The sequence below is a fragment of the Niastella sp. sgz303648 genome, from assembly GCF_059587045.1.
On sequence record NZ_JCAPSW010000006.1, the window covers coordinates 57,672 to 115,342 of the forward strand.

At 43.6% G+C, this 57,671-nt stretch carries 48 protein-coding genes (2 of these 48 cut by a window edge); 30 read left to right on the forward strand and 18 right to left on the reverse strand.

Annotation, left to right across the window (positions count from 1 at the left end; all coding sequences use genetic code 11):
* On the reverse strand, window positions 1-816 hold the 5' portion of the coding sequence (locus tag AC59IL_RS18460; protein ID WP_496553656.1) for an FIST signal transduction protein. The gene continues 324 nt to the left of window position 1, outside the view; the window shows 816 of its 1,140 coding nt (coding positions 1-816); it begins with the start codon at window positions 814-816; the stop codon falls past the left edge of the window.
* Between the two features lie 197 nt (window positions 817-1,013).
* On the opposite strand from AC59IL_RS18460, the gene AC59IL_RS18465 reads away from it, so the two are divergent.
* From AC59IL_RS18465 to AC59IL_RS18475, 3 genes are all read left to right on the forward strand, one after another.
* Window positions 1,014-1,943, forward strand: a complete 930-nt coding sequence (locus tag AC59IL_RS18465) for a ComEA family DNA-binding protein (RefSeq protein ID WP_496553657.1) — start codon at window positions 1,014-1,016, stop codon at window positions 1,941-1,943.
* Window positions 1,944-2,041: 98 nt separating this feature from the next.
* Window positions 2,042-3,184, forward strand: coding sequence for an acyl-CoA dehydrogenase (locus tag AC59IL_RS18470; protein WP_496553658.1), 1,143 nt, complete (start codon window positions 2,042-2,044; stop codon window positions 3,182-3,184).
* 165 nt (window positions 3,185-3,349) lie between these two features.
* On the forward strand, window positions 3,350-3,829 hold the full coding sequence (locus AC59IL_RS18475; protein WP_496553659.1) for a c-type cytochrome: 480 nt from the start codon (window positions 3,350-3,352) through the stop codon (window positions 3,827-3,829).
* A 14-nt stretch (window positions 3,830-3,843) separates the two neighbouring features.
* On the opposite strand, the gene AC59IL_RS18480 is transcribed toward AC59IL_RS18475, so the two are convergent.
* The 4 genes from AC59IL_RS18480 to AC59IL_RS18495 form a co-directional block, all read right to left on the reverse strand.
* Window positions 3,844-4,020 (reverse strand): hypothetical protein, encoded by a 177-nt coding sequence (locus AC59IL_RS18480; RefSeq protein WP_496553660.1) that lies wholly within the window; start codon window positions 4,018-4,020, stop codon window positions 3,844-3,846.
* Window positions 4,021-4,172: 152 nt separating this feature from the next.
* A complete protein-coding gene (gene clpX, locus AC59IL_RS18485) occupies window positions 4,173-5,411 on the reverse strand; it encodes an ATP-dependent Clp protease ATP-binding subunit ClpX (RefSeq protein WP_496553661.1) in 1,239 nt (412 codons plus the stop codon).
* 122 nt (window positions 5,412-5,533) lie between these two features.
* Complete coding sequence (locus AC59IL_RS18490) at window positions 5,534-6,175, reverse strand: ClpP family protease (RefSeq protein ID WP_496553662.1); 642 nt, start codon at window positions 6,173-6,175, stop codon at window positions 5,534-5,536.
* A 145-nt stretch (window positions 6,176-6,320) separates the two neighbouring features.
* Window positions 6,321-7,016 carry a ClpP family protease gene (locus AC59IL_RS18495; RefSeq protein ID WP_496553663.1) on the reverse strand — a complete coding sequence of 232 codons (696 nt, stop codon included), beginning with the start codon at window positions 7,014-7,016 and terminating at the stop codon, window positions 6,321-6,323.
* Window positions 7,017-7,605: 589 nt separating this feature from the next.
* Here AC59IL_RS18495 and AC59IL_RS18500 point away from each other — a divergent pair.
* The 11 genes from AC59IL_RS18500 to AC59IL_RS18550 all read left to right on the forward strand — a co-directional run bounded on the left by AC59IL_RS18500 (window position 7,606) and on the right by AC59IL_RS18550 (window position 23,044).
* The gene (locus tag AC59IL_RS18500) at window positions 7,606-8,322 is read left to right on the forward strand and encodes a phosphoadenylyl-sulfate reductase (protein WP_496553664.1); all 717 of its coding nucleotides are present in this window, start codon (window positions 7,606-7,608) and stop codon (window positions 8,320-8,322) included.
* Window positions 8,323-8,351: 29 nt separating this feature from the next.
* A complete protein-coding gene (gene cysD / locus AC59IL_RS18505; protein ID WP_496553665.1) occupies window positions 8,352-9,260 on the forward strand; it encodes a sulfate adenylyltransferase subunit CysD in 909 nt (302 codons plus the stop codon).
* A gap of 80 nt (window positions 9,261-9,340) precedes the next feature.
* The gene (locus tag AC59IL_RS18510; RefSeq protein WP_496553666.1) at window positions 9,341-10,579 is read left to right on the forward strand and encodes a sulfate adenylyltransferase subunit 1; all 1,239 of its coding nucleotides are present in this window, start codon (window positions 9,341-9,343) and stop codon (window positions 10,577-10,579) included.
* Between the two features lie 52 nt (window positions 10,580-10,631).
* Window positions 10,632-11,462: a serine O-acetyltransferase gene (locus tag AC59IL_RS18515; protein ID WP_496553667.1), complete on the forward strand. Its 831-nt coding sequence runs from the start codon at window positions 10,632-10,634 to the stop codon at window positions 11,460-11,462.
* 143 nt (window positions 11,463-11,605) lie between these two features.
* On the forward strand, window positions 11,606-12,520 hold the full coding sequence (gene cysK, locus AC59IL_RS18520; RefSeq protein ID WP_496553668.1) for a cysteine synthase A: 915 nt from the start codon (window positions 11,606-11,608) through the stop codon (window positions 12,518-12,520).
* A gap of 12 nt (window positions 12,521-12,532) precedes the next feature.
* Window positions 12,533-13,396, forward strand: a complete 864-nt coding sequence (gene cobA, locus AC59IL_RS18525) for a uroporphyrinogen-III C-methyltransferase (protein WP_496553669.1) — start codon at window positions 12,533-12,535, stop codon at window positions 13,394-13,396.
* Window positions 13,380-15,146, forward strand: coding sequence for a diflavin oxidoreductase (locus AC59IL_RS18530; RefSeq protein WP_496553670.1), 1,767 nt, complete (start codon window positions 13,380-13,382; stop codon window positions 15,144-15,146). Before cobA ends, AC59IL_RS18530 begins: the two co-directional genes overlap by 17 nt.
* A 108-nt stretch (window positions 15,147-15,254) precedes the next feature.
* Window positions 15,255-16,931, forward strand: a complete 1,677-nt coding sequence (gene cysI / locus AC59IL_RS18535; protein ID WP_496553671.1) for an assimilatory sulfite reductase (NADPH) hemoprotein subunit — start codon at window positions 15,255-15,257, stop codon at window positions 16,929-16,931.
* A 15-nt stretch (window positions 16,932-16,946) separates the two neighbouring features.
* Window positions 16,947-18,467, forward strand: coding sequence for a TSUP family transporter (locus AC59IL_RS18540; protein WP_496553672.1), 1,521 nt, complete (start codon window positions 16,947-16,949; stop codon window positions 18,465-18,467).
* A gap of 626 nt (window positions 18,468-19,093) precedes the next feature.
* A complete protein-coding gene (locus AC59IL_RS18545) occupies window positions 19,094-22,120 on the forward strand; it encodes a TonB-dependent receptor (RefSeq protein WP_496553673.1) in 3,027 nt (1,008 codons plus the stop codon).
* A 204-nt stretch (window positions 22,121-22,324) separates the two neighbouring features.
* Entirely contained in the window at window positions 22,325-23,044 is a 720-nt protein-coding gene (locus AC59IL_RS18550; protein WP_496553674.1) for a DUF2490 domain-containing protein, read from the forward strand.
* 133 nt (window positions 23,045-23,177) lie between these two features.
* Here the strand turns inward: AC59IL_RS18550 and metX are convergent, their stop codons facing one another.
* Window positions 23,178-24,191 carry a homoserine O-acetyltransferase MetX gene (metX, locus tag AC59IL_RS18555; protein ID WP_496553675.1) on the reverse strand — a complete coding sequence of 338 codons (1,014 nt, stop codon included), beginning with the start codon at window positions 24,189-24,191 and terminating at the stop codon, window positions 23,178-23,180.
* 70 nt (window positions 24,192-24,261) lie between these two features.
* On the opposite strand from metX, the gene AC59IL_RS18560 reads away from it, so the two are divergent.
* From AC59IL_RS18560 to AC59IL_RS18570, 3 genes are all read left to right on the forward strand, one after another.
* Window positions 24,262-24,687: an OsmC family protein gene (locus AC59IL_RS18560; protein WP_496553676.1), complete on the forward strand. Its 426-nt coding sequence runs from the start codon at window positions 24,262-24,264 to the stop codon at window positions 24,685-24,687.
* A gap of 346 nt (window positions 24,688-25,033) precedes the next feature.
* Entirely contained in the window at window positions 25,034-26,197 is a 1,164-nt protein-coding gene (locus AC59IL_RS18565) for an O-succinylhomoserine sulfhydrylase (RefSeq protein ID WP_496553677.1), read from the forward strand.
* 699 nt (window positions 26,198-26,896) lie between these two features.
* Entirely contained in the window at window positions 26,897-27,724 is an 828-nt protein-coding gene (locus AC59IL_RS18570) for a CHAD domain-containing protein (protein WP_496553678.1), read from the forward strand.
* On the opposite strand, the gene AC59IL_RS18575 is transcribed toward AC59IL_RS18570, so the two are convergent.
* Window positions 27,681-28,961: a UDP-N-acetylmuramoyl-tripeptide--D-alanyl-D-alanine ligase gene (locus AC59IL_RS18575; RefSeq protein ID WP_496553679.1), complete on the reverse strand. Its 1,281-nt coding sequence runs from the start codon at window positions 28,959-28,961 to the stop codon at window positions 27,681-27,683. The genes AC59IL_RS18570 and AC59IL_RS18575 overlap by 44 nt on opposite strands.
* A gap of 188 nt (window positions 28,962-29,149) precedes the next feature.
* Complete coding sequence (locus AC59IL_RS18580; RefSeq protein ID WP_496553680.1) at window positions 29,150-30,739, reverse strand: SUMF1/EgtB/PvdO family nonheme iron enzyme; 1,590 nt, start codon at window positions 30,737-30,739, stop codon at window positions 29,150-29,152.
* A gap of 331 nt (window positions 30,740-31,070) precedes the next feature.
* Between AC59IL_RS18580 and porU the strand changes: the two genes are divergently transcribed.
* From porU to AC59IL_RS18620, 8 genes are all read left to right on the forward strand, one after another.
* Window positions 31,071-34,433 carry a type IX secretion system sortase PorU gene (porU, locus tag AC59IL_RS18585; protein ID WP_496553681.1) on the forward strand — a complete coding sequence of 1,121 codons (3,363 nt, stop codon included), beginning with the start codon at window positions 31,071-31,073 and terminating at the stop codon, window positions 34,431-34,433.
* A gap of 167 nt (window positions 34,434-34,600) precedes the next feature.
* Entirely contained in the window at window positions 34,601-35,773 is a 1,173-nt protein-coding gene (porV, locus tag AC59IL_RS18590) for a type IX secretion system outer membrane channel protein PorV (RefSeq protein ID WP_496553682.1), read from the forward strand.
* A gap of 209 nt (window positions 35,774-35,982) precedes the next feature.
* Window positions 35,983-36,456, forward strand: a complete 474-nt coding sequence (gene ispF, locus AC59IL_RS18595) for a 2-C-methyl-D-erythritol 2,4-cyclodiphosphate synthase (RefSeq protein ID WP_496553683.1) — start codon at window positions 35,983-35,985, stop codon at window positions 36,454-36,456.
* An 80-nt stretch (window positions 36,457-36,536) separates the two neighbouring features.
* Window positions 36,537-37,499 carry a hypothetical protein gene (locus AC59IL_RS18600; protein ID WP_496553684.1) on the forward strand — a complete coding sequence of 321 codons (963 nt, stop codon included), beginning with the start codon at window positions 36,537-36,539 and terminating at the stop codon, window positions 37,497-37,499.
* Between the two features lie 89 nt (window positions 37,500-37,588).
* Window positions 37,589-38,032, forward strand: a complete 444-nt coding sequence (gene dut / locus AC59IL_RS18605; protein WP_496553685.1) for a dUTP diphosphatase — start codon at window positions 37,589-37,591, stop codon at window positions 38,030-38,032.
* Between the two features lie 3 nt (window positions 38,033-38,035).
* The gene (gene lolB1 / locus AC59IL_RS18610; RefSeq protein WP_496553686.1) at window positions 38,036-38,854 is read left to right on the forward strand and encodes a lipoprotein insertase outer membrane protein LolB1; all 819 of its coding nucleotides are present in this window, start codon (window positions 38,036-38,038) and stop codon (window positions 38,852-38,854) included.
* 153 nt (window positions 38,855-39,007) lie between these two features.
* Complete coding sequence (locus AC59IL_RS18615) at window positions 39,008-40,414, forward strand: murein hydrolase activator EnvC family protein (RefSeq protein WP_496553687.1); 1,407 nt, start codon at window positions 39,008-39,010, stop codon at window positions 40,412-40,414.
* A gap of 123 nt (window positions 40,415-40,537) precedes the next feature.
* A complete protein-coding gene (locus AC59IL_RS18620) occupies window positions 40,538-41,815 on the forward strand; it encodes a murein hydrolase activator EnvC family protein (protein ID WP_496553688.1) in 1,278 nt (425 codons plus the stop codon).
* Between the two features lie 85 nt (window positions 41,816-41,900).
* Here AC59IL_RS18620 and bshA read toward each other — a convergent pair whose 3' ends face one another.
* Window positions 41,901-43,040, reverse strand: coding sequence for an N-acetyl-alpha-D-glucosaminyl L-malate synthase BshA (gene bshA / locus AC59IL_RS18625; RefSeq protein ID WP_496553689.1), 1,140 nt, complete (start codon window positions 43,038-43,040; stop codon window positions 41,901-41,903).
* 314 nt (window positions 43,041-43,354) lie between these two features.
* Here bshA and AC59IL_RS18630 point away from each other — a divergent pair, with 314 nt between their 5' ends.
* The gene (locus tag AC59IL_RS18630) at window positions 43,355-44,722 is read left to right on the forward strand and encodes a M20/M25/M40 family metallo-hydrolase (protein WP_496553690.1); all 1,368 of its coding nucleotides are present in this window, start codon (window positions 43,355-43,357) and stop codon (window positions 44,720-44,722) included.
* A gap of 126 nt (window positions 44,723-44,848) precedes the next feature.
* On the forward strand, window positions 44,849-45,223 hold the full coding sequence (locus AC59IL_RS18635) for a hypothetical protein (protein ID WP_496553691.1): 375 nt from the start codon (window positions 44,849-44,851) through the stop codon (window positions 45,221-45,223).
* Between the two features lie 3 nt (window positions 45,224-45,226).
* On the opposite strand, the gene AC59IL_RS18640 is transcribed toward AC59IL_RS18635, so the two are convergent.
* Entirely contained in the window at window positions 45,227-45,931 is a 705-nt protein-coding gene (locus tag AC59IL_RS18640) for an SAM-dependent methyltransferase (RefSeq protein ID WP_496553692.1), read from the reverse strand.
* Window positions 45,932-46,065: 134 nt separating this feature from the next.
* A complete protein-coding gene (locus AC59IL_RS18645) occupies window positions 46,066-46,836 on the reverse strand; it encodes an EI24 domain-containing protein (protein ID WP_496553693.1) in 771 nt (256 codons plus the stop codon).
* A 117-nt stretch (window positions 46,837-46,953) separates the two neighbouring features.
* Between AC59IL_RS18645 and AC59IL_RS18650 the strand changes: the two genes are divergently transcribed.
* A complete protein-coding gene (locus AC59IL_RS18650; RefSeq protein ID WP_496553694.1) occupies window positions 46,954-47,562 on the forward strand; it encodes a DNA-3-methyladenine glycosylase in 609 nt (202 codons plus the stop codon).
* A 141-nt stretch (window positions 47,563-47,703) separates the two neighbouring features.
* On the opposite strand, the gene AC59IL_RS18655 is transcribed toward AC59IL_RS18650, so the two are convergent.
* The 3 genes from AC59IL_RS18655 to upp all read right to left on the reverse strand — a co-directional run bounded on the left by AC59IL_RS18655 (window position 47,704) and on the right by upp (window position 51,310).
* Window positions 47,704-48,813, reverse strand: a complete 1,110-nt coding sequence (locus AC59IL_RS18655; RefSeq protein ID WP_496553695.1) for an SGNH/GDSL hydrolase family protein — start codon at window positions 48,811-48,813, stop codon at window positions 47,704-47,706.
* Between the two features lie 491 nt (window positions 48,814-49,304).
* Window positions 49,305-50,327, reverse strand: coding sequence for a PorP/SprF family type IX secretion system membrane protein (locus AC59IL_RS18660; protein ID WP_496553696.1), 1,023 nt, complete (start codon window positions 50,325-50,327; stop codon window positions 49,305-49,307).
* A 332-nt stretch (window positions 50,328-50,659) separates the two neighbouring features.
* On the reverse strand, window positions 50,660-51,310 hold the full coding sequence (gene upp / locus AC59IL_RS18665; RefSeq protein WP_496553697.1) for a uracil phosphoribosyltransferase: 651 nt from the start codon (window positions 51,308-51,310) through the stop codon (window positions 50,660-50,662).
* 97 nt (window positions 51,311-51,407) lie between these two features.
* On the opposite strand from upp, the gene AC59IL_RS18670 reads away from it, so the two are divergent.
* Both AC59IL_RS18670 and AC59IL_RS18675 read left to right on the forward strand, forming a co-directional pair.
* A complete protein-coding gene (locus tag AC59IL_RS18670; protein WP_496553698.1) occupies window positions 51,408-52,520 on the forward strand; it encodes an anhydro-N-acetylmuramic acid kinase in 1,113 nt (370 codons plus the stop codon).
* Between the two features lie 120 nt (window positions 52,521-52,640).
* Entirely contained in the window at window positions 52,641-54,362 is a 1,722-nt protein-coding gene (locus tag AC59IL_RS18675) for a M28 family peptidase (RefSeq protein WP_496553699.1), read from the forward strand.
* A gap of 176 nt (window positions 54,363-54,538) precedes the next feature.
* On the opposite strand, the gene AC59IL_RS18680 is transcribed toward AC59IL_RS18675, so the two are convergent.
* From AC59IL_RS18680 to AC59IL_RS18695, 4 genes are all read right to left on the reverse strand, one after another.
* Window positions 54,539-54,946 (reverse strand): hypothetical protein, encoded by a 408-nt coding sequence (locus tag AC59IL_RS18680; RefSeq protein WP_496553700.1) that lies wholly within the window; start codon window positions 54,944-54,946, stop codon window positions 54,539-54,541.
* A gap of 373 nt (window positions 54,947-55,319) precedes the next feature.
* Complete coding sequence (locus AC59IL_RS18685; protein WP_496553701.1) at window positions 55,320-56,468, reverse strand: T9SS type A sorting domain-containing protein; 1,149 nt, start codon at window positions 56,466-56,468, stop codon at window positions 55,320-55,322.
* 287 nt (window positions 56,469-56,755) lie between these two features.
* Window positions 56,756-57,496: a LytR/AlgR family response regulator transcription factor gene (locus AC59IL_RS18690; protein WP_496553702.1), complete on the reverse strand. Its 741-nt coding sequence runs from the start codon at window positions 57,494-57,496 to the stop codon at window positions 56,756-56,758.
* A gap of 72 nt (window positions 57,497-57,568) precedes the next feature.
* Window positions 57,569-57,671, reverse strand: partial view of a sensor histidine kinase gene (locus AC59IL_RS18695; RefSeq protein ID WP_496553703.1) — the 3' end only. It continues 944 nt past the right edge of the window; the window shows 103 of its 1,047 coding nt (coding positions 945-1,047); its start codon lies beyond the right edge, outside the window; the stop codon is at window positions 57,569-57,571.

Sequence of the window (57,671 nt, forward strand, 5' to 3'; positions counted from 1 at the left end):
GGCGAACACCATATGGCGATCTTGTTCATTGAGACTTAAAATTGTGCGTACCACAGCTACATCGTTTCCCGGTTCTTTGATGCTTAAAGGGAACAGCATGGCCGAGGCGGGTAATTCTTTATTATATGAGCCAAGGTATTCTTTATACAGATCGAAGGCATTTTTGCCGTCTATTTCGTACAATATATTTTTATCAGACCGGGTAATAGTTCGTTCAGGCCCAAACGCTTCCCAACCGCCGAATAATCCATGGCCTACTTTTAGTTGCTTACCATAAAAACCAATTGCTACTATAACGCCTTCGGCTGGTATCAGGTTAAGTCCAACATAGGTTTTTGAAAACCGGGCGCCATCGCCTGCCAGTCCACCGGTTACGGGTATTTGTTTATGATTGGTTTCATTAAAGCCGGCTACCAGTTCGCTGCCATTAATATAGGTACCGTCAGATATGATGAAAGCGGCATTCAGATCGTTTTGCTGAAGCTGTTGCATCAGGTACTGTCCGGCTTCGTAACTGTTTTTATGATTCTTTATGTTTGTTTCAGCGCAATGAATAATTGTGTTGTCGAACTGAATGGCCGTAACCACCACGCTGTTATCGCACACATCGTTCTGAATAATTTCGCCTGATGTAGAACATAAGATGATATGGGCTTCGGGATAACTTCTTTCAAGATGATTAAAAACAGAAGTATCCGTTACAAGTGAAGGTTCTCCAAATGCTAAAACAAGCTGACATTGCATCCGGTCAAAATCATCGGTATGCATGTAAATTTTCCAGCACTTATCGAGGTACTGTAGTTGTTGAATTTTCATACGGGTATTGTTTTGAGGGCAGATAAGGTTAACTATATAACGCATATTAAATCAAATACTTATATTTAAGCTTTAAAAATTAAGTGTTTTTGTTTACCAGGGTGGTTATTTCTTAATAAATATCAATTTATACCCCGGTAAAAGGCGATGATCAGCAGTAGCACCCAATAGAAAATTGACGTAGCTCAATCTTTTTTATGAACAGCAACTGGAAAGATTATTTCTCTTTTACCAAAAAAGAACGCACCGGTATTTTTATGCTGGTAGCCCTGATAGGAATTGCAGTAATCATCCCTTACTTTTTCCCACCTGTTGAAGGGCCCGATCAGGCAACGATCGATGCTTTCAATGCGCAAAAATTGCAGCTTGAAAAACTACAGCAGAACAGCAGCCGAAAATCGTATGGTGAACAACGTAATAAATACACGCAGGTGCATTATAAGCCTGAAAATGATCAACAGGCTGTAACCCTTTTCCGTTTTGATCCCAATACGGTGAATGCAGCGGGTTGGAAAGAACTGGGTGTAAACAACCGCACTATTCACACCATTCAAAACTATATTGCCAGAGGCGGACGGTTTCGCAAACCTGTTGACCTTCAGAAAATATATGGATTGAAAAAAGAGGATTACGGGCGTTTGCTGCCATATGTACAAATAGCGGTGGATACAGCAGCTCGTTTTCATTACAGCAAAGGTAGAAATGAAAAGTATGTAAAGACGCCGCCACCGGTAGTTGACATTAATATGGCCGATACAACGGCATTGATTGCCTTGCCCGGTATTGGCAGCAAACTGGCTACCCGTATTGTAAGTTTTCGCGAAAAGCTCGGTGGTTTTTATTCGGTTGAGCAGCTGGGCGAAACCTATGGATTGCCCGATTCAACGTTTCAATTGATCAGACCCCGGTTGCAGTGTTCTTCAATTGCCATTCGAAAAATAAATATAAATACGGCCGATGCAAATACCTTAAAACAACATCCATATATAAGATGGAATATAGCCAATGCCATCATTCAGTTCAGGCAGCAACATGGCAATTATCGTTCGCCCAACGATTTGCAACAGATTGTTCTGATTTCTCCGGAATTGTTTCAGAAAATTGTGGGATATGTGACAGTGGAGTAGAGGAAAAAGTTTTCAAAATATTTACTAACGTCTGTTAGTATTCCGAAAAAACTCCTATCTTGCAGTGACCTTTAACGATTCTTGCAGAACTTTTTATTATGAATTTACAGACCTCTGAGCTAACAGATCAGGTTGCTCAAACGACTCGTGATTTTGCTCACCAGCATATTAAACCTTACGTGATGGACTGGGACGAATCCCAGGAGTTTCCAATTCATGTATTTAAGGAGATGGGTAAATTAGGATTAATGGGCGTACTGGTGCCCGAAGAATATGGCGGCGCCGGTTTGTCGTATTTTGAATATGTTGCTGTTATACAGGAAGTTGCCAAAGTATGTGGTTCCATTGGACTTAGCCTGGCTGCACACAATTCATTATGCACAGGTCACATTCTGCACTTTGCCAATGAAACCCAAAAGAAAAAATACCTGCCTAAGCTGGCTACTGCCGAATGGCTGGGCGCCTGGGGGTTAACCGAACCCAATACAGGGAGCGATGCCGGCAATATGAAAACTACTGCCGTAAAAGATGGCGATCACTGGATTTTGAACGGCACCAAGTGCTGGATCACGCATGGCAAAAGCGCCGATGTGGCGGTTGTAATTGCGCGTACGGGCGAACCACGTGCTAAAAACAATGCCACTGCATTTGTAGTTGAACGGGGTACAGAAGGTTTCAGGGCAGGTAAAAAAGAAAATAAGCTGGGCATGCGTGCCAGTGAAACAACTGAAATGATTTTCGATAACTGCCGCATACCCGATGCCAATCGTTTGGGCGAATATGGCGATGGATTTAAGCAATCGCTGAAAGTGCTTGATGGCGGAAGGATCTCGATTGCGGCACTGGCACTGGGCATTGCAAAGGGAGCATACGAAGCATCGATACAATATTCCAAAGAACGTTATCAGTTCGATCAGCCGATTTCCAATTTTCAGGGCATTTCGTTTAAGCTCGCCGATATGGCTACCGAAATTGCCGCTGCTGAATTGCTGACTTTACAGGCCTGCGATTTAAAAATGCGCGGACAAACAATGAGTAAGGAAGCGGCCATGGCAAAATATTATGCCAGTGAAGTAGCAGTAAAAGTAGCCAACGATGCCGTACAAATATTCGGCGGATACGGATATACAAAAGATTTTCCGGTTGAAAAATATTATCGCGATAGTAAATTATGCACCATTGGCGAAGGCACATCTGAAATTCAAAAAATAGTCATTGCCAGAGAGGTGTTACGAGCTTAAGTGACGAATACTGCTCAAGGTTGCTTGTCATGACAGGGGCTCTGCTTAATGGCGGGGCCTTTTTCTTTTAATTATTCCCCGGTATTATTTAAGTACTTATGTAATGCGAAAATCGGTTATGGGTATATTTTAGGCAGAAGAACGCTTTTGCAATAAATTTATATCATGAACAAAGAGGTCGGATATATTATGCAGGGCTTCTTACTAATGATGGTGTTGGTGGGAGGCATTGCTTTTATTCGATTTTTGATATCAATGCCATCTTATTCTGCTCCTCAAACTGTTTCTGTTGATACATCCTCTTCCAATACATTGGTTATATTGATAAATCAAAAAGGAAAAGAACTTTTTCAAAATAACTGCGCGTCATGCCATAGCTTATTTAAAGATCTGACAGGTCCGTCTTTGGTTGGTGTTGAAGAAAGAGTGCCCGACAAAAAGCTTTTGTATGCCTGGATACGCAATAGCTCAGCAGTTTTAAAAACGGGCGATAAATATTTTAATGATCTGGTTGTTAAATTGGGCAATGTTCGAATGTCAACCTTCCCTAACCTCAGTGATGACGATATAACGGCCATCCTTGAATATATCAGGCAAGCCAGCGCATTAAAAAAATTACCTGTTGCCGATGCACGTACCCATTAAGGCAATTATCAACACTACGGCATTATATCATCGTCATCATCCTTCGGGCCATACTTATCGAACAGTTTATCAATGGCGCCACCGAAAATGGGGAACTTATCTTTTGCAAAATTTTTTATGATTTCAATGGCCTTGTAAGCCTGTTGCTCTGTTAAACCTTCTGCCATCAGTTGTTTAATCAGTTCCTGCATATACTTTGTGAAGTTATGTGATTGAGATTAGTAGAATAAAAAACGCCAGCACCGGGCCTGACGTTTTTTTATTTTTTTCGAACCTGCCTGCCGGCAGATAAATTTTAATGTTAAACCATCCCTGCACTCCTTTAGGGGATGGGGCATGGAGGTTATGCTACTTTCAGCAAACTCATCTTGCTCTTGTCGAAATTCTTTTGAGCATACTCCAGGTTCAAATGGAAAACGGTTTGCTTTGAAGAAGGCAATTCAAACATGGCGTCGGTTAAAATGCTTTCGCATATACTGCGTAAACCGCGTGCGCCCAGTTTGTATTCAACTGCTTTATCAACCATAAAGTTCAATACATCCTCATCCATAGTCAGTTGAATGCCTTCCAGTTCAAACAATTTGCGGTATTGTTTTATCAGCGCATTTTTGGGTTCTGTTAAAATGGAACGAAGGGTAGCTTTATCAAGCGGATTCAAATGGGTTACAACAGGCAAACGGCCGAGTAACTCAGGAATTAATCCAAATGATTTAAGGTCGGTGGCATTAATGTACTGCAGCAGATTTTTCTTCATATGCTCCTGCAACTCTTTATTTACATTAAAGCCAATGGCATTGGTATTCACCCGGCGGGCAATTACTTTATCAATACCATCGAATGCACCACCGCAAATGAACAATATATTTTGTGTGTTGATCTTTATCAGTTTTTGCTCAGGGTGTTTACGGCCGCCCTGCGGAGGAACCAGTACGTCGGTGCCTTCGAGCAGTTTCAGCAAACCCTGTTGAACACCTTCACCGCTAACATCGCGGGTGATAGAAGGGTTATCGCCTTTGCGGGCAATTTTATCAATTTCATCGATGTAAACGATGCCTCTTTCGGCAGCGGCAACATCGTAGTTACAAACCTGTAATAAACGGGTTAAAATGCTTTCAACATCTTCGCCCACGTAACCGGCTTCGGTAAATACGGTGGCATCAACTATAGCGAATGGCACATTCAGCAAACGGGCAATGGTTTTGGCCAGCAGGGTTTTTCCCGTACCGGTTTCACCCACCATTACGATATTGCTTTTTTCGATATCAACTTCGTTGTCGCCTGGTTTTTGCTGAAGGCGTTTGTAGTGATTGTAAACGGCTACGGCCAGTACTTTTTTAGCTTCGTCCTGCCCAATTACGTATTCGTCGAGAAAACGTTTGACTTCAATGGGTTTTTTAACGTTCAGCTTGAAAGAAGTAGATGGCGGTGTGCTTTCATGACGGATCATCAGCTCCTGTTCGATAATCTCCCGCGCATGCTCAACGCAATTTTCACAAATATGTCCTTCCTGCCCCGCTATTAGAATCTTTACTTCATCGCGGCTGCGTCCGCAAAAAGAACAATGTAATGTAGTTTTAGCCATGTTTGTATAAAATCGCTTACAAAGGTATCTAAATGAAAGTCCAAATCCCAATTAAAAATCCCAAACTCCTCAATTGAAATATTATTATACGGAATTTGGGACTTTTAATGGTTTACCTGTACTTATAACTTTTCAACTACCTGATCTACAATTCCGTATTCAACAGCTTCTTTTGCATCCATCCAGTAGTCGCGATCGAAATCTTTCATGATCTGCTCAAATTTCTTTCCACAGTTTTCGGCCAGTATGCGGGCACCCATTTCCTTGGTCTTTTTGGTTTGCTTTGCCTGAATTTCAAGATCGGCACTTACACCCTGCATATATCCGCCGAGACTGGGCTGATGTATCATTACTTCGCCATGAGGGAAGATATAGCGTTTGCCTTTGGCGCCGGCGCTTAATAAAATTGAACCCATAGATGCTGCCAGTCCCATGCACACGGTGCTAACCGGACTTTTTAACATGCGCATAGTATCATAAATAACCATGCCACTGGTAACAACACCACCGGGACTATTGATGAAAAATTTAATTTCTTCACCGGGTTTATCGGCATCTAACAATAACAAACGGGTTACAATATCTTTTGCCGATTTATCTTCTACAACGCCCCACAGGTACACGGTTCTTTTTTCAAAAAAGAACTTTTCCATTTTCTTGGCCAACACCCCAAACTCTGGTTTTTCTTCTTTGCCGTTTTCTTTTGGTTCATCTTCATCATCCATTCTGAATGGCTGAAACAAGTGATTTGAATATATCTGCATGATAATTTTATTTGAAGGTTCTATATAATGAATTGTTCAAGGGCTGCCCGCACTGAACGTCCTTTGCGTAGTCGACATCCTGAGCGCAGTCGAAGGATGCTCCCTTCGATCCTGAGCGCCCTGAGCTTTGTCGAAGGATCAGTGTTTAAATTTCTTTCTTCTCTTTGCGTGGATTGATCAGCAGCACTTCATCTACCAATCCGTATTCCTTAGCCTCTTCTGAAGTTAACCAGTAATCACGGTCGCAATCTTTTTCAACCTGTTTAACTGTTTTACCGGTATGAACCGAAATAGCATCGTACAGGTTCTTTTTAATTTTTTTGATCTCAGCTACGGTGATCTCGATATCACTGGCCTGGCCGCCGATGGCGCCGCTGGGTTGGTGCATCATAACCCGGCTGTGCTTTAAAGCGGTACGTTTTCCTTTTGTACCTGCGCATAACAATACAGCAGCCATAGAAGCAGCCATACCTATGCAAATGGTACTTACATCGGGAGTGATATAATTCATGGTGTCGTACACGCCCAAACCCGAGTAAACATTACCGCCGGGTGAATTGATGTACATCTGTATGTCGCGCGTACGATCGGTGCTTTCCAGGAACAATAACTGGGCGGTAATAATGTTTGCCACTTCGTCATTGATGGGGTAGCCCATGAAGATAATTCGATCCATCATCAAACGGCTGTAAACGTCCATGACAGCAATATTCATCGGACGTTCTTCAATAATATTGGGAGTGAGGTCCGTAATCTGATGTTTTTGGTAACTGTACAGGGTATTGCTTGAAATACCTCTGTGGTGTACCGCGTATTTTTCAAAGTCTTTTCCAAGATTCATAGTACTTTTCTGTTATTTGAGTTGGCAATTTAAGTTTTTGTGAGAAACCAAATACCGTGCTACATAAAAAAACAGCCATTTTGGCCTAATATCCTCATAAACAAGCCCTTTTAAGCTGCAATACAGGCAGGCGATAGGCCCTGAAAGGGGCTTTTTTTACCATTTGCGGCAGTCTAACAGGCACTCCTATGTAAAAATTGCCGATCGGCAAAAAGGAGCTCCCATGTGATTGATGCTCAAAAGTTTTGTGTGCCATGGATAATTTTTTAGGCTATCAACAGATAAAAACACAATTTTGTTGATGCCTGCGTGAATAAACGAACTAACAATCGTTTGTAGTTGAAATTGTTAAACCCGGGGTTAGTCCACCTGTTCGGTAGAAAAAATATTTTGATATCAATCTTTCTGTAGTATCTTTGTTCTACAATTTGAGTAGACTTATTTATGTCTCATTCCTTCACTATAGAAATCATGTACATCTACTGTTGCAACAAGCGTTGTTGTTGTTGCTGTTGTTGATACTCAAATGCCAGCAGTTTTTCAGCCCTCTTTGCTTCCAAGGTTTTTTACGAATGAATGAAATAAACATATGAGTGTAACGCTAAAGTCATACTTGTCAGATTTAACCCACCAATCGGATAGACTAAACATCAGGGAATTTATTGAATTACTCACAAAGCAGTTTCCCGGTCAGGTTACTTTTTCAACCAGCTTTAGTTATGAAGATCAGGTAATAGCACATGAAATTTTAAGCAATAAGTTGCCGGTAAACATTTTTACTTTAGATACCGGAAGATTATTTGCCGAAACCTATTCGGTGTGGAATAATACCAACGAAAAATACAACACGCACATTGCTGCTTACTACCCCGACTACCGCCTGCTCGAAGAATTTGTTGCCGATAAAGGTCCCAATGCTTTTTATGAATCGGTCGAAAACCGCAAGCAATGTTGCTTTATTCGCAAGGTTGAGCCTTTAAAAAGGGCATTGGCAGGAAATGCCGTGTGGATCACAGGTTTGCGCGCCGAACATTCGCCCGACCGGCAAAATCTGAGTGTAGTGGAATGGGACGAAACCAACCAGGTTATTAAATACAATCCCATTTTGCACTGGACCACAGAACAGGTAAAGAATTATATCAACGACAATAATGTGCCTTATAACATTTTACATGATAAAGGGTTTGTGAGTATCGGTTGTGCACCATGCACCCGCGCTGTTCGCCCCGGTGAAGATTTCAGAGCCGGCCGCTGGTGGTGGGAAGACGCATCGAAAAAAGAATGCGGTTTGCATGTTCATCAATAATTATTTAAAGAATTCCTGAAAACAGAAATATGAGTAAGTATAGATTAGATTATTTGGATCATCTGGAGTCGGAAGCTATTCACATCTTTCGCGAAGTAGCCGGACAATTTGAAAGGCCTGCGTTATTATTCTCTGGCGGTAAAGATTCTATTACACTGGTGCATCTGGCATTAAAAGCTTTTCGCCCCGGTAAATTTCCTTTTCCGTTAGTGCATATCGATACAGGACACAACTTTCCCGAAGCATTGCAGTTTCGTGATGACCTGGCAAAAGAGATTGGTGAAAAATTAATCGTGCGCAACGTAGAAGATACCATTAAAGCAAAGCATTTAACCGAGCCCAAAGGCAAATTTGCCAGCCGCAATGCTTTACAAACCTATACTTTACTCGATACTATTGAAGAATTTAAGTTCGATGCCTGCATAGGTGGCGCCCGTCGCGATGAAGAAAAGGCAAGAGCCAAAGAACGCATCTTTTCGGTGCGTGATGAATTTGGTCAGTGGGACCCCAAGCTGCAACGCCCCGAATTATGGAACACTTATAATGGCAAAATTCATAAAGGCGAGAATGTGCGCGTGTTCCCCATAAGTAACTGGACGGAACTGGATATATGGAATTATATCCGCCGCGAAAAAATTGCACTGCCGTCGATTTATTTTTCGCACGAACGCGATGTAATTGATCATGAAGGACAACTGGTAGCTGTAAGCGAATTTATTAAACTCGACGCTACAGATACTGTGTTGAAAAAGAAAGTGCGTTATCGTACAGTAGGCGATATGACCTGTACTGCAGCAGTTGAATCGCTTGCTTCGGGTATCGATGATATCATTAGCGAAATAACCGCTACTAAAACCAGCGAACGTGGCGAAACCCGTATCGATGATAAGGTATCGGAAGCAGCGATGGAAGACAGAAAGAAAAACGGCTACTTTTAAAAATTTCTGATTTAGCGATTTCGGGATGTTTTGATTTAAATCCCAAAATCACCAAATCCAAAAATCTCAAAATTGTTCAGATGGATTTATTACGGTTTATAACAGCAGGTAGTGTTGATGATGGCAAAAGCACATTGATCGGCCGGTTATTATTCGATAGCAAAAGTATAATGATCGATCAGTTAGAAGCAATTGAAAAGCAAAGTAAAAATAAAGATCTGGGTGAAATTGATCTGGCGCTGCTTACCGATGGATTACGTGCCGAAAGAGAGCAGGGCATTACGATCGATGTAGCCTATAAATATTTTTCTACGCCCAAACGCAAATTTATCATTGCCGATGCACCGGGTCATATACAATATACCCGCAACATGGTTACCGGCGCCTCTACTGCCGATCTGGCAATCATTTTAATCGATGCACGCAATGGTGTGGTTGAACAAACCCGCCGCCACTCGATCATCACTTCGTTATTAAACATTCCGCACGTTGTGGTTGCCATTAACAAAATGGACCTGGTCGATTACTCGCAGGATGTTTACAACAACATTGTGATCGATTATGCCGAAGTGGCCAAATCGCTCGATCTGAAAGATGTTACCTATATTCCTATCAGCGCCGTTTTTGGCGACAACATTGTTGAAAAGTCGCAAAAGCTCAGCTGGTACGAAGGACCCGCTTTGTTGAATTTCCTCGAAAAAGTAGAAGTAGAGAAAGATATAAACCTCACCGATGCACGCTTTCCGGTGCAATATGTTATTCGTCCGCAAACAGATGAACTGCACGATTATCGCGGATATGCCGGAAAGCTCGTGAGCGGCATTTACCGTACAGGCGATGCCATTACAGTGCTTCCTTCGGGCCTTACCAGTAAAATCAAAGCCATTGAGCACAATGGAAAAGAAGTAGAAGAAGTATTTGCACCGCAAAGCGCTATTCTGCATCTCGAAGACGATATCGATATCAGCCGCGGCGATATTATTGTTAAAAGCGATAACCTGCCAAAAGTTACACAGGAGCTGGATGTGGTATTGTGCTGGATGGATAACAAGCCGCTGATACCCGGTAATAAATACCTGCTGCAGATAAACAGCCGCCTGGTGCGCAGCGTGATAAAGGAAATTGAATATAAACTGGATGTAAATACGCTGCAGAAAAACGAAGCCACCACTGCAACATTGAACGATGTAATTAAAGTAAAAATAAAAACCGCTTCACCGGTTCCGTATGATTCTTACAAGGTATTACGCGAAAACGGAGGAGCGATACTGATCGACGAAACCAGTAATGTTACGGTTGGCGCCTGCATGATTCAATGATGTAAGCGTTAAGCATTTTGCGTTAAGCGTTGAGCATTGAAAATTGAGTATTATGAGTGAGAAAGCATTTATACAACAACTGTTTGAACAACATAAAAAAGCATATACCGCTTTTCCTGATAAGGAATTGGCCGAGCAGTTCATTGACCAAGTGTTTTGTTTTTTGTTTTTGCCAAATAAAGAATATCAGCAGGCTGTTGATCTTGAAAAGGAGCTGGGGTTATTAAAAAGTCATTTTTCGAGCCTGGTATATGATGTGGTGCATAAAGAAGAAAAGGCAGAGCAGCTGACGGAACAGTTTTTTGCAGCCATACCATCGTTATACGCAAAGCTCATGAAGGATGCCGAAGCGCTGCTGGCGTTTGACCCGGCCGCCCGTTCGGTTGAAGAAGTGCTGGTTGCCTATCCCGGTTTTTATGCTACGGCTATTTACCGGTTATCGCACCAGTTGTGGATACAGGGTGTTGAAATATTACCAAGATTGTTTACTGAATATGCCCATAGCAAAACCGGTGTTGATATTCATCCCGGCGCGCATATTGGCGAATCGTTTTGCATTGATCATGGCACCGGCATTGTAATTGGCGAAACCACGGTCATTGGCAATAATGTAAAAATTTATCAGGGTGTAACATTAGGCGCTTTACAGGTTTCGAAAGACAACGCTACGGTAAAACGCCACCCGACGATTGAAGATAATGTTACGATTTACTCGGGCGCTACCATATTAGGCGGTAAAACGGTTATTGGTCGCGACAGCATCATAGGCGGAAATGTTTGGCTTACATACAGTGTGCCCTCATTCTCGGTGGTGTATCATAAAAGCGAAGTAAAGGTGCGGGATAAAAATCCTTTTCCCGAGCCGTTGAACTTCGTGATTTAATGATCCTGAGCGTAGTCGAAGGGGCTGATCAAACATCGGGCGAAGTCGGGATGTCTTCAAACAAAAAAGAACAGAACATTATGATTACAGAAGAAAAGAATATACAATCAATAAATAAAACAGATAACCAAAACAACGATAGAATGAGAGCCGCAAACATTTTACAAACGATTGGCCAAACACCGCACGTGCGTATTAATCGCTTATATGGCAATAGTCATGAAGTGTGGATTAAACTGGAGCGTAACAACCCCGGTAACAGTATTAAAGACCGTATTGCATTATCAATGATCGAAGATGCCGAGCAAAAAGGCATTCTGCATAAAGATAGTGTTATTATTGAGCCTACTTCGGGCAACACAGGCATTGGCCTGGCCATGGTAGCAGCCGTAAAAGGATACAAACTGATTCTGGTAATGCCCGAATCGATGAGCGTTGAAAGAAGGCAGTTGATGCAATTATATGGCGCTTCATTTGAATTAACGCCCCGCGAAAAAGGCATGAAAGGCGCTATTGAAAAAGCCAAAGAACTGGTTGAAAAAACGCCCAATGCCTGGATGCCCCAGCAGTTTGATAATGCGGCGAATGTTGAAGTTCACCGTAAAACCACTGCCCAGGAAATTTTGAACAGCTTTCCCGATGGACTTGATTACCTGATTACAGGAGTAGGTACCGGCGGACATATTACAGGTGTGGCTGAAGTGTTGAAACAAAAATTTCCCAACCTGAAAGTGTTTGCTGTTGAACCCGAATTATCGCCTGTGATCAGCGGTGGCAGCCCTTCGCCACACCCATTACAGGGTATTGGTGCAGGTTTTATTCCATCTATTTTAAATACAAAATTGTTAGACGGAACCATACTGGTAGGCAAAGACGAAGCTTTCAGCTATGCGCAAAGGCTGGCTAAAGAAGAAGGTATTCTTGCCGGCATTTCAACCGGTGCTTCATTGGCCGCTGTAGCCAAAAAACTGGCTGAAATTCCAAAAGGTGCACGCGTGCTCACATTCAATTACGATACCGGCGAGCGCTATTTATCAATTGATGGTTTATATAAATAGTTCAACAGGTACATGCAAACGAACCAACCATATGGCAAAGTGATTTTGGCCGCTGCCGGTCCCGGTGATCCCGAACTGGTAACGGTTAAAACCGTGCGGTATCTGCAGCAGGCCGAAGTGGTGCTGGCCGACCGGCTGGTAAGTGAGGAATTGTTGCGGCAATATGTAAATGCCAATGCCGAAATTATTTACGTAGGCAAGCAATGCAGCCGCGGATCATCAACGCCTCAATATACCATCAATGAACTGATGGTGCATTATGCCGTACAGGGAAAACTGGTAGTTAGGTTAAAAGGGGGCGATGCATCGATGTTCTCGAACATACTCGATGAACTGCATACGCTGGTACAACATAACATTCCTTATGAAATTGTACCCGGTGTAACCGCAGCGTTAGGCGCTGCAGCTTATGCCGGTATTCCTTTAACCGCAAGAGGATATACTACAGCCGTACGTTTTTTGACGAGCTATAAACTGGATATAGTTAGTGAATCATACTGGATAGAACTGGCACAAACAAACGATACGCTGGTGTTTTATATGTCGTCCGAAACCCTGGATCATGTAGTGGATAATCTGGTTAAAAACAATATCGATGCCGGTAAATTACTGGCCGTTATTGAACAGGCAACCACGCCTCTGCAAAATGTGCATGTAACCAATATTTATAAATACGAAGAACAGTTGCGGGGGCGGCAGTTTGTTTCTCCCTCGCTGGTGATAATCGGAAAAGTAGTGAGTTTGCACGAGCAGTTTAAATGGATCGAAAACAGCAACAGTGCAGAACATTACTTTAAACCACTGGCCCGGTTGATTACTACGAAACCTGATTCTGAAAATGCGGAAAACGTAAATAAACATGTTAGCAGAGCATAAATTAAAAGTATTACAGGATTTAGTAAGGTCTTCTACCAAAGAAGAACTGGTTTGGATGAACGGATTCCTTGCCGGTGTTTTAATGAATTGCCACGATGTGTCGTCGCTCACTTCGGTCGCTTCGCAAGCCTCACAGGCATTAGCCGCAACTCCGGCACCTGCGCCAGTTGCTGCAACGCCCGACAAACCGGCTGTTTCGAAAATTACCATAGCCTATGGAACCGAATCCGGTAACTCAAAAAAACTGGCTACTGATCTGGCTGCCAAAGCCAAGAAAAGCGGCATCAACGCCAAAGTGGTAAGTCTTGACCAATACCGGTTGAACGATTTATCGAAAGAAGAATATTTCTTTACCATCATCAGTACCCAGGGCGAAGGTGAACCACCAGCCGCTGCCAAAAAATTCTTTGACCATATTCATCAGAATGGTTTTAAACTGAGCCAGCTTAAGTTTGGCGTACTGGCATTGGGCGATACATCGTATCCTTTATTTTGCAAGGCCGGTGAAGATATTGATCAGCAGTTGCAAAAACTGGGTGGTCAGCGTATTGTATCGTTGCAAAAATGCGATACCGATTACCAGGGCGATGCCGAAGGATGGTTTTCGCAGGTGTTGCATTCTTTAAGCAGCAATGGCAGCAGTAATGGTGTATCATCTGTTTCAGGCGCTGTGGTAACAAAAAAGCCCGCCGGCAAAAAAATATATTCCGGTAGCATTATCACCAACGTTAACTTAAACGACAGAGATTCCAATAAACAAACACACCATATTGAAATAGTGGCCGATGAGCTGGAGTATCAGCCAGGCGATTCAATTGGTATTGTTCCTGAAAATGCAACTGCAGCCGTTGATTCAATTATTAAATTAACCGGAATAGATAAATCAAAAACGGTTTCTTTCCGTAATGAATCGCATACGGTATACGACCTGCTGAAGAAAAAACTGAATATTGCTTATTTACCCGAACGCGTGGTAAAACAATACGCGTCCATCGTTAAGCAGGATATTCCTGAAACAAAGATCAGTTTGCTCGATCTGCTGAAAATATATCCTGTAAGTAATGCGGCACAGTTTCAGGAAGTGATCGGTATTCTTGAGCCCATCACACCACGGTTGTACTCGATCTCTTCATCGCTGCAGGCGCATAGCGGAGAAGTACATGTTACCGTTGCCCGCGACAATTTTAAAGTAAACGGCGAAGTAAAACATGGCTTGTGCTCGAATTTCCTCGCTGAGTTACCGGTAGATACGCAGTTTGAATTTTACGTTCATAAGAATAGCCAGTTCAGGTTGCCGGCCGAAGATAAAGATGTTATTATGATTGGCCCCGGTACCGGTGTTGCACCCTTCAGAAGCTTTTTGGCCGAACGTGATGCTACGGGCGCTTCTGGCCGTAACTGGTTATTTTTTGGCGATCAGCATTTTACAAGCGATTTTCTGTATCAGACCGAAATACAAAACTGGGTACAAACCGGTGTGCTTACAAAAGTAAATGCAGCTTTTTCGCGTGATCAGGCTTCAAAAATATATGTGCAGCACAAAATGCTCGAAAATAGTGCTGCCTTTTACGAATGGTTACAAAATGGGGCTTACGTATACATATGTGGAGCAAAGGAACCGATGAGCGTTGATGTGGAATATACCATTTTGCAGATCATTGAACGTTTTGGCAACAAAACCACTACACAAGCCATAGAATATTTGAACAGCCTGAAAGAAGAAGGAAGATTTTTGAAGGATGTGTATTAAAGTAGTAAGTGGTAAGTAGGTCGTTGAAAGTTTAACATTGAAAATTTAATTAGAGACTCAGACATTAAGGCCTTGTGCCTTGTTCCCTGAGCCTTGTAACTTGTTATCATGAGTACGAATCAAAATAATTTATCTGCGGTAGAAAAAATAAAACTGGCCAGTGATGGCCTGCGGGGTACATTAAAAGAAAGCCTGCACGATGAGTTAACAGGCGCTTTACGTGAAGACGACCAGTCGCTGGTTAAATTTCACGGTATGTATCAGCAGGATGATCGTGATCGTCGTGAAGAACGTAGCGCCAAAAAACTGGAATGGTTGTATTCATACATGATCCGTTTGCGTTTACCCGGCGGGTTTATGACGCCTGATCAATGGGTTGGCCTGCATAATATTGCCGGCGAGCATGCTACAGGTGTTATTAAAATCACTACCCGGCAAACGATTCAGTTGCATGGCATTCTTAAATCGCATGTAAAGCCAACGATCAAGGCTTTTAATACCATTCATCTCGATTCAATTTCGGCCTGCGGCGATGTAAACCGTAATGTGATTTGCGGCGCCCATCCCAAATTTTCGGCCATTCATGAAGAAGTATTTTCATATGCCGATAAAATAAGTCAGTTGGGTTTGCCCAAATCGAGAGCGTATTATGAAATATGGCTCGATGAAAAACCACTGCTCGATAAAAAAGAGGAAGAAGATCCATTATACCAGGACCGTTATCTGCCCCGTAAGTTCAAAGTGGCTATTGCTATTCCGCCGAATAACGATGTAGACGTATTTGCGAATGATGTTGGGCTGATTGCAATTATCGAAAATAACAAGTTGAAAGGATTTAATATTGCTGCCGGTGGTGGTTTGGGTACCACGCATGGAAATGCGCAAACCTATCCGCGGTTGGGTACCATGCTCGGCTTTATACCCGGTGAAGAAAAAACACTAAAAGCGGTATTGGAAATCATTACCATTCAACGTGATTTTGGTAACCGCAGCGACCGCAAATTATCGCGCCTGAAATATACCATCGACAAAATGGGCGTTGAAGCCTTTAAACAGGAGCTTGAAAAACGTTGCGGTTTTGCACTGGAAGCACCAAAGCCATATACTTTTACCAGAAGGCAGGACGATTTCGGCTGGAGCAAGAATCACGAAGGCAAATGGTATTTTACTGTGTTTGTTGAAAATGGCCGCGTGCTCGACGATGAAAAAATTGCATTGAAAACGGCTCTGCTTGAAGTGGCTAAAACCGGTAAAGCGAATTTCAGATTTACCTGTAACCAGAATTTGATCGTGGGCGATATAGCGCCGAAAGATAAAAAAGCGGTTGAAAAAATATTGCAGGATTTTGGTGTCATTGCACATACCGAAAATGCCGGTGCAGTAAGACGTACATCCATTGCCTGTGTGTCTTTCAATACTTGTCCGCTGGCATTGGCCGAAGCACAGCGCTACCTGCCAACGTTCATCACCAAATTAGAGCCGATACTGGAAAAGCATGGTTTGCAGGATGATGAAATTTCGCTTCGTATGACAGGGTGCCCTAACGGATGCGGCCGGTCGTATGTAGCTGAGATCGGATTTGTAGGAACTGCGTATGGGCGTTATAATCTGCATTTGGGGGGCGACCGTGAAGGATACCGCTTAAATAAAAAATATAAAGACAGTCTCGACGAGGCCGCTATATTACAGGAGCTGGATTCGCTGTTTGAAAAATATAGTAAGAACAGAAAATCCGGTGAAACCTTTGGCGATTATGTGGTTCGTGAAAAACTGGTAACGTTATAAAAAAGGTTGGTAATTATGTCAACAGAACAACAAACATTGGTGAAGCATACAAATGGATCTGCTGAAGGGCAAAGCCAAAATCTTTTATTTCCTGTTTTCTTAAAACTGGAAGATCTAAAAGTATTATTGGTAGGTGGGGGCAAAGTAGGCGCTGAAAAATTATCGGCCCTGCTGGCTAATTCACCGGCCGCACCAGTTACTGTTGTTGCCATCAATTTATCCGACGAAGTGCGCAAGCTGGCAAAACATCATACTAATGTGGTGTTGCATGAAAGACCTTTTACCTTATCTGATCTTGATAATAAAGACCTGGCTATAATAGCAGTGAACGACCCGGAAATCAGCCTGGCCGTTCGGGATGCTGCCAAGGAAAGAAAGATACTGGTAAATGTGGCCGATACACCCGAGCAGTGTGATTTTTATTTAAGTTCTATTGTACAAAAGGGCAATCTTAAAATAGCCATTTCAACAAATGGTAAATCGCCTACTGCTGCCAAACGCATTAAAGAAGTATTGAACCATGCTTTGCCCGCCGAGCTGGATGACATGATCAATAACCTGCATGCAGTTCGCAATAAACTCAATGGCAATTTTGAATATAAAGTAAAACGGCTGAACGAAATTACCCGCATACTGATAGAAAAAGATAATGTGGAAAGAGAAAGACGCTGGCGCAAAATTGCCACGTATTCTTTATTGGTTTTTGCTGTGATGCTGTTAGGTCACTTTATTTTTTCATATGTGCCCTGGGAAAAACTAACGGATGGAACAATATCTTTTTATCATAGCCTCGATAAGCAATTTCCTATAATGGTGTTGGCCGGTTTTGTGGCACAGTTGGTAGATGGCGCGTTGGGAATGGGGTACGGGGTAACCAGTGCCACCATTTTGTTATCGTCTGGTATTAACCCTGCTGCAATCAGCGGAAGTATCCATACGGCAGAAATGTTTGCCAGCGGTGCTTCAGGGTACAGCCACTATAAATTCGGTAATGTAAATAAGAAATTGTTTAAGGCGTTACTCATTCCCGGTGTTATAGGTGCCATAGGTGGCGCAGTACTGCTGGTTTTTTTGGGCGAAAAGTATGGCATATATATTCGTCCTGTTATTGCAGGTTATACGCTGTTGCTGGGTATTAAGTTTATTATGAATGCATTCAAAGAAACAAAGCCCGCAAAAAAATTCAAACACTATAGTATACTGGCAGCTGTTGGTGGTTTTTTTGATTCTTTTGGCGGAGGTGGCTGGGGACCTATTGTAACAAGTACTTTAATTAATAAAGGCAGAAGTCACCGGTTTGCAGTGGGTACAGTAAGTTTGACAGAGTTTTTTGTAACGCTTGCAAGTGCATTTACATTTTTTGGATTAATAGGTATTAGCCACTGGCAAACTATTTTGGCTTTGATTGTAGGTGGTGTAATAGCTGCGCCTATAGCAGCCCGGTTAGCCGGCAAACTTCCCAGAAAAACGGCATTCATTCTCTTAGGGTTGCTGGTAATATTCTGGAGTATTAAGATTATTATTAAGATCTTTTAGTTACCAGTCCTGAGTGCTAAAAAGCATCAGGACTTTAAAATATATTTTTAGTCTATTAAAATAATGGACTACTTTCGCGGCCGGTTAGCCCTGAGCGAAGTCGAAGGATGTCTGCCACAGCCCCTGAGCGTAGTCGAAGGGGAAGGCCGCGAGTGTTGAGGGGGGCCGCAACCGATCCTGAGCGAAGTCGAAGGATGCCTGTCACAGCCCCTGAGGGTAGTCGAAGGGGTGGCCGCGAGTGTTGAAGGGGGCCGCAACCGATCCTGAGCGAAGTCGAAGGGGAATGTGAACGAATTGGAGGGATGCCTCCCCAAGCCCTGAGCGTAGTCGAAGGGCGATCGAATGCGCAGCAGCAGTGTATAACGAGGCCTAGGTCCTAAGCGTAGTCGAAAGGCAGTCGTAAACATAATCGAAGGCGCAGCAGACAGTGTAGCATGAGGTTCCGGTTCTGAATGAAATAGGAGGTGTTTCGCAAACGCAGTCGTAAAACTACGCCCTTTTAGTATAGTAATATAGTAGACTTATTGAAATTGCTCATTACCCACCCGGTACTTTTATAACACCGGGAATTATTATAAACTTTTAGTCTATTAATTTAATAGACTTAATATTATAAATCAATGAACATGAAAACAGCAATTCCATCTGGCCGGATGCTAAAGACCAAAACCTTGTATGGTAACTTTATTAACAGTTTGGGAAACCTGAAGTATAGTGTATTAGTGCTTATGGCACTCTGTGTATGTAATGCTGTTTTTTCGCAAACTGTTGCGCTTATTGAAATATCTGGCCAGGTAGTAAATAACGAAAAAAATGAACCCCTGCCCGATGTAAGTGTGCAAATTAAAGGATCGGTAACCGGTACCATTACAGATAAAACGGGCAGCTTTGTGCTCAAAACAAAACAAAAACTTCCATTTACGCTGGTATTTTCATCGATAGGGTTTAAACCACAGGAACTGGAAGTAAAAAGCCTTGGCTCAAAATTACAGGTGGCCATGGTTACACAAACCGTATTGGGAAATGAAGTGGTGGTAACCGCTTCACGCGTACCCGAAAATATCCTGAAATCGCCGGTGGCTATCGAAAAGCTCGATATTCGTGCTATTCGTGAAACACCTGCTCCTAATTTTTATGATGCACTCGAAAACGTAAAAGGCGTGCAAATGACCACATCGAGCCTTACATTTAAAGTGCCTAATACAAGAGGTTTTAATATTCCCAATAACTTTCGCTTTATGCAGCTGGTCGATGGGGTAGATATGCAGGCAGCTACACTGGGTGTGCCTCTCGGAAATGCCATCGGCCCTACTGAGCTCGACATTCAAAGCGTGGAAATAACGCCCGGCGCCGCTTCGGCTTTATATGGCATGAACGCCATTAACGGTATGGCCAACCTGCTTACCAAAAATCCATTTAATAGCCAGGGCCTTAGTCTTTATTACAAAGCAGGTGTGAATCATGTTGATAATATCGATCATGCGCCTGCGCTGTTACATGAAGGAGCTATTCGTTACGCCAAAGCATTTAAAAATAAGTTTGCTTTTAAAGTAAACGTAGGGTATATGCAAGGCATCGACTGGCGTTCAAATACCAGGCTCGATCAAAACCCCAACAACCTTAAAAGCGCCAACCCCAACTTCCCTTCATTGAATGGCGATAACAATGTAGCCTTCGACGGATGGAATAAATATGGCGACGATGCGCTGGCAGGTAGCAATACTTCATCTATCAGCGGACTTACCATTGATGGCAAAACAAATCAAACATTACGTGTTGTAAGAACCGGTTATTGGGAAACCGACCTGGTAAGCCCCAAAGTAAGCAACCTGAAATTTGATGCGTCACTGAATTACCGCATCAATGAAAATGCTGAATTATCATACTCATATCGCTTTGGAAAAATGGATGGTGTTTTTCAACGTGGTAACAAAATCCGTTTGGATAATGTGCGGGTGCAAAACCATCACCTTGAATTGAAAGGAAGCAATTATGTAATTCGCAGCTATGTATCGATCGAAAACACCGGTGATTCGTATAACGTAAAACCGCTGGCCGATAATATGGATCTGTACAGTGGCGGATCGAGCACTGCGTGGGCTACCAAATACAAAAATGCATTGAATCAATATGGAACCAATAATGGTGGTTTAACATCTGCCAACCTGGCCGATGCAACAAAATATGCCCGCCAGCAGGCCGATGCAGGCCGTGTTGAGCCGGGAACACCTGAGTTCGATGCATTAAAGAACACTATTATCAAAATCAATAACTGGGATATAAAATCAAGCACCATTCCCGATGCTCCTGTAACCGGTGGCGCCGCGCTGATTCAAAGAAGCCGCATGTACCATACCGAAGCACAGTGGGACCTGTCGAAGTATGTGAAAGTTTTCGACCTGCTGGTTGGTGCCGATGCCCGTATTTATGAAGTAATTCCCGATGGAAATAACTTCGTTGATTTCAGCCGCCCCATCGACGAAAGAAACAAACCGGTAATGGTTGATGGCAAAGTGCCCGATTCGAGTAATTTCGGCAGCAATGTGTATTACAAAAAATTTGGTGGGTTTACGCAGATTACTAAAACCTTCTTCAACGAAAAGCTGAAACTGTTTGGTTCGCTGCGGTACGATTATAACCCTGAGTTTGATCCCAAACTTACTCCACGCCTCGCTGCCGTATATACTTTTAAACAAAGACACAACTTCAGGATTACCTATCAGCAGGGATACCGTTTCCCCGCTTTGTTCGAAGCATTGTCGTACGTAAATAACGGCCGTGTAAAACGGGTTGGTAGTTTATCGTACATAAACGAAGGCTTAGGCTATCTCGAAAACAGTTACACGCAGGCATCGGTGATAAATTTTAACGCAGCTGTGGCCGCAGCCGGTAATACCGATGCAGCGGCGCTGGCCAACAGAGACTTACTGGTTTGGGCCAATTTGCCAAAAGCACGCCCCGAACAGATCACCTCATATGAAGTTGGATATAAGAGTGTTTTGTTGGGCAACACACTGATCGTTGACATCGATGCCTATACGAATAAGTACAATGGTTTTCTGGGCCAGGTGCAGGTATATGTACCCAAAGGCGAAACAGTTGGTTCTGATGCCGCTGTTATTGCCATGCTCGATCGCAACCGCGATGCTACAACGGCCAGCGGTGGTAATTCGGCCAGCAAGGGGCAGGACCGTTACCGCGTGTATACCAATGCTAAAAATACCTATTACAATTACGGATCGGCATTGGGCGTAACCTGGAACTTCTTTAAAAAATATACCATTGGGGGTAATGTGAATTTCAACCAAATGAAGTCGAACCATACCGATGATATATTCGTAACAGGATTCAATACTCCAAAATGGAGCACCAATCTGTCGTTCGGCAATCGTGAAATATTTAAGAACATTGGTTTTAATGTGGTGTGGAAGTGGCAGGATGCGTTCCTTTGGGAAAGCCCGTTGGTTACCGGAGGCGTTTCGGCTTATAATACCATCGATGCCCAGGTTACTTATCGCATACCTGAGATTAAAGCAAGCATCAAAGTGGGGGGCGCCAATGTGTTCAATCACCGCTATATTCAATATGCGGGCGGTCCTACGCTGGGTGGCTTGTATTATGCGGCCTTTACCATTGATGGATTGCTGAAATAATATAAATAACCTGTCGGGTTCAAACACACCCTTTTAAATATTATTCATACGCTTTGTGCAAACCCTTCCGGAATTTAGAAGTTTTTTAAAATTTTTGACTCAAAACAATTGTCGCATGTGAAATAAAGAAGGTACGGTACTTTTGCAGGACTACGTCAACCGATGTAGTCCTGATTTGTTATGAGTAAAAGATGGTACTTTCTTTTGACGGTAGTTTTCCTGGTTGAATTTTCTGTTGCACAAACAAAACAAACAACCTCTTACCAACAGGTATGGCTGGGTTATTTGAACCACACCCGGCTGAGCCGTAAATGGGGCATTGCCATCGACGCTAACCTAAGAACGAAAGATGATTTTTTTAATGGCTTTTACCAGTCGGCTGTTCGTGCAGGCATTATTTATTACCTGAACGATTTGTTGAGAATTACGGCAGGCTATGCGTATTTTGATCATTATCCCGATGATGGGCATAAAAATATTGCTCAGCCTGAGCACAGGCTCTATCAGCAATTAAATTGGCAAAACGAGTATGGTAATGTTACCGCTTTACAAAGATTGCGGCTTGAAGAAAGGTACCGGCATAATATATTAAACGACTCAACCCTGAGAAACGGATATGCGTTTAATTATCGTATCCGGTACAATTATCAGGTACAAATACCGCTGAAGAAAATACTATTCGACAGACTGTCTTTTGTAGCCGCTGATGAAATAATGATCAATTTCGGCAAACAGATCGTAAATAATTACTTTGATCAAAACCGCATTTTTGCAGGGTTTGCCTATAAAACATGGGGCGCCGATCAGTTCCAGATAGGCTATATGAATCTGTTTCAGCAATTATCGGCAGGAAACAAATACCGTAGCATACACGCCGTTCGAATATTCTACCTTCATAATCTTGATTTGAGGAAGAAGACCTGAGCCTGCGGTAGGCAGGGTATTTTTAGGCAAAACGAATTTATCTGTGAACGGCACTGACACAGGGAACTCTGAGAGAAATACGGAGGGTCTACGGAAGTACTATGAAAGTACCACGGGCGGTGTATGGAACCCTCTAACTCTCCAGCCACTTCTTCAGCACCTCACTGATCTTTACTACTTCTACCATAAAGCCATCGTGGCCGTAGGCAGAGTCGATTTCGATCAGTGTACTGTTGGGCAGGTGCAGTTGCATATGGCGTTGTTCTTCGAGCGGACAAAGAATATCGCTGGTAATGCCAATAAGCAGCGTTTTTTGCTGAATGGAGTGTAAAACCACCTCGGTATTGCCGCCACGGCCGCGGGCAATATGGTGGCTGTCCATGGCTTTGGTAAGCAGCCAGTAGCTGTAGGCATTAAAACGTTTAACCAGTTTATCGCCCTGGTAATCGATATATGACGAGGCTTTGTAATTATCCAGCTTTTCGGTATCGGTATCGGTTTGTTTTTGCACCATAATGCCGTAATTGCGGTAGGTAAGCATGCCAACGGCGCGGGCGGCTTTCAGGCCTTTTTGACCGGCATCGGGGGTATTTTGCTTCCAGGTGCAATCGGCCTCAATGGCCAGCCGCTGGGTAGTATGTACGGCAATGCCCCAGGCACTTTCGGAAGGGGAGGTAGCCAGCAAAAACAGGCGTTCGATCACGTTTTTTTCCGTCAGGCTCCATTCCATGGCCTGGTAAGCGCCCATACTGCCGCCCATTAATAAATGAATGGAGTCGATGCCCAGGTGCCGGCGCAGCAAAATATGGGCATTTACCATATCTCGGATGGTGATCAGTGGAAACTGATGGCACCAGGGCTGGCCGGTTTGCGGGTTGATGCTCAGCGGACCGGTTGTTCCGTAGCACGAACCCAATATATTGGCGCAAACAATAAAGTACTTTTCGGGGTTAATTACACAGCCGGATCCTACCACTCCCTGCCACCAGTCGGCGGCGTCGGAGTTGGCGGTAAGCGCATGACATACCCAAATCACGTTGTTTTTTGCGGCATTCAACGTGCCATATGTATGATATGCAATGGTTAAGGAGGGCAATTGTTGCCCGTTTTCGAGTTTAAAAGGTTGCTTATATTCAAAATACTTCATTGGCCCCTGGCTATAAATTCAGGGTGCAAAGTAAATGCCTGCATGAATTACATTTGCAAAAATCTTTAACATGATTAAAATTGAGCTGGAAAGGGTTAATGGCGACTATGGATTTGAGGCAAAAGACACTTTGGGACATACCGTACGCATTGATACCAGCCCCGATGGCGGAGGCACTAATTTTGGCGTTCGACCCATGCAAATGCTGCTGATGGGTTTAGGCGGCTGCAGCGGCATCGATATCGTTTCCATACTTAAAAAACAGCGCCAAACCATCGAAAATTTCAGTATGAAGATCGAAGGCGAGCGCGAAGCCGGCAAAGAGCCCTCACTTTGGAAAAATGTTACCATTGTGTTTGAATTAACCGGTAATATCGACCCCGATAAAGCCAAAAGGGCCTGCGAATTGTCGATGGATAAATATTGCTCCGTTGCCGAAACCTTACGTCGCGCCGGAGGTGAGCTGAAGTGGGAGGTAAGGGTTAATCAGAAATGATGAATATTGAATATTAAATGTTGAATGAAGAAGTGGGTACCGGACTTTTGTTGCATTATTAAGCTTCCGTTGCGTCGCACTCTTCAGCGTTCTGAACAATGCCCGGCATTGAAAAAATAAATAATCAACAGGTAATAGTATATCAAATATATCAGAGGCGTTTCCGGGGGGAGGCAAACCGCAACTGGCAACCGGCAACTGGCAATTGGCAATAGGCAACAGGCAATAGGCAATTGGCAACCGGTAACAGGAAACAGGTAGCTGGTAACTGGTAACTGGAAACAGATGACTTTTTAAAGTGCGGCAGCAACCACAAACTACAAACCACAAACAATAAACTGTTCTCATGCATCCCATAACAAAAGCAATACGCATTCATACCGATCGTACCAATGAAATGGAGCACTCGTCGCCCCTGTTTTTAACCAGCAGCTTTTGCTTCGATAATGCCGAAGACATGCGGGCGGCCTTTGCCGATGAAACCAATGATAATATTTACAGCCGTTTCAGCAACCCCACGGTGCAGGAGTTTACCGACAGAATGTGCGCCCTCGAAGGCGCCGAGGCCGGTTATGCCACCGCATCGGGTATGAGTGCCATTTTTGCTTCGTTTATGGCGCTGCTGAAAAAAGGCGATCACCTGATATCGTGCAATGCCATCTTTGGCAGCACCCACACCGTTATAACCAAATACCTTCCCAAATTTGGTATCGAGTATACGTATGTGCCGGCCGATAAACCCGAAGAATGGGAAAAAGCCGTACGCCCCAATACCAAAATGATATATGTTGAAACGCCTACCAATCCCGGTTTAGATATTATTGACCTTGCAGCAGCATCGGCCATTGCCAAAAAGCACAAACTTATTTTTAATGTCGATAACTGTTTTGCTACACCGGTAAACCAGCGTCCGATCGACTTCGGCGCCGACCTCGTAGTGCATTCGGCCACCAAATGGATCGATGGGCAGGGGCGCGTGCTCGGCGGCGTTATAGTGGGCAAAAAAGAGCTCATTCACGACATCTATTTATTTTGCCGCAGTACAGGGCCGGCTTTATCGGCTTTCAATGCATGGGTATTGAGCAAAAGTCTTGAAACGCTCGATGTGCGCATGGAACGCCATGGCAACAATGCCCTGCAACTGGCCAAAGCGCTGGAAGGTCATGCAAAGATCAAGTGGCTTAAATATCCTTTTTTGCCCAGTCATCCGCAACACAACATCGCCGTAAAGCAAATGAAAAACGGGGGCGGTATTGTTTGTTTTGAGCTGGCAGGCGGTTTACAAAGCGGCCGTAAGTTTTTAGATAGTCTGCAAATGCTGTCGCTCACCGCCAACCTTGGCGATACCAAAAGCATTGCCTCGCATCCGGCGAGCACTACACATGCCAAGCTCACCGAGGATGAGCGCCTGGCTGTAAATATTACACCGGGTTTAATACGTATCTCCGTTGGTTTAGAGCATGCTGACGACATAATTAATGATATTCGCCAGGCGCTGGATAAGTGTTAAGGACCTAATGGTGAGTCACTCTCCAAAGAGTGGCTCATTTTTTCTAAATGACCGAAATCATGATTTTTGATGTTAGTTATCATAAAAGTGGGTCTTTTTGCAAGGTACCTTTGATCTGATTCTTTTTCATAATAAAAAGTTTTAAAAATTGAGCTGGTAAACGGGTTGGTTCTCCATCCCGTTTCTTTTTTTTATAGCTATTCTAAAAGTTACTTTTTCCCGCCTGCAAAAAAATTTCACATCAATGGTATTGCAAATGCGCTGTTTATATTAGCCTAAGGCAAAGCAGGGATAAGCCTGCAAACGGTGTGATTTATGGATAATCAAGTTATAAATTACAGTCAAGCCAGTGATAAGTCAGATCTTTAAAGATGTGGCTTATATGTGGGTTATCTCTGGCTTATCTGTGAGTTATCCTCAAATTTGACAGGCTTTTGGGTAGAAGGTCCTGTATTTGGTTGTTGCCGCAACTATGCAGGTGTTATACTTCAATTTTGGGTTTTCAAAATCCTAACCGCAATCAGTAAAATGCATGTTATTCATCATAAAGCGGTTGTGCCTGCCACTGTACTTTTGAAGCAGATTCTTTTTCATAATAAAAGTTTTAAAAATTGAGCTGGTAAAACGGGTTGGTTCTCCAACCCGTTTCTTTTTTACCTGAACTAAAGAAAATCGTACCTTATAGGTAAAAGAAGGGATATGAAACGGCAGGCGCTGGAAGATGTAGTTAACAGGTACATTGAACAAATTGAAAAACACAGCGATCGTGTGCCCGGTAATTTTGATCAGTCAGCTATTCACGATCTGCGTGTGGGTTATAAAAAGATCAGGGCCTTTTTGCGGTTGCTTCAGCTTGAGCCTGATGCCGGTGATTTGCAAATACCCGATAAGCTGAAAGCCGTTTATCAAACCTCGGGTAAAGTAAGAGATCTGCAATTATTTTTGGTGCAAATTGGCAATGCAACCGATGTTGCGTCATTGCCTTTTTATTGTAAGTGCTGCAACCAACAATTATTTGCCTGTAAAGAACAGGCGGTACAGGCGATTGAGGATATACAATTCAAAAAAGTTATTCAATCAATTAAAAAAGAATTGCCCGGTCATTTAAAGACAGATACCCTGCGAAAATTCATGCAGCAAAAGATAGCTGCTGTTCATATTGTTTTACTGGCGGCTGATAACGAAAAAGACCTGCATACCATTCGCAAGCATCTGAAGGATATTATTTATGTTATTCGCATTTACGAGCACGATCTGAAAACGTCTTTTCCCCTACACGAATATATAAACGAAAAAAAGCTGAGCGATATGGCCGTCCGTTTGGGCGATTTCAACGACTGCTGTTTGGCCGTTTCGTTGTTGCAAACGCTTTGCCTGAACGAGCGTATGAACAATGAAAAATCCCTGTTGCAACAGCTGCAACAAAACTGGGTTCATCAAAAAGAAGAACAGCAAAAGAAAATGCTGCAGGAGGTGCAGACGCTTACCCCAGCACCTTTTCCATTTGCATACTCCTTGACCCTTTAATTAAAAAGTAGGTATCGGTAAATTGTTGCTTTTGAAACCAGGCAGCAGCTTCGGCGGCATTGGCCATTTTTTTATAGGGATGATCGATTTTTAAAAAGTCGCCGCCTACCATCACTACTTCGTGCCAGTTATATTGCTTAATTAAGTTAATAATGGCTTCATGCTCCTGTACGCTTTCACTTCCCAGTTCGGCCATACCGCCCAGCATTAATACTTTTTGTTTTGCGTGTATACCTGCGAAGTTTTCAATAGCAGCCTTCATGCTGGTGGGATTGGCATTGTAGGCATCCAGAATAAATTTGTTGCCGTTTTTTTCAATCAACTGCGAGCGGCTGTTGGAGGGTGTATACTTTTCAATCGCTGTTTTTATTTTTTCGTCGGGCACATTAAAATATTTACCCGCTGTTACCGCAACCAGTACATTCGGCAGGTTATATGAACCAACCAGTTGGGTTTGAATTGCAGGTAAACCGGCCCCTTTTGAAATAGCCACACTTAAAAACGGCTCGCTTTGTTTAACCGTGCCGGTAATATCAGCGTCGCCCGTTGTACCGTATTTTACAACGGTTGGTATGCCCTTGCTCATAGTTTGCAGGTAATCGTAATCCCACATTACAAAAGCAGTTCCGTTGTGTGTGCGTAAAAAATCGTACAGTTCGCCTTTGGCCTTGCGAACACCTTCAATGCTGCCAAAACCTTCGAGATGTGCTTTGCCGCAGTTGGTAATAATGCCGTGTGTGGGCTGTGCGTATTCGCAATAGCCGGCAATTTCTTTCAGGTGATTGGCGCCCATTTCTATCACCGCCATTTGCGCATCGTACTTAATCGATAAAATGGTAAGGGGTATGCCTATATGATTATTCAGATTGCCCTGGGTGGTGTAGGTAATGTAGGAGGCGCTCAGCACTGCATGCACCAGTTCTTTGGTAGTGGTTTTGCCATTGCTGCCCGTAATAGCTATAAATGGAATATTAAATTGCTGCCGGTGGTATTTGGCCAGTTGCTGCAGCGTGGTCAGCACATCATCTACAACTATTATTCGGCTGTCGGCAGTGGCTGGTGCTTCATCTACTACTGCATAGGCCGATCCTGCTTCAAGCGCTGCATTGGCAAACTGGTTAGCGTTGAAATTCGGTCCTTTCAATGCAAAAAATATATCGCCTTTTTTCAGTTTCCGGGTATCGGTTTGTACCGAAGGATATTGCCGGTATATATTGTAAAGTTGAGCAATGGTCATAGGACAAATTTAAGGCACAAGTTGCAAGGAACAAGAAGTAAGAAATAGGGGGAGGTCGTGAATGGTCAATGGTGAATGGTCAATGGTGAATAGGGAGTGCTGCCGATTGACTATTGACCATTCACCATTCACCAACAAAAAAGCCACCCACTTTCGTGGATGGCCTTTTACTAATTTGAATACTCCATTTATCGTTTGCGGGTATTTTGACGGCGTTTCGGATAATCGATACCGGTTTTGCGTCCGTTACCTTCAGGGCTACCAAGGCGATCCATAGCGCAACGGAAACCTACTGTTGAGCTTCCCTGATCTTCTTCCATGTAACGGCGGGTGCCTGGGCTTAACCAGTAAGGACGGTCGTTCCAGCTACCACCTTTAATTACTCTCGATTTATCGCTGATGAGAGTGGTTACACCATAACCACGGCCGGCTTTCGCGTTTTCAGCAACATCCATGCCGCCATAACCAACACCGCTGATCAGTGAGTCACCATCGAGGTAGTTGATTACATTACCTTTTTGATAGTTGCGGCGGTTTTTGCTTTCTTCATCAGTTACAAAAACTGTTTTTACGCGGCCTAAGCTATCTTTTTCAAACTCACCATCTTTATTGCGGTAAACGTTTTGGTATTTGTTACCACGATAAGGAGAAATATCATCTTCATCGGTGGGCGACAGCGGACGGTAGATATCACCTACCCACTCGCTAACGTTACCCGACATATTATACAAACCAAATGAGTTGGGGTAGAAAGAAGTTACCGGTGCAGTGTATACAGCGCGGTCGTTCAAACCACCGGCCACACCCATGTTATCACCGTTTCCACGCTTGAAGTTGGCGAGGAAGGTACCCTGCCAGGTTCCACGACGGCTATCGCGCAAACCATTTACGTTTTGTGTCCAGCTATATACCTGTTTGTTGGTAATCAACTCTTCACCACGGTTTCCTTCTTTACGACTGGGGTTAGGGTTTTGACCAACCAAACCCAGGGCAGCGTATTCCCACTCAGCCTCTGTTGGCAGGCGGTAGTTCGGTAACAGAATACCATCTTCGAACGAAACGGTAGTTCTGGGCGTACCATTGGGATTTTTTAAAGGGTTCTTTTTAGAACGAACCTGGTTACCGGGAGTAGGCGTGGTTAAGCCAAGCAAATACGCTTTGGTATTGAATGACTCGCCGCCTTGTCCCTGTATATTTTTAAGACTGCTTTTGTTGATAAATCCTTTATCAAGCAATGCCTTTTCGTTTACGCGGTCGCCGCGCCATAAGCAAAAGTCATGTGCCTGCCTCCAGGTTACACCCACAACAGGGTAGTAGTTATAAGAGGGGTGGCGGAAATAATATTCAACCAAGGGCTCGTTGTAAGCCAGCTCACTGCGCCATACCAGGGTATCGGGCAATGCACCTGCTCTTACATCTTTAAATTCATCGCCATCAAAAACCATGTTTACCCAGTACAGGTATTCGCGGTAGTGTATATTGGCTACTTCGGTACGATCGATGTAAAATGAGTTTACTGTTTTACGGGTAGGAATGTTATTCCAGTCACCCATAACATCTTCTTCAGTGGCACCCATGGTAAAAGTACCACCCTGAACAAACACCAGGCCCGGACCGGTACGTTGTTCCTTTTCGTGGGATACCTGGTATCCGCCCATGTTCTTGTCATTGTAATTCCAGCCCGTTACGTCCGACTTTCCGGATTTGGACGCTGACGACTTACAGGAAGAAACTGCAGCCGCGCAGGATAATACGATAAATAGGTTTTTCAAATTCATTTTGATGACTTTTACCTTTGGTTCAATTTGGTTAAACGCTATAGTAAAGCAAATATTGTACGGATTTTTTATTGCTTTTCCACAAACTTCATAGGGAGGGCGAATATACCTGATTTTGTTAAAACAACCTGTTTACCAGCCTGTTTTAGGTGCCATAATTTAAGATACTATTTAGAAATTGGCCCTATTGGTAGAATATACCCTGTGTCACGAAAAATATAGAAAAAAATGTTATTGGTCGCGTAGGTCGAAATCACTTATTTTTGAACGAATGATTTGCAGCCCTGTTATCCGCCTTATGATGGCAGGCATATTTGTAATAATAAATTACATGCCGGCCTTATCCCAACGTGTATATACGGCCAATTCGGTGTTGGCGCTGGGTAACTGGTATAAAATAAATATAAGCGCACCAGGCATTTATAAAATCGACCTTCCTTTTCTGAACGCCCTCGGCGTAAATACATCTTCCTTATCTTCCTCATCTGTTCGGTTATTTGGCAATGGCGGCCAAATGCTGCCCGAAAAAGCAGGTGATCCCAAAGCCGATGACCTAGTTGAAAATGCCATTTGGGTCGAAGATGGGGGCGACGGCCTGCTGAATGGCGCCGATTACATCCTTTTTTACGCTCCCGGTCCCCATGCATGGATTAAAGATTCAGTCAATAAAACCTTTCATCATCAAAAAAACGTATACAGCGAAACCGCATCGTATTTTTTAACTGTTGGTTCTAACGGAAAAAGAATCGCTACGGCCAATTCTGCTACACCGGCAAATACCACCATTACCCAGTATACCGGCAGCTGGTTTTATGAGCTGGATACGGTAAACTTTTTAAGCAGCGGCCGGCAATGGTATGGCGAAGAATTTTCCGATGCCCCCGGTAAAACGCTCACCCGTACCTACTCAGTTAATCTTCCCAATGTATCAGGGTCGGGTTCGGTTACTGCCGCCTGTGTGGCGCGCTCCTTCGGTACCAATGCCCGCTTTACCGTACGCATTAATAATCAGTCTGTAACAACCGTTGATGTGCCTGCTACGGGCACCGGCAATTATGACCTGTTTGCTCAGGCCGGCCAGTCATCGGCCCCATTCGCGGCCACTTCACCGCTTTCGGTGAGGATCGATTATTCAGGCAGCTCAAACAGCCAGGGCTGGTTAAACTGGTTCGAAGTATTTGCCCGGGCCGACCTGTCGATGAACGGCATAAACCAGTTACCCTTTCGCGACTGGAACAGTGTAGGCTCCGGAAATGTGGGCAGTTTTATCATAAAAAATGCCACTTCCGCCCTGCAGGTTTGGGATATTACCAACACTCGCGAACCGGTACGTATGCAGGGCAACCTCACTGGTACCGACTGGCGGTTTGTGAACGATTGCAGCCGTCTGCACGAGTACATCGCCTTTAACAATACCGGCTTTTTAACACCGGTGGCTGCCGGACCAGTGCCTAATCAAAATCTGCACGGCGGATCGCCTGCCAATTTTATTATTGTAACTCACCCCGATCTGCTGGCACAGGCCCAACGGTTGGCACAATTTCACCGGCAGCACGACAACCTGAACACCACCGTAGTAACTGTTAATCAGGTATATAATGAATTTTCATCGGGCTCGCCCGACCCCGCGGCCATCCGTGATTTTGTAAAGATGTACTTCGACAGGGCCAATGGTGATTCTACCAAAAGCCCACGTTACCTGCTGCTGTTTGGCGATGCTTCATTCGATTACAAAACCCGCATTACCAATAATACCAACCTGGTTCCCGCCTGGGAAAGTCCCGAGTCGGTTGATCCGCTATCGACCTATACCTCCGACGACTTTTTTGGTTTTCTGAACGATAATGACGACATCAACGGCACCGGTGTTTATCAGCTCGATATCGGTATCGGCCGCATTCCTGCCAAAAATGAACGCGAAGCGCAATCCATTGTTGATAAGATCATCAGCTATCACGACCCTAAAAGTTTAGGGCCCTGGCGAAACGAATGCACCTTTGTGGCCGATGACGAAGACAACAACCTGCACCTGCAGGATGCAGAAGTAATGACCTCGGCAGTAACCACCGCCGACCCGGTTGAGAACATCGATAAAATTTACCTCGATGCGTTTCAGCAACAGAGCGGCTCGGCCGGCAGCCGTTACCCGGCCGTAAACCAGGCCATCAATAATAAAATATTCAGCGGTACCCTGGTATGGAACTATACGGGGCATGGCGGTTACCGCCGGCTGGCCGAAGAGGTGGTACTTGATCAGGACATCATCAATTCGTTCAACAATGCGCAAAAACTGCCTTTATTTATAACAGCTACCTGCGATGTGGCGCCGTACGACAATCCGCTGATAAGTTCAATAGGCGAAAATCTTTTGCTGCGCGAAAAAACAGGCGCCATTGCCTTAATGACCACCACCCGGCTGGTTTTTGCCTTCAGCAACCGCATCATGAATGAAAATTACCTGAAAACGGCTTTTCAAAAGAATGCCGACAGCAGCTACCGCAGCTTAGGCGATGCTGTAAAACTGGCCAAGAATACGACCTATAATTTTTTATCTGATGTGGTAAACAACCGCAAGTTTACATTGCTGGGCGATCCTGCTGTAACACTGGCTTTTCCGGTTTATCGTGTAAGAACTACGGCTATAAATGGAATAACGTTGACCGCTACCCCCGATACGTTAAAAGCTTTGTCGGAATACAGCGTCAGCGGCGTTGTTGAAGATAAAGCCGGTAATCTGCTCAACGATTTTAACGGTACTATATATCCCACTGTTTTCGATAAGGTACAAACCGTAACAACCCTGGGCAATGATCCCGGCAGCACACCTGTTCCTTTTCAGGTGCAGAAAAATATTCTTTTTAAAGGCAAGGCGCAGGTAAGCAATGGCCGTTTTAGCTATAGTTTTATAGTACCTAAGGATATCAGTTATCAATATGGTAATGGAAAAATCAGTTATTATGCCGATAACGGAAGCAAAGATGGCAATGGCTTTTTATCGAATATTATAATAGGGGGGTCGGGTAGTGGCGTGAACGACCAGCAGGGGCCTGTTATAAAGGCCTGGTTAAACGACGAAAAGTTTGTAAACGGCAGCATAACAAACGACCGGCCGATATTGCTGCTGAAGCTGGCCGATTCATCGGGCATAAATATTATGGGTACGGGCATCGGGCATGACCTCGTTGCTATTCTTGACAACGATCAAAAAAATTCTTTTGTACTGAATGAGTTTTATGAAAGTGAGCTGAACAATTACAGGCACGGCACGGTGCGGTTTCAGATGCCGGTTTTAACGCCGGGCATGCATACATTAACTATAAAGGCATGGGATGTGGCCAATAATTCAGGGCAGGCAACGCTTGATTTTAACGTTGTAGCGCAGCAGGATTTTAAATTGGATCATGTATTAAATTACCCGAATCCGTTCACTACACATACCACTTTTTGGTTCGAACACAACAGGCCGGGCGATGAACTTATTATACAAATTCAAATATATACCATTACTGGAAAAGTAGTAAAATCAATGCGAAGAACAATATTTTCGACCGGAAACCGTTCGAGTGACGTGGAATGGGATGGCAGGGATGAATATGGTAGTAAAATCGGCCGCGGTGTATATTTTTACCGGTTGAGGGTACAATCATCAGACGGTAAAGCAGCGGAAAAGCTCGAAAAGTTGTTTATATTATAGCTCTATTTATTGAAAATACTTATTTTAGCCAATCTATCGACAGGAAATTTTACCCTAAATTATTAATGTTCCGCCTCAACAGGCTTTAAACAAAGCAGAGAAAAATCCTGCCCAGTCCACGCTATTAAAAACGTTGAGCGGGTTGACCTTAAAGACAATTCAAAAAAATGAAACGAAACATCTTGAAACTAACTGCCTTTATGTTCCTGTTGATAGAAGGCAATTGCTTAAAAGCTCAGACTGATACTATTAATGTAGTCACAACTGCTGTTCCTTTTTTAAGGATTTCTCCCGATGCCCGTGCCGGTGGTATGGGCGATTTAGGAGTAGCCACTTCACCCGATGCCAACTCAGCATTCTGGAATCTTGCTAAAATTCCTTTTGCACAAAAGAACTTCAGCGTAGGTTTAACATACACTCCCTGGTTAAAAGACCTCGGGTTAAATGATGTTTATCTGCTGGCACTTTCGGGTTATTATAAATTATCTGATGATGAGGCAATAGCCGGTTCAATTCGCTATTTCAGCCTGGGTAATATTCAGTTTACCGATGGAAGCGGAAATGATTTCGGTGAAGGCCGTCCGCGCGAATTTGGTATCGATTTCGGTTATACCCGTAAGCTATCAGATAAAATAAGTTTGGGTGTTGCCCTGCGTTATATTCGTTCAAACCTGGCCGGTAACCTGGCCCAAACCGGTACCACCTACAAACCCGGTAATGCATACGCCGGCGATATTTCTTTCTTTTATAACGGCCAGAACGACATTGGTCAGGGCTGGAATTTCGGCGCTACTTTAAGCAACCTCGGTACCAAAATCGGTTATACCAATGACGCTACCCAAAAAGATTATATTCCTGCCAACTTTAGTTTAGGTACTACTTATACCAAGGCTTTTGATGAGAGTAATAAAATTTCTTTTGGTCTTGATGCGCATAAATTACTGGTGCCTACACCGCCCAGCTTTACCGGCGACCCCAGCAGGGATTCGGCGCTGGTTTATGGTTACCGCAACAAAACGGTAGTAAACAGCTGGTTCAGTTCTTTCGGTGATGCTCCCGGCGGATTTAAAGAAGAGTTGAAAGAGTGGCAGTTATCGGTGGGTTCAGAGTACTCATATAACGACCAGTTTTTCTTTCGCGCAGGTTATTTTTATGAAAATAAATACAAAGGCAACCGTAAATATTTCACTGTTGGCTTAGGTGTTAAATACAATGTGTTCGGTTTGAACTTTTCTTACCTCGTTCCTTCAGGTTCAGGTGTTAACCGCAATCCGTTGTCGAACACACTGCGCTTTGGTTTGATATTCGACCTCGATGAAATGGGTAGCGAACAACAATAATTTGAAAATTTGAAAATGAGGTAATTTGAAAATGTAGTTGCCTTATTTTTCTGATTATATTTAAGCGTTCTGTTTATCAGAACGCTTTTTTTATTTACTTAGCGAAATGTGCAATTTTGCAGGCAACAGCTGCAGTAGTTTTGCAGGAGTGACATGAATTACAGGTTCCATTTTCAAATTTTCAAATTTGCTAATTTTCAAATTGTATTATGCGAATAGGGTTTGGTATCGATTTTCATCAGTTAACTGAAGGCAGGGATTTATGGATTGGCGGTGTAAAAATTCCACATCATAAAGGCGCCCTGGGGCATAGCGATGCCGACGTATTATTACACGCCATATGCGATGCGCTGCTGGGTGCGTTGGCCCTTGGCGACATAGGCATGCATTTTCCCAATACGGATGCGGCTTATAAAGACATCGACAGCAAAATATTACTGCAAAAAAGTTATGACCTCATTAAGGCGAAAGGGTATCGCGTTGTAAATGTTGATTCATCAATTTGCCTCGAAGCGCCCAAAATAAAAAAACATTCGAGCCAGATGCAAAGGGTTATTGCCGGTATTTTGGAAATAACCATCGACGATGTATCGGTAAAAGCCACCACCACCGAACAAATGGGCTTTGTTGGCCGCGAAGAAGGACTGGTAGCGTATGCGAATGTATTGCTGGAAAAAATTTAAATGTTCGCTTTTTGCCCTTACGGTTTTAGAGAATATTTAACCACCACATCCCGTACTGAAATAATAACTTAGAAGAAGCTATGAAAAAGCTTCTTTTTTTATTGCTTGTTACTACGGCTTATTCCTGTTTACACAGAAACAAACCCGCTGTTTCAATCCCTGTATCAGATACAACCACAACTACAACTACAACATCAGATACTACTACACAATCAGATACCGGTTTAGCATTATTCAATCCGGTTGTAAAGCCGCGCGATATGGAGCAAATTCGCATACAGGATTCGCTGAATACCTTACATGAACGCGACAGTTTATTTTCAATACGGCCGGTGAAAGTGTTCACCACAGATGAAAAAGGAGAGGACTTCAATAAAATGATCGCTGCATTGATCGACACCACCGGTATAACCAAAACGCCGGTTGCTTTTTCTGAAAAATTTATTTCAACAAATGATAAAGACGGAAATCCGGTATTGCGCAGGAGCATTTACAAAAGCAGCCGTTTTGTGATTACTGTGCGTTATGTTCAGGAATATGGATATAGAAAATTATACATTAACGGGCGTGAATTGCGACCCGGCCGTGAGTTAGACACTTCTTTATCGGGAACGTATTACATTGATTGCCTGGAAATTTCCCCCGATGAGAGCGCCGTGTTAAAATTCGGTACCAAAGAATACCTTTTTCTTACCGGCAATATTGAAAAGTGCAATGGTATAGGATGTGGCGTTGCGTTTTATATTTTATATGATCCGGTTATTGAAAAGGGCATGCTGTTACAACAGTTCCGGTCTGATTTTTTGGTTGGTTTTGATAGTAAAGCCAATACTCCTGTTTTTATAAATATGGATGAATCTTCTCAGTATAGCGACCTGTTCGAATGTTTTATGTATTACGGGAAAGTGTACCGGTTAAACCATGCCGGCAAAATAAAACCGGTTACAGGTAAATCGGGGAGGCAATATTACTTTTCAGGATATTCAAAAAAAGATGTCGGTATCGTGATTATACATGGAAATTTCCCCCACGCTGAACCATAAAACAGTACGACCGTTAATACTTTCATATTAATAAATTAGCCCATGAGCATATTTGCACATTGTTTTGGTCATTCCTGTATTTTTGCGCCATGTCAAAAGTAAAAGTCAGGATAATTAATCAGTCGCCCAATCCCTTGCCCGAATATGCAACCGATCAGGCGGCGGGAATGGATATCCGCGCACATTTGGAGGCGCCGCTTGTTTTAAAACCGCTGGAACGGTTTTTAGTACCAACCGGTTTATTTATCGAGTTGCCAAAAGGGTACGAAGCGCAGATCAGACCACGCAGCGGTTTGGCTATAAAACAGGGGCTTACCTGTTTGAATAGTCCGGGTACCATTGATGCCGATTATCGTGGCGAAATAAAGATCATTCTGATCAACTTATCACAGGAGCCGCAAACCATTCACCCCGGCGATCGCATTGCCCAGATGGTTGTACACGAAGTGGAACGGGTAAAATGGAAACCTGTTAAATCAATTTCGGCAACTAAACGCCACGACGGTGGCTTTGGTCATACCGGTAAATCCTAATACATGCAATATATTAACCGACTCATTTGCCTTGGCTTTTTTATTGTGCTAATGGCCAGTTGCCGTTCAACCAAAAGCATTCAAACTGCCATTGCCAAAAAAGATACAACCCACGTAATTCCTGTAATAGACCCCCGCGCCGACTCCATGAACTTTATTCAAAAAGTGCTGGATACGGTTCATAAAAATCAAATCGATTATCAAACCTTTTCGGCAAAAATTAAAGTTGATTTTGAAGGTAAAGACGGCAAAAGGAACGACTTCAATGCCTTTGTGCGGCTGAAAAAAGACAGCGTTTTATGGGTAACGATCAACTGGGCATTTGGGATAGAAGCATTTAGGGTATTGATTACGCGCGATAGCGTAAAGGTATTGGACAAAATCAACAGAACGGTGCAGCTGCGATCGGTTGAATCGCTTCAGGAAGTTACACAAATGCCCATGACCTTTAAAGAATTACAGAACCTGCTGGTTGGCAATCCTGTATTTCTCGATAGCAATATCAGCTCTTATAAAAAAGACGAAAAAACCATTTCGCTGATAAGCATTGGCACGCTGTTCAAACATTTTCTTACTGTTGATAAAGATGATTACACCCTGCAGCATAGTAAGCTCGATGATGTGGATGTAATAAGGGCGCGCACGGCCGATATTACATACGGCGACTACCAGTATAACAAGAACATTCGTTTTTCTACATATCGTAGAATTACGGTATCGGAAAGGTCTAAGCTGGATATTGAAATGCAGTTCAAGCAGTTTGATTTTAACGTCGATTTAAGTTTTCCTTTTAATATTCCACGAAATTATAAGCGGCAATAAGCGTTAATTGGTATATTAGTTTCAGGTTACAAGTTACAGGTTACAAGGAAAAACCTCACCTGAAACAGGTAACCTGAAACCTGGACCCTGTAACTTGTGACCTGTAACCCGAAACCTGCAACTGAGTTTTTACAATTTTAAAATTCTTTTGGTATGTTGAAAATGATGTTTACCTGTTTTTTGTCGGTGGTTGTTTCGGTTGTAGTATTGGCACAACAGCCGCAACAACAACCTGGCAGCAGTGATGAACTGAAAAGAAAGCAGGCAGAGATTCAACACGAAATTGATGATCTGAAAACCACATTAAAGGCTACCAAAAAAAATACAAAGGCAGGCCTGCTGCAACTGGCCATGGTTCAAAAGAAACTACGGTTACGTGAACAGGCCATCGGTAACATCAATCAGCAGATCAATATCATCGAAGGCACTATTGGTAAGTCGAGAAATGAAATTGGCCGCTTAAAAAACGAGCTCGACACCCTGAAGGGTCAATATTCCAGGAGTATAGTATATGCTTATAAGAACCGCAGTAATTACGACTTCCTGAACTTTATTTTTTCAGCCGCCAGTTTTAACGACGCTTTGCGGCGCGTACAATATTTAAGGGCTTACCGCCTGTATCGCGAAGAACAGGCTTCTACCATAAAAAATACCCAGGTTTTACTGCAGGGTAAAATCGCAGGTCTTGAAAGCAGCCGCAAAGAAAAAGATGCGGTATTGCAAAAGCAGGAAAAGCAAAAGGTGGAACTGGAAGATGAAAAGAAAGAAAAGAATGAAATTTTGGGTAAGCTGAAAGAACGTGAAAAGGAGATATCAAAAGAGCTGACCTCAAAACAAAAAGCCGACCTGAAATTGAAAGTAGCCATCAGGGCCGCGATCGACAGGGAAATTAAAATTGCCAGGGAAAAGGCAATGGCCGAAGCAAGAGCCAAAGAGGCTGCTGAAGCAAAATCAAGAGAAGAGGCAAAAGCGCGGGAAGAGGCGAAAGCAAAAGAAAGAGAAAAAGAAAATGCTGCTGAAGCAACAGCAAAAAAACCGGCAACTACCGAACCAGCTCCCAAAACTACGGCACCTGTAGCTACCCTTGAACCCAAAAAGGAAGTGAAAGCAAGTACAAGCGTATTTGAATCAACACCCGAAGGAAGCCGAATCAGCGGCAGCTTCGAAAGCAATAAAGGCCGTTTGCCCTGGCCTATTGAAAAGGGCGAAGTAAAGATCCATTTTGGAACCTATTCAATTGAAGGAACCAAACTGCGTGGAAATAACCCCGGTATTACCCTCGCTACCGAAGCCGGTGCAACTGTAAAAGCCGTATTTGAAGGCGAAGTATCGCGCATATTCGATATCGATGGCAACTGGAGCGTACTGATTCGCCATGGTAAATATTTTACCGTATACAGCAATCTTTCATCGGTAAGCGTATCAAAAGATCAGAAAGTAACTGCGGGCCAGATGCTGGGCCGGGCTGCTGTTAATGACGAAGGCAATGGTGAAATTGAATTTCTGCTGATGCAGGAAAACAGGAACCTCGACCCCGAAAGCTGGATCAGAAGAAGATAAATCAATTAAGTCAGAAAAGTCCGAATGTCCGAAAGACCGAAAGAAAGATTGATTCGTATGAACATTCTTCCGGGCTTTCGGACATTCCGTTTCCGGACTATCTATAATCAAAAACCTGTTACTATGCTGAGAGCAATGGGCATCACCATCATCGCTACGGTATTTACCGTTACTGTATTTGCACAACCCCCCGGCAGCAGTGCTGAACTGAAAAGAAAACAGGCCGAAATTCAACATGAAATTGATGATCTGAAAAACACCCTTAGAGCTACAGTTGATGGTACAAAGGTGGGATTGCGCGACCTGGAAATAGTTAAGAAGAAGTTGCAGTTACGCGAACAGGCCATTGATAACATCAGCCGGCAAATAGATAATATCGAGGGCAATATAGGCAGGTCGCAAAATGAGATCAACCGGTTAAAAATCGACCTCGATACCCTGAAACAACAATACGCACGCAATATTGTATTTACCTACCAGAATCGCAATAACTACGATTTTTTAAACTTTATTTTTTCTGCTGCGAATTTTAACGATGCCCTGCGGCGCATTGAATACCTGCGCGCATACCACCTGTATCGCGAACAACAGACTATTGCCATAAAGAATATGCAGCAGCTGTTACAGCAAAAGATCGGCAGCCTTGAAATAACGCGTAAGGAAAAAGACGTTGTGCTGCAAAAACAACAAACCCAAAAGCTGGAGCTGGTAAGCGAGAAAAAAGAGAAGGATGAAGTTGTTGGTAAACTAAAAGTGAGAGAGAAAGAAATAACCAGAGAGTTGGCCGCCAAACAAAAAACAGATATTAAATTAAAAAAAGCGATTGATAAGGCCATTGAAAGAGAAATGGCCGCGGCCGAAAAAGCTGCTGATGAAAAGGCAAAGGCTGCAACAGCTACAGCAAAGGCGCCGGTAGCACGTACCCGTGCTAATAAAAAGGAAGTTAAAAAGAGTTATCTGGATGCAACGCCCGAAGGCATTCGCGTTAGCGCCAATTTTGCGGATAACAAAGGACGTTTACCCTGGCCCGTTGATAAAGGGTTTATTAAAATTCATTTTGGACGTTATAGAATAGAAGGAACAGATCACCTGTATAATGATAATCCTGGACTTACAATCGAAACTGAACCCGGCACTGATGTTAAAACCATTTTTGAAGGCGAAGTATCCAGCGTATTCGATATCGATGGCAAGTGGAATGTTATCGTTCGCCATGGTAAATATTTTACTACTTATGGTAGTCTTGCTACCGTATCTGTTTCAAGAAATGAGAAAGTAACTGCAGGCCAGGTGTTGGGAAAGGCAGCTATCAATGACTATGGAAAAGGCGAACTTGACTTTTTATTAATGATAGAAAAGGAAAAGGTTGATCCCGAAAAGTGGCTAAGAAAAAGTCGGTAAGTCGGGAAGTCCGAAAGACCGAAAGAAAGATGATTCGTATGAACATTCTTCCGGTCTTTCCGACTTCCGGTCTTTCGGACTGCTTCTATACGCGATTATAAATATTCTGTAAAAAACGGTTGTACAATGCTTCGTAGCGGGGAACAATGGTTTCGATGTCGAACAAACGGGCCTGGGCAGCTGCTTTTGCTTTAAAACGATCCAGTTTGCTTTCATCACTTAAAAGTTCAATAGCTCTTTTGCTCATCGTTTCAACATCGCCAACATCGGCCATATAACCGGTTTCGCCTTCAATATTAATTTCGGGTAAGCCCCCTGCGTTACTGCTGATAACCGGTACACCGGCTGCCATTGCTTCAAGGGCTGCCAAACCAAAACTTTCATAATCAGATGGCAGAATAAAAAGATCTGATATGGCCAGTATTTCTTCAATCTGTTCCTGGCGGCCAACAAAACGGGTTTCGTCGTACACACCCAGTTCACGGGCCAGACTTTCGGCGCTGGGACGTTCGGGGCCGTCGCCCACAAACAATAATTTACTGGGCACTTTTTTATTGATTTCAGCAAATATGCGTACTACATCATTCACCCGTTTCAGCTTACGAAAGTTCGATGCGTGCAATACCACTTTTTCGTTATGTGGAGCAATTACCCGCCGAAAAGCATCGATGGGTTTTTTGCGAAAGCGCTTTACGTCAACAAAGTTGTGAATGACCTTAATCTCTTTTTCGATCTTGAAATTTCGATAGGTTTCATCGCGCAGGTTATGCGATACGGCGGTAATAGCATCGCTTTCGTTGATCGAAAAAGTAACCACGGGAGCGAAGGTTTTATCCCTTCCTACCAGCGTAATATCAGTACCGTGCAGGGTGGTGATAACCGGAATGATTTTTCCCTGTTTCTCCAGAATTTTTTTGGCCATATAAGCTGCCGAAGCATGCGGTATGGCGTAATGCACGTGCAGCAGGTCGATATTGTTATTCACAATTACATCTACCATCGTGCTCGATAAAGCCGTTTCGTACGGGGGATAATCAAATAAAGGATAGGTTGGCACCCGCACCTCGTGATAAAAGATATTGGCATTAAACTCACTCAGCCTCACCGGCTGCTGGTAAGTGATAAAATGTACCTGATGTCCTTTGTCGGCCAGGGCTTTTCCCAATTCCGTTGCTAACACGCCACTTCCACCAAACGTAGGATAACAAACTATTCCAATGCGCATATGGCAGATTAATTAAGGGTGTGAAGGTAATTTAAAACAGTCAAATAAGTGGTACCGGTCATACCAGACAGATTAGTCAAATTAGTCAGGTGGGTCAATTGAGTCATATCAGTCAAATCATTCATATTGGTCAAATAATTTAAAAACGTCAATCAGGAACAAGGGGTTGAGCAGGTTGCGAGATAGATATGTAAGTCATATAAGTTAAAAATGATTAACAATTATTTATTGCATATCATATGTTTTGCCTTCCCGCCTCGCTGCCTTTTTGCCTTGTTGCCTTCCGGTTCCTATTTTCGTGTAAAATAACGCACATGAGAATTAAATTGTTTACGCTATGTCTGACAATTATTTCCTGTACCGGATACGCTCAAAATGATGATGCTGCAAAAATTAAGGCTATTGCAGATGAAATTTTATTACATGGTAAAGCCTACGATAATTTACATACCCTTACAAAACAGGTAGGCGCCCGCCTTACCGGCTCACCGCAAACCTATAAAGCCGAAGCCTGGGCGCAAAAGGCACTGCAGCAGGCCGGGGCCGACCAGGTTCAATTGCAGTCGTGCCTGGTGCCGCACTGGATACGTGGCGGAAAAGACGAGGCCTGGATTGTTACCCCCGGCAAAAAGAACCAGCCATTGGACGTACTGGCTTTGGGCAACTCAATGGGTTCCGGAATAAAAGGCATTCAGGCGCCTGTAGTGCTCGTTAATTCATTTCAGGAGCTGGAGCAAAAGAAGGATGCCGTAAAGGGCCGGATCGTTTTCTATAATTATAAATTCAATGATACTTATGTAAAAACCTTTGAAGCGTATCGCGATGCGGTGCAATACCGCGGACTGGGACCCAGCCTGGCTGCAAAATATGGAGCCGTGGCCGTATTGATCCGCTCAATGAGCCATGCAGCAGATAACAACCCGCATACCGGCGCTACGCGGTATAATGATTCATTTCCCAAAATTCCTGCTGCCGCCCTGGGCTTACAGGATGCCGACCGCCTTGCCGCATTATTGAAAAATGAACCGGCTACAGTTTTTTTAAAAACAAACGGACAAATGTTGCCCGATACCGTAGCGCATAATGTAATTGGCGAACTGACCGGCAGCGAGTTTCCCGAGCAAATTATAACAGTAGGCGGTCACCTCGATTCGTGGGACCCCGCCGAAGGTGCGCATGATGATGGCAGTGGCTGTGTACAATCTATCGAAGTATTGCGTGCCCTGAAAGCCATTGGGTATAAACCCCGGCATACCATTCGGGTTGTGTTATTCGCCAATGAAGAAAATGGCTTGCGCGGTGGTACTAAGTATTCCGAAGAAGCCCGTAACAAAAAAGAGCAACATATATTGGCGCTCGAAAGCGATGAAGGCGGATTTACTCCACGCGGTTTTGGCGTTACTATGCCAACGGAAAAAATGAATAAAATGCGCACATGGTTGCCTTTATTATCGCCCTATGGCATCAGTGAAATTGAAGAAGGCGGCGGCGGCTCTGATATCGGTCCGTTGAATCGCGACCTGGGAACACCGCTGGCCGGTTTACAACCCGATTCGCAACGGTATTTTGATATACACCATGCCCGCAGCGATGTTTTTGAAGCCGTAAACAAGCGTGAACTGGAGCTGGGTGCTGTTTCTATGGCAGCATTGATTTATCTTGTGGATAAGTACGGTCTTTAGCCTATAAGCAATAGACAATAAGCAATAAGCAATTGGCAATAGATAAGTGCGGTCGGTTTTGCTTTAAAATTTGCATATTGCTTATTGTCAATTGCCAATTGATTTCCTGAACCCTCATATTACGTTATGCGGAAAATATTTTTACTTATTGTTGCCATTCTGCTACTTGGCGCCGGCGCCATTATGTACTGGAAATACTTTTTTGTATTCGGGCAGGGTGTAAAATCGGGCCACCTGAATTATGTGGTGTTAAAAGGCGATTTGTTCAAAACCTATGAAGGGAAGCTGATACAGGAAGGCATTCGTTCGCGAACTGCCGGCAGCATACAATCGTACGAATTTGAATTTTCGGTGGTGAGTAAAAGCATAGCCGAAAAACTAATGGCCAACAGCGGTAAATGGTTCGATTTGCAATATAAAGAATACCATAATGTAGTGCCCTGGCGCGGCAATACCACGTATATTGTTGATAGTATTATTTCAATGAAAGAGGACCGGTAGCGCTTAGCCCAGCAAACAAAATATAGCCGGGCGTTTATGCAAATCAGGGATCTGCTTTTTCCATTCGGCCAGTGTTTTTGTTTTGATATATTCTGTATCGGCAGTGATGTCGGCGGCGATACAAAGTTTGGTTGTGGGTCTGCCGGCTTTTATTAAGGTTTCGAGCAGTTGATTATTGCGGTAAGGCGTTTCGATAAATATTTGTGTGCAGTTCTTTTTGGCCGATTCTGCTTCCAGATCTTTGATGGTTTTGATGCGTTGGGCGGTATCGATTGGTAAATAGCCAACAAATTGAAATTGCTGACCGTTCATGCCGCTGGCCATCAATGCCAGTAAAATAGAGCTTGGCCCTACCAAAGGTTTTACAGTGGCGCCTGCTACATGGGCAGCTTCGGCCAGTAACTGACCGGGATCGGCAACACCGGGGCAACCGGCTTCGCTGATGATGCCGATATTTTTTCCTTCCTTTAAAAATTTTTTGAAAGCCGAAAGCGTAGCATTGGTATCGGTTTTATCAATGAGCGCCCAGGCGTACTCGTCGATTACCATTTCCTTCCAGATGCTTTTTAAATAACGGCGGGCGCTTCGTTCATTTTCTACAAAAAATACCTGGCATTGCTTAACTGCATTCAGCACATAAGCCGGAATGGTTTCCGTTGCATTTTCATGCAACACAGAAGGTATGAGATAAACAGTGCTTGCAGACATGAAGCGGTTTGTAGTTTGAAGTTTGTGGTTTGTTGAGGTTGCTGTTACCCTGTATTCCCTTCAACATTCTACATTTAATATTCGATATTCAGTATTGGGTTTTACTTCTTCATTTCTCATTTCAAATTCTTCATTTATTCAATGCCTACCTTATCATCCCTATGATACAAGCTAATGGTAGCGGCCACCACGGCATACGCCGGGGCCAGTACCCAGCCAACAAAAGGCACCACGTGCATCATGTAAAACACCATGCCGTTGCCAATGGCCAGCCCCTTGTGCTTTCCAATGAATGAAATACTTTCCGAAGGTGATAACTTGTGCCGTTCGCAGCTGTAATCGAGCATTGAAAAGCCGTAATAATAGCATTCAACCAGTAATGTAGTTACCGGTATAATCCAACCTACTACGGGTATAAAAGAAAGAATTAATAACGATATGGTATATACGGATTGCCACAGGGTATTGCGCAGGGCGAGTTTAATACCCCTCATGATGTCGGCGAGCAGTTGCTTAAAGCTGAAGGGGAAGTCTTTCCCTTCCATAATCGACTCGGTTTTTTCGCTCAGGTAGGCAAATACCGGCGAGCCTATGATCAAAAACAGGTATTTGAACAGTGAAAAGTAAAAGAGCATCATAATCAGCCGCACCATAATTTCACCCATCAGCAATAAAAAACTTAACAGCTGGCTTTTTTGGTTATGTACCCATTTGTCGACGCCCAGCTGGTGATTAAAATAAGATACCACCTGGCTCGAGGAAGTCCAGAAAAAGTACATACCGGCTAAAAAAAGCAGGGTATAAAAAATACCGGGAACAATAATCCACTTCCATAACCGGTGCTCCTTTATAAAGTTATGCGCCCTGTAATACGACTGAATGGATGTAACAATTTCTTTCAGCAAGTTTTATAAATTTGTTTTTTTCGTACACTATTGTTGGGTGGGCTCAAACTTAGTAAATATTTTAATTAACCCGCTAACGAATCGTTTATCACGATATTTTTGGTATAGTTGTATTAAATGAAAAAGCTCGATACCGGTTTTTATAACCGTTCAGATGTGGTGAAGATAGCGAAAGAATTGATTGGGAAGGTGCTGGTTACCCAATTTGGGGAAGTTATAACGTCGGGCCGCATTGTTGAAACCGAGGCTTATGCCGGCGCTATTGATAAGGCTTCGCACGCATTTGGAGGTCGAAGAACCAACCGAACTGAAGTGATGTACCAGCCGGGAGGCACTGTTTATGTTTACCTGTGTTATGGTATTCATCACTTATTTAATGTGGTTACCAATAAAAAAGATATTCCGCATGCGGTGCTTATACGGGCTGTAGATCCTATTCAGGGCATTCCTGCCATGGTTACCAGAACAGGCAAAAAGCAGGCTGATTACACATTAACAAAAGGGCCTGGCAATGTATCGCGTGCATTGGGCATTAATACCGGTCATACAGGCGCCAGCTTACTGAATGGTGAAATATTTATAGCGGATGATGATTTTGTGGCCGGAGAAAAAAATATTCTTGCAACACCCCGTATTGGCGTGGATTATGCCGGAGAAGATGCGAAACTGCCTTACCGGTTCATATTGAAAGATAATCCCTATGTGAGCGGCAAAAAAGGTTTGTAGTTTGTTGTTTGTGGTTTGTAGTTGCTGCCGCGATTTGTAAATACCTTGTTTATATAACAGACTCTATGTGTTATATCCGAAACGTTTAAAATTATTATTTGAGAGACTGCATCCAAAGAACCACAAACCACAAACCCAAAACTAATCAAGGAATTTTTTAAAAAAAGGAATTAACTCTTTGGCGAGTATTGCATGATCTTCAACGTTCGGATGATAAGTGCAGCCGCGGGGCTGCATGGGATTAAAGAAGTACAGGGCCACCGGTTTTGAAGAAGGGTTCATGGCATCTGTTTTGGCTTTAACGGCCGTGAGACAATTTTGTAACAGCATGCGATCGGCGCCATTGATCATGGGACTGCTCAACAACGCTATCTGCGCAGCCGGATATTTTGTTTTTACCAGCCGAACAAACTGAATGTATTTATCAACAAAAGTGGCGCTGTCGAAAGGCAGTCTTGGTTTTATTCCATCTCCTTTACTGAAATCATTGGTGCCTAAAGCGATGCTTACCACCTGCGGGGTATAGGTGGCAAAATTCCATAGTTGCGTACCCTGTTCCTGAAAATCGGTTTTTTCATACACCTGCGGCATAACCGGGCCATCGCTGTTCCAGTTGCGGTAAATGCCTATGCCGCTTACACTGCTTACCAAATAATTCACTCCCAGCGCCCGGGCCACACGCGGACCATAGGCCATGTACGCATTATGCTGATCGTGATACACACCGGTACCACAGGGCACATCCGACGGGTCGGCGGCAGCCCCGCAGGTAATGCTGTTGCCGATAAATTCAATCAATGGTAACTGAGGCCGTTGCAGGGCTTTTATATTTTTTCCGGTTACGCGTTGTATAATAACCGCACCAGTATGCGCTTCTGTTGCTTTATAGATCCATACCGTATGCTTTCCTGAAGCTGCAGCAGGTATTACAACAGTATCAACCTGTTTACCTGAAATGCGAATCCGTTTTTGATAAACCCCGTCTAACTCGTATTGCAGGTAATTATGGTCGAGCCATGAGGGAACGGAAACATATATACTACAACTTGTTCCTTCGAAACTAAACCCAACCTGTGCGGCGGAACTAATCAGCTCGAGCTGTTGGTTGTTATTGATAACGCTTCGGCCAAACGGATACAGCGCAGTTGCCGGTAACTGATCAATGGATTGTGCTGCCTGTTTCGAAACAGTGCATCCGGGCCATAAAATGGTGCAGATTAAAGCAATGATAAGAAGTCGGAAAGTTGCCATCAACAATCGGTATATGCGCCAAATGTATTTGATTTAAAAGAGGCCCGATGGTACTTTTTTAACGGATGAATATATTTTTTTGGATTTCTTTCCCGGGTGCAAATCATGGGTCATCCTTGTGCGATGGATGTGCGATCCTTGTGTCAAAACAGCTTTTTTACCAATGAAGGGTACATGTTTCACACAAGGTTGACACAAGGATCGGGCTATTCACCCCATGTTTTGCCGTATCTCACCACAGGTTTTGGTAAAGCTCACCACATTTGAGGTGGGGCGTTTTGAAGAGAAGTTATTTTTGTGGTGTTGATATGCCTGGCAACGAGTTCTTTGAAAAAGAGATGCGCACACAACTTCCGCGCGCACTTCGACTGAGCGCACGCTTCGACTTCGCGCACACTTCGACTTCGCTCAGTGCGGGCAGGAAAGATCCTTCGACTGCGCTCAGGATTTTACTTCGATCCTTCGACTACGCTCAGGATTAAAGCTCAGGATTAAAAGTGCGGACAGGGTATGCCTTTGTTGCCCGGCGGATGTTTGATAAAGATGAGCGAAATTTCGATACCGCCGCGGCTTTGTGAGGCGGTTTTTAAACTCGAAATATTTACATCGTAGGAAGCGCCTAAGCGAAACCCGTTAAACTCCAAACCAACATAGGGGATCAGCGCATCGTTCACATTGTTGAAGCGCGTCCACAAACCTGCATAAAAGTTGGTGGGGTTTTCTTCGTCCTGATTCATATTAAATCCAACAGCGCCGCCTGCCACCACGTTGGTAGCGCCGGCCTGCCGGCTGAATAAAGTGCTCAGGTATAAAGTGCGGGTGTTATCGGCAATCGGCAGGGCGCCGCCGGCATGCGCAGTTATACGGGGATTTAAAGTATAAAAAACGTCACCGGTAAAAGACTCTCTTGGTTTATTGAGGTGATAACCCGAAACGCCGAAGTAGTAGTTGTTGTACCCATCGGTTGAACCGTTGAACAGGGCGCCTACCGATACATCAAAATAGCTGAGGTTAACCTGTCGGTTGTCAACTACTTCACCGCTGGGGATCGTCCAGCCGCCGAACTGATCGAGCTCAGATTCAAAATTCAGTTTGGTACCATCTAACCGTTTGGTATTATAGGTACCCTGAAAGCCTATACCGATCTGGTTCAGTCCGTCTTCATCAATTCCTTTATGGTAGGCTGTAGTAAGAGAAATTAAGTTGGTAGAAAGAATGCCGTTGGCGGTTTTATCGGTCATTGCCAATACGCCAACGCCCCAGGTATCGAGGTCAGATATTTTACCACGCAGAATGGGTAAATCGAATGATACGGTAGAGGTAACAAAAGCTTTGCTTATGGCAGGCCATTGGTCACGATAATTACCGGCAATTCGAAAATCGCCATTGAATTTACCGGTTAAAGCCGGGTTCAATGTAAGTGGTGAAACAAAAAATTGTGAAAAATTAGGGTCTTGGGCTGCAGCTGTTTTCAGCAGGGAGCATGTGATAATTACTAATATAAATTTCCTCATCCGCATAGGTTTCGAGTCTAATAACAAAATACGAAAAAAAACAACATGCCTCTAATTAATTCGGTGGAATCGGCTATATTATAGATTTTCAGTTTCTGTTTTTAATGGGGCAATAAAATATACTGAGTTTTTGAATAAAGGGTTGGCTGAAAAATCAATTTTTGTTAATGAGTCTTCGACTGCGCTCAGACTCTTTACGTTCGATCCTTCGACTTCGCTCAGGAGTTTTCCGGCCAATTGCCTTATTGTCTTTTGTCTGATATTTTTTTTCCCTGTTGCCTTTATGACTTATTGCCTTGTTAGTTCGCCGTAGCTTCAGCGAAGGCGGGTTTTTACATCTGCACTTTTGTTCCAAATGCCAGATCTCCGGCATCTCCCAAACCCGGAACGATGTATCCTTTGGCGGTGAGTTCTTCGTCGATCGCTCCGCACCAGATCTTAACATGAGGCTCGCTGCGCAAAACGTATTCAATGCCCACGCTGCATGCAATGGCTACCACCACGTGCATTTCGCGCGGATGTCCTTCTTCGCGCAAATATTGAATGGTTTTTACCAGCGATGAACCGGTGGCCAGCATGGGATCTGAAATGATCACTACGCGGTTTTCCAGCTCGGGGCAGGAAATATAATCGAGACTGATTTCAAAACTGCCATCCCGGTTATGTTTGCGATAGGCCGAAATAAAAGCATTATCGGCTTTGTCGAAATAGTTCAGTAAACCCTGATGCAATGGTAAACCGGCCCGCAGAATGGTAGCCAGCACTGGTTGTTCTTTCAACACTTTGCATTGTGAAATGCCCAGCGGGGTTTGCACTTCTTTTTCTTCGTACTCCATTTTGCGGCTGATTTCATAAGCGGCTATTTCACCAATCCGTTCAAGATTTCGCCGGAATCGCATACGGTCGCTCTGGATCTGAACATCCCGTAATTCGCTGACCCATTCACAAATCAGAGAACACTCGGTGCTGAGGTTAATAACCATTGATAAGAGTTTTGGTATTTGGATTCCGATACATGAAATTTGACGGGCAAATCTATTCTAAATATTCGTTTCTATAACTACAAATCTACTAACAGTTATGATCTATCGGGCAATTGGCATTATGAGCGGCAGTTCTCTCGACGGGCTGGATATTGCGTTTGTTGAATTTCATGAAAGCTCCGGCGCCTGGCAATATGAAATAAAAGCAGCAGATTGCTTTATTTATCCTGATGAATGGGTCAATAAACTGAAAGGCGCCGTAACCCTCAATGCACTGGATTATCAATTGCTGCATACCGAATACGGGCACTATATTGGCCAACAGGTAAATGAATTTATTGCGAAACATCAACTCCAATACCAGATACAACTGATTGCTTCGCACGGACATACAACGTTTCATGCACCCGGCCGTAAAATGACTGCCCAGTTAGGCGATGGCGCCGCCATTGCCGCAGCAACCGGAATTAATGTGGTGAGCGATTTGCGCGCAATGGATGTTGCCCTCGGCGGCCAGGGCGCCCCCATTGTGCCCATTGGTGAAAAATTATTATTGAACAACTATACCTTTTACCTGAACCTCGGAGGTATTGCCAATATTTCCTACAACCATCCTGATAAATATATTGCTTACGATATTTGTCCGGCTAACAGGGTGCTGAATATACTGGCTCAGGACGCCGGCAAACCTTACGACGATGGGGGGCAACTGGCAGCCACCGGAACGATAAATATAGGATTATTGAAAATGTTGAATGAACTGGAGTATTACCGGTTACCCTATCCCAAATCGCTGGCCAATGATTTTGGAACTGATGTGGTGTGCCCTTTAATAAAAAGCAGCGGCGTAAGTGTAGCCGATGGCCTGCGAACCAGTGTGGAGCATATAGCGATTCAAATCAGTGAGGCAATTCAAGCACTCATCAGCAACCACAAACCATCCTTCGACTCCGCTCAGGACCTTAAATTGTTAGCTACAGGTGGTGGCGCTCACAATACCCTCCTGATGCAAACCCTAAAAAATGCATTGGAACCTGCAGGGGTAGAAGTGGTGGTGCCTGATAAAGACCTGATCGATTATAAAGAGGCTATTGTTATGGGGTTGATCGGTGTTTTGCGTTGGCGCGAAGAAAACAATGTATTGTCGTCGGTTACCGGCGCCGCCCGCAGCAGCATCGGCGGTGCGGTGTGGATAGGGCAGGAAGCATAGGAAATAATGAATAACGAATGTCGAATGTAGAATGATGAAGTAAATGCAACTTCGAAATTCTACATTCAATATTCATTATTCGATATTTATAATGTTAATTTTATCTGACAAACCTTATTCATGAAACAGTTTCTTACCTTATTACTACTTCTGCTGATCAGTGCTGCTTTGCCGGTGCAGGCGCAGCCTTCTGCCAAAGAAAAAAAATATTTCAAATTACTGCAAACAGCTTTCAACGAGCACAACGCTTACCAAACCGTATGGTATGTTGAGCAACGGTGGCGTATAGCTGGTAACAGCGGTTTTAACGAAAGCATTGGGTATGTAGAAAAAATATTGCAACAGGCGGGGTTTAAAAAAGAGATCAATAACGAAAGAGAAGCCCCGCTAACCTACCGCATTGAAAAACGGCCCATGAAACATGTTACCTGGGAGCCGGTAGATGCGCATTTGTTTATAGAGGGAGAAAACGAACCGCTGCTGAAGTTTAAAACCAACCGCAATATGATAGCCATGTATTCGGCCTCAACGCCCGCCGGCGGTGTTAAAGCCGAATTGGTATATATAGGAAACGGTTCGGCGGCATTAGAAGGAAAAGATTTAAAAGGGAAAATTGTTTTTGGCGAAGGTTCCATCGGCAGTGTTTATGGCAATGCAGTAAAAAACGGCGCTCTGGGAGCGCTGGCTTATTCCATGCCCTCCTATAACCAGCCCTCAAAATATACCAATTCAATTCAGTTTCAGGGCATCGGTTATACCGATTCGTTACAGCAAAAATGGGGCATACTGTTATCATGGGCGGCCAAAGAAAAGCTGAAAGCTGCTTTGGAAAAAGGGCCTGTATTTGTAAAAGTGCTGGTGAATACCAGAATATATAATTCAGAAGAACTAACGCTGGTAGCCAATGTACAGGGCAGCGAGCATCAGCAGGAACGCTTTGTGTTCAGTGCGCATGTACAGGAACCGGGGGCCAATGACAATGCTTCGGGCGTAGGTACGCTGGCCGAAATGGCGCGGGTAACCGCACTACTGGTGAAAAAAAAGAAGATAAAACCCAAACGGTCCATCACTTTTTTATGGGGCGATGAAATTGTGTCAACACGCCGGTATATTCAGGACGATTCAATACGCGCCAAAGGAATAAAATGGGGGCTGAGTTTGGACATGGTGGGCGAGGAAACACAAAAAACAGGCGGCACTTTTTTAATTGAAAAAATGCCCGATCCTTCAGCTATCTGGACACGGGGAAATGATAAACATACCGAATGGGGTGGCGGCACGCTGGGAGAAGAGGATATGTTTCCGCATTATTTTAACGATCTGCTGCTGAACCGTTGCCTGAACGAAGCCGCTCAAACAGGATGGGTGGTTCGTACCAATCCGTTTGAAGGAGGCAGCGATCATACCCCCTTTTTACAGGCAAAAATTCCGGGTTTGCTGATGTGGCATTTTACCGATGTGTTTTATCATACTGATGCCGACAGGTTAGATATGGTATCGCCTGCCGAAATGAAACATGTTGGCAAAAGCGCCCTGGCAACTGCCTATTTACTTACAATAGCCAATCATAAAACGGCTGTTGCGCTGATCAATGATGTTACCCGTAATGCCTTGCAGCGATTGCAAACCGAGTTTGAATTAAGTAAGCAGGCGGTACAGCAGGGAAAAGATAAAGCCGCCGAACAGCATATACTTGAAGTATGGCGCAACTGGTATGTAAATGCCATTAGCGCGGCTGCCGACATTTCGGCACAGGGCCCCAATGCCGCTGTTCAAAAAAGCATTGATGAGGCAAAGAAAAAAATACAGGAGCAAACAGCTTTGTATGTTTCGCAGCTGTGAGGAACGGAAGTCGGATGTCTGAGGCCGGAAGTCAGAAGATGTAAAGTATAATCAGATGCTTCATGTACTCAGGCTCTATCTGACTTCAGACTTCAAAATAAAAAAGCATCCCGCCCACGGCGGGATGCTTCTGCGAAAACAACTTATAACTGCAATATAACGGACGGTTACAAAACTTACTTAACTTTATTTACAACTGTTTCTTCAACATAGCTGTGACTTCTGTTGATGGTATATACTTCAGTAGTATTGTTCTTTTTTCCTTTTACCACTACGTTTAAGGTAGCATCACCCAGTTCGTCGGTTTTCAGCATGAACTTTTTAGTGATGTTAGCGCCTTTGAATTTATCGGTATAAAGAATGTTTCCGTTTTCATCGCGGAAAGTAACTGTAAACTCATCTTCTTCAGTATTGGAAAGGTTCAGCTGGAATACAGGATGTGTTTCCATGTTTCCGATGAACTTTAATTCTGTAACATGATTGTTTCCGCCTTCATCGTTGGCCAGAGTAACTGTTGAAAATACGAGAGTCAATGCTACTAATACGATGGTAAAAATTCCATAATTACTCATTGCCTTTTTCATAAAATGTGTATTTATATATTTAATGTTTCTGCTTAATTACTTTACTATGATGGGCAATCGTGGCAGGCAGGCAAATCGGATATTCTGTGGAGCGTTGAAACTTTTGGGCTTGTTGCGTTTCGTGATGCAAACATACACCGGGTTTGTGCGGGGTCAAAATCAACTATAAGCCGTTTTTAGGATGGGTAAGGTGTATGCGAAATGTTAAAACCCGCTACAGGAGCGGGTTTTACATAGGGGAGGGCATGATGCCCAACCCCAATTTCAGGCACAGTTAGCCTGTTGAATTGTATAGAAACTACCGGAAACAAGTACCTTTTACGGGTGATCGGTTGGTTTAGCCTTTAACTGAACACACGTTAGTTAATGTTAGTTACTTCTTTTGAAATTTAATTTTCTGATTGCCTGCACTAATAAAATATACGCCAGGCGTTAAACTACTAACGTCTGTTTTTCGCCCATCGCCGGTGGTGGTATATTGAACCTGCATGCGTTGTCCGTATATATTGGTGATGGTTATCTCCGAACTAACGTCTGTTATTTGTATATACGAAGTACAGGGATTGGGATAAACTTTTATTCGGGTATTTGGTGATAATGTAAAAAGCCTGTTATCGGAATATTGTATTGAGCCTGTAGCGTTGGTTAATTTAAGCCGGTAATACGATTTACCGGGTAGCGGTTTGGCATCTGTGAAAGTGTATTGTTTGTTCACTGCATCTGTGTACTGTACACGCTGCAACGTTTCCCATTGCGAACCATCTGATGAGCGTTGAACGCTGTAATTAGTTGTTTCATTTTGTTCAACTGCTTTCCATTGTACTAAAGCTGATTGCGAATTATTGCCGGCTACAGTAAAATCCGATAGCCGAACCGTTAATACGCCCGGGTCGTAATAATAAACGGTTAAGCGTATGTGATCAATTCGGGCAACCGGCATTAAGCCGGCCAGATCATTAATACGTGCCGAAAAAGAAATACCGAAGTTAGATGCATTAATGTCGGCAGGTAACCAGGTGCCGGCTCCCCAGTCATCGCTGCTACTGCCATAGGAAGTATAAGCATCGGTACTGGTCCAGTGTGGCGATTGGGCGTGATTGGTTCCGATAACTGAACCGGCTTTTATTAGCTGCACATTCAAATCGGTTACATACGATTCGAGCAAAAAAATATTAAAGCCAATGTTGGTGGCGCTTTTTTCTACTTCGGCTTCAATGCCACAAATCACTGCTGTAGCAGGAATAGAAAAATTGAAATTGGTGGCCTGTAAACCGGCCGTTTGCCCATTAAATAAACTAATTAATGTTGAAGCAGTTGCGTAAGTGTTGTTTGATGTGTACACATTACCGGGAGAATTAAACGTTAAATCGCCTCCACCGCTTGCAACACTAGCCGAAGCAGCCGGGCTGTTGGGACCTGAAGCTATACATGTTTGTGCACGCGCAAATTGTGTTGTGAAAAGGGCAAAACAGAATAAAATTATAATAATCTTATTCCATACACGAAAGGGTATAGGGACCATAAATAGTTTTAAATAGGGTTAACGATAATTTGTTGGTGCTACTATCAGATATCCTTAACCTTAATTATAACTATCTAACGTATTCTAAAAACAACTTACTACTACTTTTGAATCATGACTTTGCCCTGTTTATGCATGTTATAAATGTTAATATATGAAATTGTTTAAGGGCTAACACTTACCAGCCGGCAAGCGGCATACATGAAACGTGAAACGGTCACGCTATGGGTGGGGATGAAAGCAAAAGTTAAACAGTATACGACACCGTGGGGCACGTTTAATATACATTATATGCCTAAAACACTCTTCAGTTTTGCATACCCGCTTTTGCTAACAGGTACCTGTGCTCCTGTTGTTAACTGTGCCAGGTAACTTTCTTTTTCGTATGGATCGATTCGGGTAACAAGTTGTACGTTTACGATGTAGGAGCGGTGGGTACGCACAAACTGCTGTATATTCAACACCTTTTCAAAATGGCCCATGGTTTTATTTTTCAGAAAGGCGCCTTCTTTTGTATGAATTTTTACATAATCATCCGCTGCTTCGAGGTAGTGTACTTCATCAACCGGAATGATCTTTATTTTATTTCCTGTTTTTACAACAATGCGCTGGTTTTGTTGCGGTGATTGTGCAGCTTCTTCGAGCAGATCGCGGGTATTGCCGGCTGTTACAGATGCCTCGCGTTCGGTTAACCGTTCAATAGCTTTATCGAATCGTTCCTGGCTGTAAGGCTTTAACAGGTAATCTACTGCATGGCTTTCAAATGCCTTGATCGCAAATTCATCAAAGGCGGTGGTAAATATAACGGCGGGTGGTTGTTCAACCAGCTCCAGCATTTCAAAGCCATTGATCTTGGGCATTTGAATATCTAAAAAAACTACATCGGGCTGATGTTGCATGATTGCTTTTATACCTTCAAAGCCGTCGTTACACTCCTGCATTACCTGAATAGATGGGTGTTGCAGCAGGTATTCTTTTATAACCATGCGCGCCAGCGGTTCATCATCTACAATTATAGCCTTTTTCATTGCAGTATATAATATTTTATGTTGGTCAAATTTAGTGCTGTTTTCTATTGCCTATTGTCTATTGCACACTGCCTATTGTATAAGCGGCTGCGGAATTTTTATAATGGTGGTAAACAAATTATCGGTATGGGTGGTGTTCAGCAAATCGTGCCGTGCAAATAACAAATACAATCGC

Coding starts and splice junctions, on each gene's coding strand:
- AC59IL_RS18465 (WP_496553657.1), top strand. CDS start 1,014: ATGAACAGCAACTGGAAAGATTATTTCTCTTTTACCAAAAAAGAACGC.
- AC59IL_RS18470 (WP_496553658.1), top strand. CDS start 2,042: ATGAATTTACAGACCTCTGAGCTAACAGATCAGGTTGCTCAAACGACT.
- AC59IL_RS18475 (WP_496553659.1), top strand. CDS start 3,350: ATGAACAAAGAGGTCGGATATATTATGCAGGGCTTCTTACTAATGATG.
- AC59IL_RS18480 (WP_496553660.1), bottom strand. CDS start 4,020: ATGCAGGAACTGATTAAACAACTGATGGCAGAAGGTTTAACAGAGCAA.
- clpX (WP_496553661.1), bottom strand. CDS start 5,411: ATGGCTAAAACTACATTACATTGTTCTTTTTGCGGACGCAGCCGCGAT.
- AC59IL_RS18490 (WP_496553662.1), bottom strand. CDS start 6,175: ATGCAGATATATTCAAATCACTTGTTTCAGCCATTCAGAATGGATGAT.
- AC59IL_RS18495 (WP_496553663.1), bottom strand. CDS start 7,016: ATGAATCTTGGAAAAGACTTTGAAAAATACGCGGTACACCACAGAGGT.
- AC59IL_RS18500 (WP_496553664.1), top strand. CDS start 7,606: ATGAGTGTAACGCTAAAGTCATACTTGTCAGATTTAACCCACCAATCG.
- cysD (WP_496553665.1), top strand. CDS start 8,352: ATGAGTAAGTATAGATTAGATTATTTGGATCATCTGGAGTCGGAAGCT.
- AC59IL_RS18510 (WP_496553666.1), top strand. CDS start 9,341: ATGGATTTATTACGGTTTATAACAGCAGGTAGTGTTGATGATGGCAAA.
- AC59IL_RS18515 (WP_496553667.1), top strand. CDS start 10,632: ATGAGTGAGAAAGCATTTATACAACAACTGTTTGAACAACATAAAAAA.
- cysK (WP_496553668.1), top strand. CDS start 11,606: ATGAGAGCCGCAAACATTTTACAAACGATTGGCCAAACACCGCACGTG.
- cobA (WP_496553669.1), top strand. CDS start 12,533: ATGCAAACGAACCAACCATATGGCAAAGTGATTTTGGCCGCTGCCGGT.
- AC59IL_RS18530 (WP_496553670.1), top strand. CDS start 13,380: ATGTTAGCAGAGCATAAATTAAAAGTATTACAGGATTTAGTAAGGTCT.
- cysI (WP_496553671.1), top strand. CDS start 15,255: ATGAGTACGAATCAAAATAATTTATCTGCGGTAGAAAAAATAAAACTG.
- AC59IL_RS18540 (WP_496553672.1), top strand. CDS start 16,947: ATGTCAACAGAACAACAAACATTGGTGAAGCATACAAATGGATCTGCT.
- AC59IL_RS18545 (WP_496553673.1), top strand. CDS start 19,094: ATGAAAACAGCAATTCCATCTGGCCGGATGCTAAAGACCAAAACCTTG.
- metX (WP_496553675.1), bottom strand. CDS start 24,191: ATGAAGTATTTTGAATATAAGCAACCTTTTAAACTCGAAAACGGGCAA.
- AC59IL_RS18560 (WP_496553676.1), top strand. CDS start 24,262: ATGATTAAAATTGAGCTGGAAAGGGTTAATGGCGACTATGGATTTGAG.
- AC59IL_RS18565 (WP_496553677.1), top strand. CDS start 25,034: ATGCATCCCATAACAAAAGCAATACGCATTCATACCGATCGTACCAAT.
- AC59IL_RS18570 (WP_496553678.1), top strand. CDS start 26,897: ATGAAACGGCAGGCGCTGGAAGATGTAGTTAACAGGTACATTGAACAA.
- AC59IL_RS18575 (WP_496553679.1), bottom strand. CDS start 28,961: ATGACCATTGCTCAACTTTACAATATATACCGGCAATATCCTTCGGTA.
- AC59IL_RS18580 (WP_496553680.1), bottom strand. CDS start 30,739: ATGAATTTGAAAAACCTATTTATCGTATTATCCTGCGCGGCTGCAGTT.
- porU (WP_496553681.1), top strand. CDS start 31,071: ATGCCGGCCTTATCCCAACGTGTATATACGGCCAATTCGGTGTTGGCG.
- porV (WP_496553682.1), top strand. CDS start 34,601: ATGAAACGAAACATCTTGAAACTAACTGCCTTTATGTTCCTGTTGATA.
- ispF (WP_496553683.1), top strand. CDS start 35,983: ATGCGAATAGGGTTTGGTATCGATTTTCATCAGTTAACTGAAGGCAGG.
- AC59IL_RS18600 (WP_496553684.1), top strand. CDS start 36,537: ATGAAAAAGCTTCTTTTTTTATTGCTTGTTACTACGGCTTATTCCTGT.
- dut (WP_496553685.1), top strand. CDS start 37,589: ATGTCAAAAGTAAAAGTCAGGATAATTAATCAGTCGCCCAATCCCTTG.
- lolB1 (WP_496553686.1), top strand. CDS start 38,036: ATGCAATATATTAACCGACTCATTTGCCTTGGCTTTTTTATTGTGCTA.
- AC59IL_RS18615 (WP_496553687.1), top strand. CDS start 39,008: ATGTTGAAAATGATGTTTACCTGTTTTTTGTCGGTGGTTGTTTCGGTT.
- AC59IL_RS18620 (WP_496553688.1), top strand. CDS start 40,538: ATGCTGAGAGCAATGGGCATCACCATCATCGCTACGGTATTTACCGTT.
- bshA (WP_496553689.1), bottom strand. CDS start 43,040: ATGCGCATTGGAATAGTTTGTTATCCTACGTTTGGTGGAAGTGGCGTG.
- AC59IL_RS18630 (WP_496553690.1), top strand. CDS start 43,355: ATGAGAATTAAATTGTTTACGCTATGTCTGACAATTATTTCCTGTACC.
- AC59IL_RS18635 (WP_496553691.1), top strand. CDS start 44,849: ATGCGGAAAATATTTTTACTTATTGTTGCCATTCTGCTACTTGGCGCC.
- AC59IL_RS18640 (WP_496553692.1), bottom strand. CDS start 45,931: ATGTCTGCAAGCACTGTTTATCTCATACCTTCTGTGTTGCATGAAAAT.
- AC59IL_RS18650 (WP_496553694.1), top strand. CDS start 46,954: ATGAAAAAGCTCGATACCGGTTTTTATAACCGTTCAGATGTGGTGAAG.
- AC59IL_RS18655 (WP_496553695.1), bottom strand. CDS start 48,813: ATGGCAACTTTCCGACTTCTTATCATTGCTTTAATCTGCACCATTTTA.
- AC59IL_RS18660 (WP_496553696.1), bottom strand. CDS start 50,327: ATGAGGAAATTTATATTAGTAATTATCACATGCTCCCTGCTGAAAACA.
- upp (WP_496553697.1), bottom strand. CDS start 51,310: ATGGTTATTAACCTCAGCACCGAGTGTTCTCTGATTTGTGAATGGGTC.
- AC59IL_RS18670 (WP_496553698.1), top strand. CDS start 51,408: ATGATCTATCGGGCAATTGGCATTATGAGCGGCAGTTCTCTCGACGGG.
- AC59IL_RS18675 (WP_496553699.1), top strand. CDS start 52,641: ATGAAACAGTTTCTTACCTTATTACTACTTCTGCTGATCAGTGCTGCT.
- AC59IL_RS18680 (WP_496553700.1), bottom strand. CDS start 54,946: ATGAAAAAGGCAATGAGTAATTATGGAATTTTTACCATCGTATTAGTA.
- AC59IL_RS18685 (WP_496553701.1), bottom strand. CDS start 56,468: ATGGTCCCTATACCCTTTCGTGTATGGAATAAGATTATTATAATTTTA.
- AC59IL_RS18690 (WP_496553702.1), bottom strand. CDS start 57,496: ATGAAAAAGGCTATAATTGTAGATGATGAACCGCTGGCGCGCATGGTT.